Below are 56,621 nucleotides of genomic sequence, written 5' to 3' on the forward strand. Positions count from 1 at the left end.
GAAAAGCTTCGACCCGGGCTCCCGCTCCGGTTTGGCCTGCGGTTTCCGGATCCGGAAGACGAAGAGCGCCGACAAACCCATGGCCAGGGCATCCAGAGCCAGCGCGACGGGCGCGGTGAGCCAGGCAATGAGCTGTCCGGCCACCGCGGGGCCGCTCAGCTGGGCTACGGACCGCACGGTTTCCAGGCTGGCGTTGCCGTCCACCAGCCGGCTGCGGCCGATCAGATGCGGAAGGCAGCTCTGATATGCCACGTCGAAGAAGACGCTGAAGATGCCGGTGACCAGCGCCACCGCGTAAAGCTGCCAGATGGACAGCACTCCCAGCCACCAGGCCAGTGGAATCGTCAGCAGGATCACGGCCCGGATGACGTCGGAGAGAATCAGGACGTGCCGGTACCGGAGCCGGTCCACCCAGACGCCTGCCGGCAGTCCGACCAGCAGGAACGCCACGCTGCTCATCGCAGCCAGCAGGCCCACTTCCAGCTCGCCGGCGTTCAACGAGAGCACAGCCACCAGCGGAAGCGCCAGGCCGGAGACCTCCTGCCCGAATCTGCTCAGTGCCGTGGAGTAAAAGAGGCTGCGGAAGTCGTGCTCCCGCAGCACCCCGCGGCCTGCCCGTGCCGGGGTACCCGCGTCCGTGTTTGCCGCATTCTCATCCGATGTCATGCCATGTCCGTCGTCATGCGATTGACTTTGAACAATCGATTGAGATTTGTCAATGGGTGTCTGGTAGTCTGCCTCTCATGACGCAAGAGCCCCGCCCGGCCCCGCGGCGCGCGCCCACGGAGGAAGAAGCCAAAGCCCTCGCCTCCGCAATACGGCTCCGGATCCTCCGGCTCTGTTTCAAGGAACAGCTCACCAACAAGGAAATCGCCACCCGGCTGGGGGCCAACCCCGCCACGGTGCTCTACCACGTCCGTAAACTCGTCGCCACCGGCTTCGTCGAGGCACAGGAGGCCCGGTCCGGCCCCAGCGGAGCGTACGAGGTCCCCTATCTGGCCACCGAAAAGTCATGGCGGCTGGAGCAGGACGGGCATGACCTGGATGTCCGCCAGGCCGTGATCGGCGCCTTCGTCGATGAAATGGGGCAGGTCCCGGCCTCGGAGGAGGTCCTGATCTCCCGACTGGCGGTGCAGCTGACCAAGGAAGGACACGACCGGTTCCTGGAACGGGTCATGGGCATCCTGGAGGAGATCAAGGCAGAGGAAACGGACGAGGAAGCAGACAGCACCAGGTATTCGATCTTCCTGGCCGTGCACCCCGAGAAGGGGTCCGGCCCGGTCCGGGGATAGGCGCGGACGGCATCGATGCGCTCAGTTAGAGATGCGCTGCGTTAGAGATGCGCTGTGTTAGAGATGCGCCGTGTCATTCAGGGAAACCACCTGCCGGTCGTGGAAGACATCGTCCTCGCGCAGGTGCGTAATGCTGCCGGGTGAGATCTGGAACTTCACATAGCCGGCGGCTTCGAGGGGAAGACCGATCCACGCTGCAACAAGATAGGTTGCCGTACCTCCGTGGGTGACCGCCACGGTGTCCTGCGCCCCGGCTGCCAGCATCCGATGGAGGGCGGTGTAGGCCCGGCCCGCCAATTGGAACCTCATCTCGGAGCCGGCATTCCCGTCCCAGTGGTGCATCCGGTCCCCGTGCGGCGGCGGGGGCAGATACGGCGTGGACCCGGCAGGGGTGCCGTCCGCGATGCCGTAGGTCTGTTCGCGAAGATTCCGGTCCTGATGAACTGACAGGCCCAGCCGCTGGCCGATCGGGTCCGCCGTCTGGCGCGTGCGCCGAAGGTCCGAGGAAAAAAGCAGTGCCGTCTCCCGTCTGGGAATCCGTTCGCCCAGGTCCGCCGCGATCCGCTGCGCCGCGACGATCCCGCGGTCCGTCAGGGCCGAGTCGTACCACCCGCCCACCAGCTTCCGGACATGGTGGTCAGCCTCCGGATGGGTGACAACGTACAGGTTCCGCATACGCGCCAGTCTCGCATGTGCGGCTCCGGGTACAACGACGCCGGGCACCCCGACCGGCATCACCGGCATCAGGAGCATCAGTGTCACCTGCACCATTCACTGGCGCTGATAGGCATTTCCGTTGTTGGATACAAAAATGCCAACCGTCGAAATCCGCCGCAGCACCGAAAACGACATGCCGGCCGTCGGGCTGGTGCATGTCTCCGCCTGGCAATGGGCATATCGCGGCCTGATGCCGGATGCCGTTCTCGACGCAATGGATCCCGTCCGCCGGCCCGCAGGTCGGTGAGGTCACCTCCCTGTACCTCCGGGAAGGGTACGTCGGCTCGGGCATCGGGCGCCTCCTGTGGGAGGCAGCACTGGCTCAGCTGCGCGAAAGCGGGCACACCTCCGTCCGTGTCTGGGTGCTGGAGACCAATAGCCGCGGACGGACCTTCTATGAACGAAGGGGGCTCAGCCCGGACGGCGCCGTCAAAACAGAGATGCTTCGCGGATCCCCGCTGACCGAGGTCCGCTACGGCTGCCCGCTGGCTTGAGTTACTCCGCCGTGCGGTGCTCCGAGGGATGCCTGGTGCGGCTCAGCGCATCCGTGAGCCAGCCCAGCACTACGCGCTCCCACCGCTCGGGATCCACGTTGTATTCCTTGGTGTGACCCGCCCGGGTAAAGGGCTCGAAGGTGATGACGTCCGGGTTCTTTTCCGCCAGTTCCGCCGACGGCCCGTACGGCACAAAGTCGTCATCCTTGCTGTGCAGGATGAGCGTCGGAATACGGATTTCCTCCGCACGGGTGACCCAGTCCATGCTCTTGAGGTCCAGCGGAGCGGCAAGGCCCGTAAGCGCCCGGCCTGCCGCGTTGGAGATCAGCCATTGGCCCAGCCGGCCGGCCTGCGCCGGAATCCGGTTGACCCGGGCATGGTGGGACAGGACATTCAGCCAGTTGATCACCGGACCGTCCAGCACCATGGCACGGATGTGGCGGCGCAGCGGCGAGCGGTCCGCCGCCTGCAGGCTGATGGCTCCGCCCATCGACCAGCCGAACAGCACCACGTCGCTGGCCCCGTGGTCCAGTGCGTACTGGATGGCGGCTTCCACGTCCTGCCACTCGGTCAGGCCCAGTCCGTAGCGGCCGTCCGGCGCGTAGGGGGCCTCGCCGTCGTTGCGGTAGGAAATCACCAGGCTGGTCAGGCCGGCTTCACGGGCGGTGCGCAGTGCCCGCAGGCATTCCGTACGCCTGGCGCCGCGGCCGTGGACCATGACCGCCCATGTCTGCGCCCCGGGCGTCCGTACCAGCCAGGCCGGTGCTTCGCCGCCTTCCACGGGAATGGAGACTTCCTCTTCCGGCAGCCCGACGGCGGCAGGCGAGGGATAGATGGAACCGCTCCACCAGCCGCGCCGGGCCTTGCTGAGGTCACCGCTGTACACCTCTTCCACGTCCCGCTGCACGGTACCCTCGCGCGGCACATAGGAGCGGATGGCACCAATCCGGGCGTGCCCGTCGCCGCCGTCGAAATACAGGCTGTAGGTGCCCTCAACCGTGGTGTCCAGGTTCGCCGGGAGAATGACCTGCCGGCCGTGCTCGCTGTCGGTGACCGCCAGGATCTCCAGGTTCGCGTCACGCGTACGGGCCGGCGTGACTACCTGGCGGGCAAAATAAATGCCCAGACCGGAGGCGGCGGCCAGGACCGCGGTGGATGCCGCAGCACCGACGCCGGCACCGAACGCCGTCCACCGGACCCACGGAACCGACATAACCGGGGTGCCGGCGGCGGATGCATCAGAAGGAACGGAGATAGCCATAGGAACATTTTTACCGGATGGGCACCCGCTCCGTGTAACGGCGGGCCGGTGCGGCCCCGATGAGCCCTTGCGGGACGGGCGTACTAGGCTGGTGCGCATGACTTCGACAATTGTGGTGCTGACGGAAGAATCGCTGGTTGACCGCGATATTGAGAACCTGCGTTCCCTGGTGGGTGACACCCCGGTGCGCTTCGATGTGCTGGTGCCGGCCGATCCGGGGCGGAACCTGCTGGTGGACGTGCTGGACAACCTCAGCCTGCTGGATTTTGCGCAGGCGTTCCGGGACCTCACCGGCGGCCGCCCGTCCAAGGCCGATGAGGTGAAGGAAGCGGTGACATCGCTGGCGGAATCCCTCGAACAGCTGAAGGCCGCCGGACTGGAGGCCACGGGCACGGTCACCGGTGAAGACCCGGTGGCCGCCGTCGTCGAGACCGCAAAGCGCACCTCCGCGGACCAGGTGGTGGTGATTACCCGGCCGCATGCCGTCGAGGACACATTCCGCACCGACTGGGCCAATGAGGCGCAGCACCGGCTGGGCGTGCCCGTGCTGCACCTGTACACCGGCTCGGGATTTATTGGCGAGTCTTAAGCGTTGACCCGGATATGACTACCGAAGAGAACACCGGAACCATCCCGGTCCAGAAGACCGACGAACAGTGGCGCGAGGAACTCACCCCGCAGGAATTCGCCGTGCTCCGCCAGGCCGGCACGGAACGGCCGTACACGGGCGAGTACTGGGACACCAAGACCGCCGGCACCTACCAGTGCCGTGCCTGCGGAAGCGATCTGTTTACCAGCAGCGAAAAGTTCGATTCGCACTGCGGCTGGCCGTCCTTCTTCGCCCCGCTGGCCGAGGGCAAAGTGCGCTACCTGCATGACCGCAGCATGGGCATGGACCGCATCGAGGTCCGCTGCGCCAACTGTGATTCGCATATGGGCCACCTGTTCGAGGGCGAAGGGTTCGACACGCCCACCGACCAGCGGTTCTGCATCAACTCCATCTCGGTGAAGCTGGTCCCGGCCGACGCCGCCGCAGAGTAGGAACCGTGGAGCACGGAGTTTTCCCGGGCGATACCGTCACCGGACCGGACGTCCCGGAGGAAGTCACTGACCGGTACCGCGAGCTGAGCGCGGACATCGCCTCCGGCGTCGGCGTGGTGTCCACCCGGCTGCGCGGACGCGACTATGCGGCCACCGTCAGCGGGTTCCTCTCCGTCTCCTACGATCCGCCCACCCTCCTGGTGAGCCTGTACGCCGACGCGCGCATTGCCGAAGCCGTGGTTGACGCCGGCAGCTGGGTCCTGAGCCTGCTGCCGGCGCGGCTGCGCGGCACCGCCAACTGGCTTGCCAGCCCGGGATCGCCCCTCGAAGGGCTGCTGACCCAGGTTGACTACGGGCGCGCGCCCGAGACCGGTTCCGTCATCATCGAAGACTCGATCGCCTGGTTCGAGGTTCGCACCACGCAGGTCACGACGGCGGCCACACACCTTTTGATCGTGGGCGAAGTGGTGTCCATGGGCCGCCGGGCCGACGCCGACGACGAGGCGGACCCGCTGCTGCACTTCGCCTCCGCATACGCCCGTCTGGCGCGCTGACCCAGGCCTCTCCTTCCTCCCCGGCCGCCGCGTTGCGGCCGGGGACCATTGTTTCCCCACCACGTCCCACGTAACGTCGATGCACGGGCAATCGTTCTGCGGCGCACACGGACACGGCGTAACCTCCGGTCCTCAGGAGAGGCACATGGGCACTGATCAGTACCAACTCCCTGCTAAAACCCGTACCTCTCCATGCATGTGCGCCAGTCCCGCCGAGGAAGCCTCCGCCGACTAACCCATTCCTTCGTTCCTCCGCTCAGGGAGGTGCCGCATGGCACGCAACAGCCTGCTGGACCGTTTCCGTCCCGTCGGAGCGCCAGGGCCCGCCGGCCCCGCCGGTGTCCCGGCCGCTGACGATCAAGGGGTAGCCGCCGAGCTCATCCCGGTCTTCGAAGCCCTCGACGCCACCATCAACGACACCCGTGAGCGAACCGAAGCCGCCGCTGACCAGGCCCAGCACACCGTTGCGGCGGCGCGCCGGCAGGCGGCCGCCCTGGTGGAGCAGGCCAGAATCAACAGCGCGGCAGTACGCGCCGACGCCGCGGCGCGGGTCTCCGCCGACGCAGCGCAGGAGGACCAGCGGCTGCTGGACGAGGCAACCGAGGAGGCCGCCGCGCTGCGCAGCCGGGGTGAAGCCCGGGTACCGGAGCTGGCTTCCGCCATCGTGGCGGACCTGGTGCAGGATCTTCTGGGCCGCGGAACGGGTACCGGCTGATGCGGGCGGATTGGGTGGCCGCTTCGGTGCGGGCACGGTCCATGGCGCAGCGGCGGCTGGGTGCCGGCACCTGCCGCGACCTGTCTGTGCTGCCCAGCCTTCCGGCCGCCGTCGACGCATTGGACGGCTCGGTGTACGCGGACCAGCTGTCCGCAGCCCGGACCCTCGGCGCAGCCCAGCTGGCCACCCGGCGCACCGTGTTGTGGCAGCTGCGTGTCCTGGCCGGCTGGCTGCCGACCGGTGGGACACCGCTGGTCCGTGCCGCTGCGGCACGGTTCGAGGCGGACAACATCATTGCCCTCGCCGCGGCACTCCGGGCAGGCTCCCGTGCCGATGGCCCCGCCGCCGGAGACGCCGGCGACGCCGGCCAGGCCGGACCGGATTCCCCCGCAGGCGCAGGCACCCGCGGCGGCGGCACAGGCGCTGCCGGACCCGGCCCGGCCTTTCCCCCGCCGGCACCGGCGTTCGACCTCGGCGGGCTGGCTACGGCCTGGCCACGCCTGAGCACCGCCGACTCCCCCCAGACACTGCTGGCCATGCTCGCCGCTTCCCCGTGGGGGGACCCGGGCACCGCTGCGGCACTTCCGGACACGCTTACAGCCGTCTGGCTGCGCCGGCTGGCCTCCGCTGCCCCGGCTGCACGCCCCTGGGCCGTGGCCGGCGCCGTGCTGATTGCCGCCCGCCTCCTGCTGGTGGACAACGCCCGTCCACCGGAGCGGCTGTCCTCCCTGCTGCGTCCCCTGATAGGCACGGGCTGGACCGAGGCGGCCACTCTGACCGAGCTGACCGCCAGCCTGGGCCCGGCTGCGGCCCAGGTCCTGGCCGACGTGCAGGAACCCCACGAACTATGGCAGGCCGAGGCACGCCTCGCCGCCCGAGTGGAGGCAGACGGATTCAACCTGCTTCGGGCCGGGCTTCCCGGCCCCGACGTGGTGCTCGGGGCCATGGCGGTCCTGGCCGCGGATGCCTGGCGGGTCCGGGCTGCGCTGGCCGCTGCGGCCGCGGGGGCCGGGAGAAGCGAGGTGCTTGATGCCGTGGCGTGAAACCCTCAGCCCGGTCCGGATGGACCGCATTGCCCTGGTCTGGCCGGTCGCGGCCGCCCGTCCCGCGCTCACCGAGGTGGCGGCCAGCGGCGCCGTCGAACTCGATCTGCCGTATGAGCCCGGCGACGGGCCGGAGGAACTGGACCGCGCTGCGGACGCCGCCGTCGTGCACGGCCCCGTAGCCGCACTCGTCGGCTGGTCCCCCACCCAGCAGCTGCCGGAGCTGCGGAAGGCCCTGGAACCCCACGGTGCGTCCGCGGTTCCCCTGCGCCGTCCCCGCGGAGTGCAGCCGCCCACCCAGCTCACCGGTGAGGAACGACGCCGGCCGCGGCTGTCGCGGCTGCTTGTGGATACCTACACCACGGTGCCGTATGCGGACCTGGACCCCGCACGGATCGCCGCCGTGGCGTACGTGGTGATGTTCGGAATGATGTTCGGCGACGCCGGACAGGGAGCACTGCTGGTGATTGCCGGGCTGCTGGTGCGGTTCCTTCCGGTGCCGTGGCTGGAGCGGTACCGCAGGACCTGGCTCTTCATCACCGGAGCAGGTGCCGCCGCGGTGTTCTTCGGCTTCCTGTACGGGGAATTCTTCGGGCCAACGCATGTGCTGCCCGTGTTGTGGCTGGAACCGCTGGAAGAACCCATTCCGCTGATCGTCGCTGCCCTGGTGCTCGGGGCGGTGCTGCTCGCCGGGTCCTACGCACTGGGAAGCATTAACCGGGTCCGGGAGGGCGGGTGGGCGTATGCCCTGTACGCCCGCTCCGGGCTGGCCGGGGCACTGCTGTTCGCTGCCATCGGCCTGGTCGCCTGGGGGCTGCTGGCCGGCAGTCCCGTCATCCTGGTGGCGGCCGGCGCCGTCGCGCTGGCGGCACTGGTCCTCATCTTCATTGGCCTGTTCGTGGAATCCGGCGGCGGTGCCACCGGCGGGCTGCAGGCCACCGTGGAGCTGGTGGACACCGTGGTGCAGCTGGCCTCGAACCTGGTGTCCTTCACCCGCCTGGCAGCCTTCGGACTCACCCATGCGGCCCTGATGATGGTGGTCTGGCAGGCGACAACGGCCATCTGGGAACCGGGCTGGCGGATCATTCCGGCCATCCTGATGTTCGTCCTGGGCAATGTGCTCACTTTCGCACTGGAAGGCCTCGTCGCCGGCATCCAGGCCCTGCGGCTGGAGTACTACGAGCTCTTCTCCCGCGTCTTCACCGAGGAGGGACGCCGCTTCCGGCCCTGGACCCCAGAGCTTGGCCAAGCCGCTTCCTCCCTTCCTGCTGCTGAAAGGCACCTGCCGTGAATCCCTGGTTTGCCGTCCTCCCGCTGGTCCTGATCATCACTGTCCTGCTGGCCGGGGGCGCCCTGGCCCTGATCCGCCGCCGGCGCCGGGCGGGCGTGCGTGCGCTGCTCGGGCTGAACGGGGTGCTCATGGCCGGTGCCCTGGCACTGCTGGTATCGGCACTGAACGCCGCCCCGGCCACGGCCGGCACCGGGGGGGCCGCCGCCACCGCCGTCGCGGCCGCCACGGACGGCAGTGACAGCAGCGGCGCCGCCCTGATCGGTGCCGCCATTGCCGTCGCCGGGTCCTCCATCGGCGCCGCCATCGCCGTGGCGTACACGGGTTCGGCTGCCCTGGCAGCCATGAGTGAGCGGCCTGAAATCTTCGGACGGGCCATGGTTGTGGTGGGACTGGCAGAGGGCATTGCCATCTACGGCCTGATCATTTCCATCATCCTCATCGGCCAGGCATGACCCGCCGGGAAGGTACCGTGGCCGCACTGGGCAGTCCGTCCCAGCTGGAGGGGTACCGGCTCGCCGGGGCCGCACTGTACCCGGCCGCCGGAGCAGCGGATGTGCGGGCGGTCTGGGACGGGCTGCCCGATACCGTCTGCGTTGTCCTGCTCACGCCCGACGCCGCCGCACAGCTGGGCATCGAACTGACGGATCCGGCGTCGCCCCTGACGGTGGTGCTGCCTTCATGACCCGGTTGCCGCAGGGCGCCGAAGCCGCCCTGGAGCCGGTGCGCCTGGCACTGCGGCAGGATGCCGAAACGGCAGCGGCCAGGTCCGAGGCAGAAGCCCGGCAGCAGGCAGCGGATCTGCTCGGCAGGGCCCAGGCCGAGGCTGACACCATCCACCGCACCGCGCAGCGCGAAGGTGAGGAAGCGGCCCGCGCCGAAGCCGCGGCCTCCTCCGCCCGTGCCCGACGGCAGGCTCGGCGGACGGTGCTGGCCGAGCAGGAACACCTGCGCACCCTCCTGGCCGAGCAGGTGCAGGAGCAGGTCCGTGAAGTGCGGCGGGATCCCCGCTATCCGCAGATCCTGCAGCGGTTGACGGCGCAGGCGGACCGGGTCCTGGGTCCGATGGCATCAGTCACCGAAAGCCACAAGGGCGGCGTTATCGGCACGGCCGGCAAGCGGCGGCTGGACCTGTCGCTGTCCACCCTGGCGGAGCAGGCACTCGAGGACTCTGCCGGGGAGGTGCAGCGGTTATGGCACAACGCGTAGGCACGCCCCATCCGGCGGAATCAGGCGGCCGCATCACCCGGGTGAGCGGACCGCTCGTGGAAATCAGCGGGCTGCCGGGGTTGTCCATGCTCGAGGTGGTCAACATCGGGCCCGACGGCATTGCCGCGCAGGCCGTGTCCATCAACGGAGACGAAGCCACCCTGCAGGCCTACGAATACACGGGCGGGCTGAAGGCCGGCGACCGCGCCGAGCGGACCGGACACCAGCTGGCCGGGCTGCTGGGGCCTGGGCTGCTGGGCACCGTCTTCGACGGGCTGCTGCGTCCGCTCTCCTCCGCTCCCCTGTGGCTGACGCAGGAGCGGCAGAGTTCGGCCGAAGACCCGGCGGTGCTGGAGACCCGGTGGGAGTTCGAACCGTCCGTCGCGGTCGGAGACACCGTGCACGCCGGGCAGGTCCTCGGCACCGTGCCGGGGGCGGGAACCGTGGAGTTCCGGGTGATGGCCCCGCCGTCGGTCTCCGGCGAGGTGAGCTGGCTCGCCGAGGGCAAGGTGCGGCCGCTGGATCCCGTAGCCCGGATCGGCGGCGTCGACGTTCCGCTGGCGCAGCGCTGGCCGGTGCATCGTCCAAGGCCCTTCCGCGAGCGCATCACCGAACTGGCTCCCCTGCAGACCGGACAGCGCGTGCTGGACCTTCTCTTCCCCGTTCCCCGCGGTGCGGCGGCAGCGGTTCCCGGCGGCTTCGGCACCGGGAAGACCCTCACCCTGCAGCAGATTGCCAAGTGGTCCAACGCGGACGTGATTGTCTACGTGGGCTGCGGCGAGCGCGGCAATGAGATGGCGGACGTGCTGGACGGACTCTCCGGGCTGGATGATCCCCGCACCGGCGGCAAGCTGATTGACCGCACCGTCATCATCGCCAACACCTCCAACATGCCCATGATGGCGCGGGAAGCATCCATCGCCACCGGAGTCACCGTGGCGGAGTTCTTCCGCGACATGGGCTACGACGCCGTGGTGATTGCCGATTCCACCTCCCGCTGGGCCGAGGCACTGCGGGAGTTCGCCAACCGCAACGGGGACCTCCCCGCCGAGGAAGGCTATCCGGCCTCCCTCGCCAGCGAGCTCGCCGCGTTCTACGAGCGGGCCGCCCGGGTACGCACCTTGGGCGGGGCGACGGCGTCGGTCACTGTGATCGGGGCTGTCTCCCCTCCGGGCGGGGACATGAGCGAGCCGGTCACCACCGGCACCCAGCGCTTTGTCCGCTCCCTGTGGCTGCTCGACCGGGACCTGGCCTACTCGCGGCACTACCCTGCGGTCAGTTGGCGCGGTTCCTTCTCCCGCGACGCCGAGTCCCTGGGGCGCTGGTACGCCGCCCACGGTGATCCGCAGTGGGCGCAGCGCCGGGCACAGGCCTCCCTGCTCCTGGCCGAAGCGGACCGGCTGACCGCCCTGGCGGAGATCATCGGTGCCTCTTCCCTTCCCGGCCACGAGCAGATGGTCCTGCTGGGCGGGCGGCTGCTGCGGGACGGGGTGCTGCTGCAGAACGCCCTCAGCCCCAATGACGGCTACAGTTCCGCCGGCAAGGGCGCCGCCCTGCTGCAGGCGGTGCTGGACGTGGTGGACACCTGCCAGACCCTGGTGGCGCGCGGTGTGCCGCCGGCCGACGTCGACCAGTATGACTTCACTCCCGTGCTTCGGCTGCGGGAGGACACCGGGCCCACCGATGCCGACGGTGTGCAGGAACGGGGCCGGGCCTTTGTACGGCAGCTGACCGAGTCCCTGGACCGGCCGCAGACAGGAGATGCGAATGGCTAGCAGCAACCGGGCGCGGGTAGGCCACAGCGATGTGCGGGAACTGCGTGGACCGTTGCTGGTCCTCGGAGACACGGAGGGGGTAGGCTGGGACGAGTTCGCCACGGTTGACGTCTCCGGGGCAGCGCCGCGGCACGGGCTGGTGCTGGAGGTCGACGGGGACGAAACCACCCTGCAGGTCCTCGAAGGCACCGAAGGCATGTCCCTGGGCGGCGTGGAGGTCCGGTTCTCCGGCCGGCCGCTGGCCGTTCCGGTGGGCACCGGCTGGCTGGGACGGGTCTGCAACGGGCGGGGCGAGCCGCTCGACGGCGGCCCTCCGGTCACGGCGGAGCGCAGCTCCCCGGTCAGCGGCTGGCCGTTGAACCCGGTCTACCGGGAACCGCCGCAGGACCCGGTGATCACCGGCATCTCCGTGGTGGACGCCCTGACCACCCTGGTCCGCGGACAGAAGCTGCCGATCTTCTCCATCCCCGGACTGCCGCACCTGACCCTCGCCACCCAGATAGCGGCCCAGGCCACCACATCCTCCGGCAGGGCCTTCCGGGTGGTGTTCGCCGCCATGGGCATGACCCACGCCGATATCAGCTACATCCGGGACCGGCTGGAGGAACGCTCCGCCGCCGGGGAACTGGTGCTGCTGTTGAACGCCGCCGATGATCCGGTGATCGAACGCATCCTCACTCCGCGGATAGCGCTCACCATTGCCGAGTCCCTGGCCTTTGACGACGGCTCGGACGTGCTGGTGGTGATGTCGGATATGACCAGCTACGCCGAAGCAGTGCGCGAGGTCTCCGCCGCGCGCCGTGAGATTCCGGCACGGCGCGGCTACCCCGGGTACCTCTACAGCGACCTCGCGGAACTGTACGAGCGCTGCGGGCGCGTCCGGGGGCAGGAAGGTTCGGTGACCATTGTGCCGGTGCTGACCATGCCGGCCGGAGACATCACCCATCCGGTGCCGGACCTCACCGGGTACATCACCGAAGGGCAGGTGGTGCTCGACGGCGACATCGACGCCCGCAACATCTACCCGCCGGTGGACGTGCTCTCCTCCCTGTCCCGTCTCATGCGCAGCGGCGCCGGGAAGGGGCGCACCAGGGAGGACCACCTCGACGTCGCGGCCCAGGTGCTCTCCGCCATGGCCCGCGCCCGGTCCGCCTCGGAGCTGGCAGAGTTGGTGGGTGCCGCGGCGCTGAGTGAAACCGATAAGGCCTATATCGAATTCCGGACGGTGGTGGAACGGGAACTGCTCAACCAGGGACGGGATGAGCTGCGCACCCTCGAGCAGACACTGGATCTGGCCTGGCAGGCGTTGTCCCTGCTGCCCCGGCGGGAACTGACCATGCTCTCCGGGGAGTTCCTGGACCGGTACCTGCCCGACGTGGGGGCCGCAACGCCATGAGCAGAGCCCGGCGATGAGCGGGTTCCGGTCCGGCGGCAGCCGGGCCGAACGGTCCGAGGTGCAGCGGCGGCTCGCCACTGCCCGGCGCGGGGCCGAGCTGCTGGACCGCAAGCAGCGCATCCTGCAGGCTGCCATCGACGGACTGCAGGAGCGTGCTGAGGAGGGCACCCGTGCCTGGGAAACCGCGGCCCGGGCCGCAGCCCGGTGGCTGCAGCGAACTACCGGGCTGGACGGTGCGGACAGGCTGCTGGAGGCCGCCCCGGCGGACGCCGCCTCCGCCGTCGTGCAGTGGGGCGGCTCCATGGGCATTTCCTATCCGGAGTCCGCGTCCTGCACGGTGCCGGCCGCTCCGCCGCCGGGCGGCAGTTCCGCCCTGGCCTACGCCGCCACGGCTCACCGTACAGCTTTGGAGGCAGCCGTATCAGCGGCTGCAGCGCAGCGTGCCCTGTTGCTGGTGTCGGAGGAACTTGCCGCCACGCGCACCCGGCAGCGGGCCGTGGAAAACCGGTGGATTCCGCGGCTGGAGGAGCAGCTGGGTGCCATCGAACGCCGGATCGCCGAGCAGGAGCTGGAGGAAAGCCTGCGGCTGCGCTGGGCTGCGGGGCTGATGTGAGGTGCAGGGCTGATCTGTGGTGCCGGGTGAACAGAGCCGCGCGTGGACATGGCCTGCGCCTGCGGCTCTTTCGGGGTTCCTTCGCGTAGATTTCTGCCCGGCGGCACAGTGCGCCAAGGGAAGGAAAAATGGGGATCTTTTCGCGCAGAGTCGATCAGCCGGTACCGATGCATCCCGTCACGGCGTTTTGGCAGTGGTGGAGCCTGGAAGGAGCAGACCGCTTCACCGCCGCGGCCGATACCGGGCAATGGGACAGTCCTGCCCGGGAGATGGGGGAACACCTTGCTGCGGTCCATCCGGATCTGGCCTGGGACACCGCCGCCGGACGCAGTGCCCGTCACCTGCTTGCCGTCAGCTCCGGAGGTGATGCCGCCCTGCGGCGGATTGCGGAACAGTGGCTGCGGGCGGCTCCGGCGCCGGACGGAATCTGGGAGTATGCGGCCGCCCGGCAACCAGTCGCGGACATAGGCAGCAAGGCACTGACCATTGAGGACCGGACCGTCGATTTTCGGGATCTCCGGTTCGACATCACGGAAGATCCCGGCGGTGCGCGCCTCCATGTGGACGTCTGCCACCCGGAATTTCCGCGGCTGGGTGACCGCGGCGCCCAGCAGGTTGCCTTCCTGGCCCTCGACTGGACCCTAGGCGAGGACGGGGTGGAGCGTTGGGTTGGCGGCGTCCGGACGAGCGGCAGCGCAGCAACGGCCACAGCCTCCGTGTCCGATCTCAGCGCAGCAGCCGCGGGCCTTGCGGCCCGGGAACGGGAGGGCTCCTGGGTCCTGATGGAGGCAGCTGGACCGGCCGGGGAAAGGATCATTGCCAAAGCCCGCCGGCCCCTGCGCTGGATCGACTATCCGCTCCTGGACCTGCATACCGAAGTGCACCTGTCCTATGGCAGCAGGCAGGAAGACGGCCTGCCCGCGCAGGACGCCCTGGACGGACTCCGCCGGATCGAGGACGGTATCTCTGCCGCGCTGGGGCCGCGCGGAATCCTGGTGGCCCAGGAGACTGCCGGCGGCACCAGGGTGCTGCACTATTACTCCGACTCCGAAGACGCCAACGGCGGCGGGGCCCTCGAGGCGGCGGCCCGTGCGGCAGGCGGGGAGGCCCGCCACACCCCGGACCCCGGCTGGAAACGGGTGCGCCGGTTCTCCTGATGGTGCGGAAATCGGTGGCTGCCCAGCCGTGCCGGGAGCGGCGGCAGCGCACCCGGCGGGTCAGGGCCGCCAGGCCACGGCCCGCACCGGTGACCCGTCCAGCCCTTCCAGCTTCAGGGGCAGTGCCGAGAACCGCGGTTCCGGCCAAACCACCTTCTCCAGGTTGGTCAGGTTCTCGACGATCCCTCCCCCGGCGCCCAGGAACGCATCGTGGAACGGCAGGGCCGTTCCACCCGGGGTTTGTCCGGGTTGCGCCGGTCCGGGAGTCGGATCCGGGTTGAGGGTATCGACGCCGACCAGCCGCACCCCCGCTGCCACGAGCTGTTCGGCAATGCCCGCGTCAAGCGTCGGATGCTGCAGGTAGGCGGGGGTGCCGAAATGCCGGGACCATCCCGTGCAGAACAGCACAATGGTTCCGGGCTGCAGCCCTTCCAGCTGTCCGCCCACCTCCGTCCAGCGGACGACGGCGTTGGCAGCCGCCCCGGGCACGGCCACGATCCGCGCAGGGCCCATCAGGGTCTCCAACACCATGGTGTCCACGGATCCGCCGCCCTCAACGGTATGCAGCGGGGCATCCAGATGGGTTCCGGAATGGCTGCCGAGGTGAAGCTCCGCCACGGCAAACCCGTCCGCAGCAACGGTGGCGGCAGAACGGAGGGTGACGGACGGATCGCCCGGGAAAACCTGCATTCCGCAGCGGACCGGATGGCTGAGGTCAACAACCTGCATGGACTAGCCCGCCCCTCCCGCAGCCGGGGCCGGAACGGCCTCGCTCAGGTGAAGGGACTTCGGCCGGCCCGAAACCATGCGGCCGGTTACCGCGCACCAGCCGAGGTACAGCACAAAGGTGAGCGCAAAGGTGGGGATGGTGGCCCCGAGCGGACTGGGCACCACATAGGTCAGCAGCACGGAGGCACCGGCACCCACCAGCCAGGCCACCAGCGCCGCGGCGTTGATGCCGCCCCGGAACCAGTACCGTCCCCCGTCCCCGCGCAGGATGTCCGGAGTGTAGGACCGCTTCTGCACCACGTAGTAGTCCGCGATCATCACCGCGAACACCGGAATGAACAGGGCACCGATGACTGTCAGGAAGGACGTGAAACTGTCCAGCAGGCCCAGCCAGGTGGACCCGAGGATGGACACGGCACCCAGCACCAGGGCGGTGGGGAGGAAACGGATCCGGCGGGACGGGACCATGTTCACCACGGAGGACACCATGCCGTACACCACCATGGTGTTGGTGGCCATCACGGACAGGAAAATCACCACAGCCAGCGGAGCCCCGAAGATCCCCACAATCAGGGCGGGATCAAAGCCCACCGCTTCGCCGCCGTCGAGCACCACATAGCCGATGGCCGTGGCGCCCAGTGCCATGGCCAGAACGGTGGAGACCACGTAGCCGACGGCCGAGCCCGCCACGCCGGCGGTCTGCGACTTGGCCAGCCGGTTGAACTCGGCGGAAAGGACGGTCCAGGAAATGGCCGTGGCAATAACGACGTCGAGCACCGAGATTGCGGACATCCCGGCGCCGGCGTCCCGGGGAATGGCGGCGAAGTCCGCCACCGGGAATTCCCGGAACGCGACCGTGAAGATCCAGGCCATGATGGCCAGGATGACCAGTGCCAGCCAGGGCTCCACCCGGGCAATTCCCTTGTGCCCGAAGATGGCCAGCGCCACCACCAGCAGCTGGCAGAGTACCGAGAAGAGGACCGGGCTGGAGAAACCGGTGGCGCGTTCCACCAGGAAGTTCACGGTCACCCCGGCGAGCATTGCCTGCACCCAACTCCAGCCCATGAGGATGACCACGTTGGCGGCCACGGGCAGGAACGAGCCGCGCAGGCCGAAGGACCCCTTGGTCAGGGACATGGTGGGCAGACCGGTGCGGGTGCCCATGTTGCCCACGAGGACCAGCACGGCACCGCCGATGAGGGTGCCCAGAAGAATCATGCCCAGGGCCATGGGCCAGCTGACTCCGGGAACAAACAGGGTGCCGGTGAGCAGCGTGGTGACCACCAGGTTGGCGGCCAGCCAGATCATGCCGATGCGCCCGACGCCCAGGGTGCCGCGGAGCGGGCCGTACCCTTCGGCGTCCTCGTCGAGGCGGCGGGAGAGGCGGGTCCAGGCGGACGGCCGGGTATTCGCTGTCATCGTCTTGCCTTAGGCGACGACGACGACGGGTGAGTCGGCGGAACCGGCGGCTGCGGCACCGGCCTCACCCACGGCGACCATGCCGGGCGCAGGCGCTGCGGAAAGGTGCTCGTGGACCGCGAGGATGCGGCCGCCGGAGCGGGTGAAAACGATGGTTTCCCGTTCCCGGGTGGTCTCCTCCGCACCCGGCGTGCCGGCGGTGGTAAGGACGGTATGGCTGAAAACGGCGCTGGTGCCGCACAGCTGGACCCGCGCGTCGGTGCTTTCGCACGCCGTGACGGACCAGCCGACGGCAAGCCAGGACGCCCAGAGCTCTTCATACTCTGCCCGGCTTTCGAGCCGTGCCGGCTCGGTGTGGAAGACGAAGGTGGCCAGCGGATCGAAGGCGGCGAAGTACTCGGCCGTATCGGTGCGGGCGAACGCACCGACCAGGCGAGCTGCTGCTTCGAGGACTTCGTTTTCGGACAGGGACTGGGCCGGGGTGGGGGTCTCCATGGGCCAGCCTTTCGGTACGGGCTGCGCACAGCGTAAGCGGATGGGGTGCTTTCCAACAGGGGCTTAGTCAACAACTGATGCGTATTGGAAAACAGCTTTAGTCTGGAGTGAGCCCGGTCACGTGTCAAACGGGGCCTCGGGAAACCCGCCGCCCGCTCTCCCGCCCTGTGCCCGCCGGAGAGGCCGTGCCCTCACCGCAGGTCCGGATGGATGAGCGCGCCTGAGCCGGAAATCCCCGCAGGGGGCCGCCGTCCGCTATCTTCGAGGAACGGGCCCGCCGGAGGCTCCGGAATGTCTCCGGGATGCCAGCGGGCCGGTGCGGATTGCGCCCCGATGGAAAGCGGATAGATGCGACGCGGAACCAATCTCCCGAAGATGGGGGACTTCAACCAGACCGTCATCCTGGATGCTATCCGGCGCTCCGGGCAGGGTCTGAGCAGGGTCGAGCTGGTGGGCGCCGTCGGGCTGGCCCCGCAGACCGTCTCCAATATCGTCCGCCGCCTCCTGGACGCCGGCCTGGTGACGGAGGCCGGAAAGACCAGCGGCGGCGCGGGAAAGCCGAGAACAACCCTCCGGGTACATGCCGCGGGAAGCTACGCCGTCGGAGTCCAGCTGGATCCGGCCGTGACCACGTCGGTGCTGCTGGACCTGATGGGGAACGTGGTGGCCCGCCGGATAGCGGACACCCCGCACGGCAACAATCCTGCGCAGGTGCTGACGGCCATCACAAGCCAGGTAGCCTCCCTTCTCACCGAGACCGGGGTTGACCGGGGACGGGTTGCCGGCCTGGGCGTGGCCACACCGGGTCCCATCGACAGGGAGTCAGGTACGGTGCTGGATCCGCCCAACCTCCCCGGCTGGCACCGGGTGCCGCTTCGAAGCGGGCTGGCTTCCTCCACGGGACTGCCTGTCCTCATCGAAAAAGATGTCAGTGCCGCTGCCGCCGCCGAAATCTGGGTCAGCGGGCGGCGGAGCACGCCCAGCTTCCTCTTCGTCTACATCGGAACGGGCATCGGGTGTGCCGTGGCACTCGACGGTGAAGTGCTGCACGGTGTTTCCGGAAATGCCGGTGAGATCGGACATCTGGTCACGGATGCCTCGGGTCCGGAATGTTCCTGCGGACAGCGCGGGTGTGTGGCCGTGACCTGCACGCCGCGGAGCCTGGTCCGCGCAGCGCACGGGCCCGGATCCGCGCCGGCGGTGCCGCCGGGAGCACCCGACTCCGCAATCACTGCGGCGTTCCTCGACATATGCCGGTCCGCAGTCTCCGGGGATGAGGCGGCGGCCCGGCTGGTGGACCGTGCCGCTGTCCGCACCGCCAATGCCGTGGCTACGCTCGCAGCCGTCTACGACGTCGACCGCGTCATCTTCGGCGGGCCCTTCTGGTCTCCGCTGTCCGCCCGCTATCTGGCGGCCGTTCCCGCGGCCTTGGCGGACCGGCCCGTGCCCGGCAGCCGGCCGATCGAAGTCAGTGCCACGGTGCTGGGCGAAGACGTGACGGCTGTCGGTGCGGCCTGTCTGGTCCTGGACCGCGCCCTTGGTCCCCGGCGGGAGCGGCTCCTGCTGGAGGGGTAGCATCCATGACGCTTTGGCTCCTTTGCCGGAACCATTGAGTAAATCCATTCGATGTACTAGCCTCGTGCCACCGAAGGGGCGCCGGTGCCTGCTCGGGGAAGTCGTGGATCAAAGGAGAACCATGCGCGGCATGAAAAAGACGTTGATGGCATTTACGGTCGTGGGCCTGGCGCTCACCGGCTGCTCCGGCGATTCCGGCGGGGATGACTCCCAGACGCTGAAGATCGCCTACAAGAAAACCGATCCGGTGCTCGAATCCCTGATGGAAAACACCAAGGAGCAGTTCGAGGCGGCCAATGAAGGCGTCACGGTGGAGCTGAGCCCGATCGAGGGCAACGACGAGGACTATGCAACCAAGCTCGCGCTGTCGCAGCGTTCCCCGGACACCGCGCCGGATGTCTTCGTGGAGGATTCGTTCAAACTGCGGGCCGACGTCGACGCCGGCTACGTCCTGGCGCTGGACGAGTACCTCGCCGACTGGGAGGACTGGGACACCTTCAACGAGACCGCCAAGCAGGCCGGCGTAGGCGACGACGAAGGCGGCACGTACGCGGTTCCGCTGGAAACAGACACCCGCGTCATCTGGTACAACCAGAACGTCCTGGGCGCCGCCGGCATCGAATCGCCGTGGCAGCCCGAAACCTGGGACGACCTCCTGGAGATGGCACGCACGGTCAAGGACTCCAATCCTGACGTAGTGCCCTTCAGCATGTACGCCGGCACCATGCAGAGCTTCTATGAACTGCTGTACGGCACCGAAGACGGCGCGCTGTATGACGAGGACGAACAGAAGTGGGTCACGGGCTCCCAGGGCTTCGTCGATTCCCTGGAATTCCTCAAGACCATCTACGACGAGGGGCTGGCTGTCACCCCGGCGCAGGCGCTGGACCCGAACATCTGGCAGGAGATCGTGGGCGAGATGCTGCCCCAGGACAAGATGGGCGCCACGGTCGAGGGCTCCTATGCGCCGCAGTTCTGGCAGGAAGGGGCGGACTATGAGTGGCCGGAATACAGCGAAGTCATGGCCACCGCGCCGTTCCCCACCCAGGACGGGCAGGACCCCGGGGCCGTGAGCATGTCCGGCGGCTGGACCCTCGCCGTCGGAGCCGGAAGCGCGAACCCCGATCTGGCTGTGGAGTTCCTGAAAACGGCCATGAACAAGGACAACTCACTGGCCTACACGGTGGAGGCCTCCAAGATTGCCGTCCGCACGGATGTGGCTGAAACCAGCGAATACCAGGAGATGAATCCCTTCGCCGGCGAGGTCACCGAGGTCCTGGACGTAAGCAACTACCGCCCGGCAACAGCCGACTTCGCAGAGATCGATACGGCCGTGCTCACCGCCACCCAGGAAGTGGTGGCCGGCGGCAAAAGCCCTGAAGAGGCAGCAGCCACCTATGACGAGACACTGAAGCGGATCGTCGGCGAAGACAACGTCGTTGAAAAGTAGCCCCGCATTGTCCGGCGCCTCCGTTGCCGGAACCGCCGGCGCTGCGGGGGCCCGCGGCCCGCGGAAGCAGGACAGCCAGACACCGGGAAGGCCCGCACCGCGGGTCCGGCTGCGGCGCGCCGCCCGCCTCCTGCCGCTGCTGCCGGCAGTCCTGCTTCTGCTGCTGTTCCTCGGCGGTCCCATCCTGTGGGCCTTCTACGGGTCCTTCACCGACGCCGGCCTGACCGGGGCCAGTGCCCGGAACCCGGATTGGATCGGGCTGGACAACTACCGCACGCTGTTCACCGATCCGCAGTTTCCCCGCTCCCTGTGGCTGACGTTCGTGTTTGTCCTGGGTTCGGCCGTCGTCGGGCAGAACTGCCTGGGGCTGGCGCTGGCCCTGGTCATGCAGCGGGCCAGCCGCGTGGTGGCTGCGATCGTGGGCACCTGTGTCGTGGCCGCGTGGGTACTGCCGGAAATCGTTGCCGCGTTCATCGCCTACGCGTTCTTCTTCCGGGACGGGATGCTGAACCAGCTCACTGCGCTTGCCGGGCTGCCCGGGGTGGACTGGCTCTACGAGTACCCCATGCTGGCCCTGGTCCTGGCCAATATCTGGCGCGGCACGGCGTTCTCCATGATGAATTACCAGGCTGCACTGAACGACGTCCCGCCGGAGATCACCGAATCCGCAACCATTGACGGAGCCGGCGGACTGCAGCGCCTGCGGTTCATCACCCTGCCCATGATCAAGCGCAGCATCGCTACCAACCTCATGCTCATCACGCTTCTGACCCTGGGCACCTTCACGCTGATCTACGTGGTCACCGGCGGCGGGCCGCTCAATGCGAGCACCACGCTGCCGATTATGGCGTACGAGCAGGCCTTCCAGTACGGAGATATTGGCTACGGCACCGCCATTGCCGTGGTGATGCTGTTTATCGGAGCGGTGTTCTCCATCGCCTATATCCGCATGCTGCGGGAACGGAAGGACTAACCCATGGCCGCCGTCGTCACCGCAGCCTCTGCCCAAGCCACCGCCAAAGGAGCCGGCAGGGGGGCCGGAAGAACCCGCAGCGCCCGCGCAGCCAATATCGTGCTGGTGCTCCTGGCAGCCTGTTTCCTGCTGCCGCTCAGCTGGCTGCTGGCCGCCTCCGTCAACGCCGATGCCACCTATGAGCTGGCCGTGCCGGCCACGCTGACCCTGGAGAACTTCCGCGCCATCATGACCGCGGAACAGACCTTCATCCCCCTGCTGAACAGCTTCATCCTCGCCGTCGGTTCCGCGCTGGTCACCGTCATAGCCGCAGTGCTCGCCGCCTATCCGCTGTCGCGTTACCAGATGCGGTTCAAACGTCCGTTCATGTACACCGTCCTGTTCGGTACCTGCCTGCCGATCACCGCGATCATGGTGCCGGTCTACAGCCTCTTTGTGCAGCTGAACCTGCTGGATTCCCTGGCCGGCACCATCTTCTTCATGGGCGCCACCTTCCTGCCCATCGCGATCTGGATGACCAAGAACTTCATGGATTCCGTACCGGTGTCCCTGGAGGAAGCCGCCTGGATTGACGGGGCCTCCTCCATGAAGGCGCTGCTGTACGTGGTACTGCCCCTGATGCGGCCGGGCCTGGCCGTGGTGTTCATCTTCGTGTTCCTGGAGGCCTGGGGAAACTTCTTTGTTCCCTTCATCCTTCTGTTCTCACCCGACAACCAGCCGGCTGCGGTGAGCATTTTCCGTTTCTTTGACGAGTACGGCGGCGTGGCCTACGGCGAGCTGGCTGCGTTCTCCGTCCTCTATTCACTGCCCGTGATTGTCCTCTACATCGTTTCCCGCGCGCTGGGCGGTTCCTTTGCCCTCAGCGGCGCGATGAAAGGCTAGGTGCCCGGTGCATGAGAACCGCGAACTAGTTGAAGCCCGCATCAGCCGGTTCCTCCGGGAACGGCTCGAACCGGCGAGGTGGCGGGACAGGCGCCCGCTGGACCTAGCCGCCTGGTCCGAACCGGGTGAACCTGTGCCCTTCGAGGAGGCAGTACGCCGGGAATTCCTCCCCTTCGAAGCCGGCCGGTCCTGGGGTGCTCCGTGGGACACCACGTGGTTCCGGGTCGCCGGCACCGTACCCACGGACTGGACCGGGAACGACGGCGCCCGGCCCGAACTGGTTATCGATCTGGGCTTCAGCGGCGCAGGGCCGGGATTCCAGGCCGAGGCGCTGGTCTACACGGAGCACGGCTCCATCGTGAAGGCCGTGGAGCCGCGGAACCAACACGTCCCGCTCCCCCACCGGCCCGGGGAAACGTTCAGCTACTACATCGAGGCCGCCTCCAATCCGGACGTGATCGAGGGCTTCACCTACGCACCCACCCCGATGGGCGACCGGGCGACGGCGGGGCAGGCCCCGCTGTACGTCTTCCGTGCCGCGGACCTTGCCCTGCTGGATGTGCCGGCGTGGAACCTGGCGAGGGATTTCTGGACCCTGAACGGGCTCATGCACGAGCTGCCCACGGACCTGCCCCGCCGGCACGAGATCCTTCGGGCCATGGAACGGGCCGTCGACGCCGTTGACCCCGCGGATATCACCGGGACCGCCGGCGCCGGCCGCGCCGCACTGGCTGCCGTACTCGCCAGTCCGGCGTACGCGAGCACACACCGGATCTCCGCCGTCGGGCACGCCCACATTGACAGCGCCTGGCTGTGGCCGGTGCGCGAAACCGTACGCAAGGTTGCCCGGACCTTCTCGAACGTGCTGGAGCTGATGGACTCCGACCCCGGCCTGATTTTCACCGCGTCGTCAGCCCAGCAGTACGCCTGGCTGAAGGAGTACTACCCGGAGCTTTTCGCGCGGGTGGCCGAGCGGGTGCGCGAAGGGCGGTTTGTCCCGACCGGCGGAATGTGGGTGGAGTCGGACACGAATATGCCCGGCGGTGAAGCGCTGGCCCGCCAGTTCCTCGCCGGGAAGCGCTTCTTCCAGGAGGAGTTCGGTGTGGACCCCGCGGTGGTCTGGCTGCCCGATTCCTTCGGCTATTCCGCTGCACTGCCGCAGATTGCCCGGGCGGCCGGCGCCCGCTGGTTCCTCACGCAGAAGATCTCGTGGAACGAAACCAATACCATGCCGCATTCCACGTTCTTCTGGGAGGGCATCGACGGTACCCGCCTGTTTACCCACTTCCCTCCCGTGGACACGTACAACTCGGAGCTTTCCGGCCAGGAACTGGCCCGTGCACAGCGCCAGTACGCCGAGAAAGGCTTCGCCAACAGTTCGCTGGTGCCGTTCGGATGGGGCGACGGCGGCGGCGGACCCACCCGGGAGATGCTCGCCGCGGCTGCCCGGACTGCGGATCTGGAAGGCTCACCGAAGGTGCAGCTGGCCGGCCCCGAGCAGTTCTTCACCACGGCGGAGCAGGAGCTCGCGGAGCCGCCGGTATGGTCCGGGGAGCTCTACCTGGAGTTCCACCGCGGCACCTACACCAGCCAGGCCAACACCAAAAAGGGCAACCGGCGCAGCGAGCACCTGCTGCGGGAAGCAGAGTTGTGGGCCACCACTGCCACCATCCGCACGGGCGCCCCCTATCCTTACGACGCACTGGACCGGGCCTGGCATACCGTCCTGCTCCAGCAGTTCCACGACATCCTTCCCGGCACCTCCATCGCGTGGGTGCACCAGGAAGCCGAGCGCAACTACGCCAGGGTGGCCGCGGACCTCGAGGCCCTGATTAACGGTGCCGCCCGGACCCTCCTGGGCGACGGCGGAACCTCCGCAGTACTCAACGCGGGACCCTATTCCCAGCAGGACGTGCCCGCGGGCGGTTCCGCCCCGGCGCCGGACCCCCGGGGCACCGAAGACGAAGTCCTCTGGGAACACACCGGCTCCGGCTGGCAGCTGTCCGGTCCGCACCTGCGGCTCACGGTCGACGACGCCGGTCTGTTCACCTCCCTGGTCGCCGGGGGACGGGAAATCTTCCTGCCGGGACGTCCGGGGAACTCGTTCCAGCTCTTCCGCGACACCCCCAACCAGTGGGACGCCTGGGACCTGGACGCGCACTACCGGTTCAGCAGCACGAACCTGATGGAACCGGACGCCATGGTGCTGGAGGAGGACGGACGGATCCTGCGCATCGAGCGGTCCTTCAGCGCGTCCACCCTGGTCCAGCGGATCGGATTCAGCCCGGACGGCAGGGCAGTGGACCTCACCGTTGATGTGGACTGGCACGAGCGGCAGAAGCTGCTCAAGCTGGCCTTTCCACTGGATGTGCATGCCGACCGTGCGGCGTCGGAAATCCAGTTCGGGCATCTTTACCGCCCCACCCATGCCAACACCTCGTGGGACGCTGCCCGCTTTGAAACGGTGGCGCACCGCTGGATCCATGTCGCGGAGCCGGGCTTCGGCGTCGCCGTGGCCAACGACAGGACCTACGGGCACGATACTGTCCGGGACGAAGTGGACGGACGGCCCTGCACCACGGTCCGGTTGTCCCTGCTGCGCTCTCCCGTGTTTCCGGATCCGCACACTGACCAGGGGCCCCACCGGTTCCGGTTTTCGCTGCGCCCTGGCGCGGGAATCCCGGAGGCGGTGGCGGAGGGATACCGGCTCAACCTGCCGTTGCGGGAGGTGGCCCAAGTTGGCGGAGGCGAGCTGGTTCCGCTGCTCGAGGTGGATTCCCCCGCGGTGGTGGTCGAGGCGGTCAAGCTGGCCCAGGACCGCAGCGGCGACGTCGTCGTGCGGCTGTATGAAGCGTTCGGCGGGCGGGCGGCGGCGCGGATCAGCACCGGATTCGGCTACTCGTCGGTAGTGGTGACGGACCTGCTGGAACGCCCGGTGGAGTCCGGGACCGTGGAGAAAACCGACGGCGGCGTTCAGGTGTCGCTGCGGCCCTTTGAGCTGATGACGCTGCGCTTCCGCGTCCAATGACGCTTACCGGTCCCCGGCACGTGCCGGGGACCGGTAAGCGTGAAGCTCTGCGGGCGTGCGCCCCGGCCTCACGGCCCCTAGAGCCGGAAGCCCTCGTCCAGCCGCTCGATAATGGTGACGTTGGCCTGCCCGCCGCCCTCACACATGGTCTGCAGCCCGTAGCGGCCGCCCGTGCGCTCGAGTTCGTGCAGCAGCGTGGTCATGATCCGGGCACCGGTGGCCCCGATCGGGTGGCCCAGGGCAATGCCGCCGCCGTTGACGTTGACCTTGGCCATGTCCACGCCGAGCTCACGCTGCCAGGCCAGCACCACCGAGGCGAAGGCCTCGTTGATTTCCAGCAGGTCCATGTCCTCGATGCTCATGCCGGTGCGCTTCAGCGCATGCCGGGTGGCTTCAATGGGTGCGCTGAGCATCATGACCGGATCATCCCCGCGGGCGGAGATGGAGTGGATCCGGGCACGCGGCTTCAGGCCGTACCGGCGCACGGCGTCCTCGGAGGCGATCAGCAGGACCGCAGCGGCGTCGGAAATCTGCGAGGACGTGGCTGCGGTGAGGGACCCGCCTTCGGCCAGCGGTGCGAGGGTGGCGATCTTTGCCCGGTTGGGGTCCCGCGGTCCCTCGTCCGCGGTGACGCCGTTCATCGGCAGGATCTCCCGGTCAAAGCGGCCTTCGGCCTGTGCGGCAATGGCACGGACATGGGATTCGACCGCGAAGTCCTCCATCTCCTCCCGGCTCAGCCCCCACTGCTTCACCATCATCTCGGCCCCGATGAACTGGGAAATCTGCTGGTCGCCGTAGCGCTTCTCCCAGCCGACGGACCCGGAGAACGGGTTCGGGAAGCCCAGGTCCCTGGCCGCGGTGTTGGCGAAGGACAACGGAACGGAGGACATGCTCTGCACGCCGCCGGCAACCACCAGATCGCTGGTGCCGCTCATCACGGCCTGCGCTGCGTAGGAGATTGCCTGCTGGCCGGAGCCGCACTGGCGCTCCACCGTGGTGCCGGGAACACGCTCCGACAGACCCGCAGCCAGCCAGGACGTGCGGGCAATGTCCATGGCCTGCGGTCCCACCTGGTCGATGGCGCCCAGGATGACCTCGTCATATTCCTCGGAATCGATCCCCGCGCGCCGCACCGTTTCGGCAATGACGTGAGCGGCGAGGTCCGCCGGGTGAATGCTGCTCAGTCCCCCGTTGCGCTTGCCGACAGGGGTGCGGACGGCGTCGATAATGAACGCTTCAGCCATTTGGAGGGCCTTTCGTCGTTGTAAGGCGGTTGGTCGCCGAGTCTTCGGGACCCGGGGCGGCACTCGATGCGCAAGGCATGTGCCGTGCACCACAATAAGCGATTCCGACGCGCGGGTAACCAGACCGGCGGTATGTGTCCGGCCGCGCACGCCCGGCCCCAGACGCGGATGACGGCGACGACGGCGACGCCGACGCCGGCACCGGCACCGACACACCCGTCCGGGTGCCCGGCAGAGGACGGGTAGAATGAAAAAGCTGTGTTCTGAGCAGCCGACTGCCCGGCAGCAAGCAGTTCCCCCGCCGGCAGTCCCACCCACCAGAGTCTGAAAGCAGCGGAGTGTCCCAACAGGTTTCCACCACCGTCAGCGCCACCGCCACCAAAGAGATCCTCAAGGAGTCCGCGCGACGGCGCACCTTTGCCGTGATCTCCCACCCCGACGCCGGCAAGTCCACGCTCACCGAAGCGCTGGCCCTGCACGCCCGGGTGATCGGCACCGCCGGCGCCACCAACGGCAAGGAAAACCGCCGCGAGACGGTTTCCGACTGGATGCAGATGGAGAAGGACCGCGGCATTTCCATCAGCTCCACGGCCCTGCAGTTCGCCTACCGGGACACCGTGATCAACCTGCTGGACACCCCCGGCCACGCCGACTTCTCCGAGGACACCTACCGCGTCCTTGCCGCGGTGGACTGCGCCGTGATGCTCGTGGATGCCGCGAAGGGCCTGGAAACCCAGACCATGAAGCTCTTCGAGGTCTGCCGCGCCCGGAACCTGCCGATCATCACCGTGATCAACAAATGGGACCGGCCCGGCCTGGATCCGCTGGCCCTGATGGACGAAATCACCGAACGCACCGGCCTGGAACCCATGCCGCTGACCTGGGCCGTGGGCATCGCCGGCGACTTCCGCGGCGTGTGGGATCTGCAGAAGGACGAATACGTCCACTTCGAACGGCAGAACTCCGGCGCCTCGCTGGCCAAGGAAGACCATTTCACCCCGGAGCAGGCCCTGGAACGCGAAGGCGATGTCTGGACCGATTCCCTGGATGAGGCCGAGCTGGTGATTGACGGCCGCGAGTTTGACCGCAACAAGTTCCTGGACGCCAAGGCCACCCCCATCCTCTTCTCCTCCGCCGCGCTGAACTTCGGCGTGAAGCAGATCCTCGACGCCCTGGTGGACCTGGCGCCGTCGGCCTCCGCCCGCGAGGACAAGGACGGCGGCCTGCGCCCGGTCGAGGCACCGTTCTCCGGCTTCGTGTTCAAGGTCCAGGCCGGCATGAACCGCGCCCACCGCGACCACGTGGCCTTCATCCGCGTCTGCTCCGGCATCTTCGAACGCGGCATGGTGGTCACCCACTCCAACACGGGCAAGACCTTCGCCACCAAGTACGCCCAGCACCTGTTCGGCCGCGAACGCGAAGTGATTGACCAGGCCTACCCGGGCGACGTCGTCGGGCTGGTGAACGCCTCCGCCCTGCGCGTGGGCGACAGCCTCTATGTGGAGGAGCCGGTGGAGTACCCGCCCATCCCGTTCTTCTCCCCCGAGCACTTCCGCGTGGCCCGCTCCCAGGACCCCAGCCGGTACAAGCAGTTCCGCCGCGGCATCGACCAGCTCGAGCACGAAGGCATCATCCAGGTGCTGCGCTCGGACCGGCGCGGTGACCAGGCTCCGGTGCTTGCCGCCGTCGGCCCCATGCAGTTCGAGGTGGTGGAGGACCGCATGACGCAGGACTTCAACGCGCCCATGCGCTACGAGCAGCTTTCCTACTCGCTGGCCCGGCTGACCACCGCCGACGCGGCGGAAATCCTGTCCAACGTCCACGGCGCCGAGGTCCTGGTGCGTACCGACGGCGCGTACGTGGCCGTCTTCAACGATGTCTGGGCGCTGCGCCGGGTGGAAAAGAACCACCCGGAGGTATCCCTGACCGTCATCGGTACCGAATCCCCGAACAGCAGCCGCGGCTACTAGCGCGCCGCTAGTCCTCCGTGGGCATCTCGGGGACGGCGCTGTCCATGCGCTCCGGTGTCGGCGAATAATCCTGCCGAACGGAAGCGGAACCGCAGGAGTGATCCCGGCCACAGGGGGTCGAGCATAAGCGTTGCTAATCCATGGCTGTCAAACAGGTAAGCGTTAGGAATTTGTGAGTATGCTGGCCGGAATTACTCCGCCAGCCGATCCGGTTCATCCGGAAAAGCCCGTTCCGGAAGGCAAGCACCATGTCCTCCCCCGCTTTTTCCTCGCTGTCCCGCCCCGTCTTCGCCGCCGTTGCGGCCGATGCCCGTCCCGCTGACAGCGAGGCCTGGGCAGCGCTGAAGCAGGCCGCCACGCACCTCCAGGGCCTGCAGAACAAAAACGGATCCGTGGATCCGGAGCACCACGGGCAGGCAGCCGAACTGATTGGAACGATTGCCGCAGCCGTCACGGCCCTGGCTCCGGCGTTCCCGCACGACGCCGAGTACCTGCGCCTGGTTGTGGAGGATTTCGAGCGCTGGGCAGCTGCCGGACTGGAAAAGGAACCCGATTTCCTCGATTCGCTCATGGCCTTCGCCCCTCAGCGGGACCGGGTCAACGGTCTGGCCCACCTCGTGGTCTTCCCCATGTACACGCAGAACGGCTCCACCTCCCGGCTGGTGGAAGCAGTGCTGATTGAAGTCATCTGGCCGGAATTCGTGGCCGAGCTGGAGGCCGGCGAGTACTCCAACGGCCTCTTCGTACCGATCCGCTTCCTGGACTTCACCCCCGGCTATGACACCAACTCCGCCGTCCTCTTCCCGGAAACCGTTGCCGTCCGCGAAACCCCCGCCTTCACTTGGGGCGCTATCTTCGCCGACCGCGAAGCGGCCCGCTTCCGCAAGGTGCTCGGCGCCGCAGCGGACATCACCTCGCTGCAGCTGCCGGCCGAGGCCGCCGAGCTGCTGCATGACCAGAAGCTCGCAGAGGAAACCTTCATCATGTGGGACCTCATCCATGACCGCACCCACATGCGCGGGGATCTGCCCTTTGATCCGTTCATGATCAAGCAGCGCATGCCGTACTTCCTCTACTCGCTGGAAGAACTGCGCTGCGACCTCACCGCCTTCCGCGAGGCCGTGAAGATCCAGCGGAACGAGGAGGCTCCGGAGGAAACCCGCCGGCACGCCCGCCTGGTCCAGTACGCGGTGATCTTCGACCGCATCTTCCGCTTCGCCATCACCGGCAGCCGGGTGCGCAACTATGACGGACTGGGCGGCCAGCTGCTCTTCGCCTGGATGCACCAGAACCACGTGCTGCACTGGACCGACGGCAAGCTGAGCATCGACTGGGAGGAGACCGCCGACGTCGTGGTCCGGCTCGGCGCGGAAATCGAGGAGCTTTACTGGCGTTCCATCGACCGACCCAAGACGGCGCACTGGCTGGCGGCGTACGATCTGGTGGCAGGAACCCTGACGCCGAACCCGGCATCGGTCTGGGCCGAAGGCCCCAAGGCCCTGCCGCTGGACGGACCGCCGCGCGGACTCACCGACCAGGTGCTCGACGACGAATTCCCGCTGTCCATGTTCTACGAAGCCCTGTCCAAGAAGATGGCCCCGGTGATCGAATCCACCGCCGGGATCACCGGACACCGCACTGGAGGCACCCCCGAATGAGCACTGCACCCGGCACCGCGCCCGCAGAAGACACCGGCGTCCTGAGCGGCCGAACCGTCCTCGTGGCCGGTGCCGGGAGCCCCTCGGGCACCGCCGTCTGCGAAGCCCTGAACACCGCGGGGGCCAAGGTGGTGGCCATCGGCCGCGACGCGGCACGGCTGGAGAACACCCTGTTCCGCCTGAACAACGCGGATCTGCGCACCTGCAACCTCGACGACCCTGAGGAAGTGGCGGCCCTGGCGGCCGACATGCAGGAAATCTACGGTGGGATAGACGGCCTGATCCATCTGGTGGGCGGCTGGCGTGCCGGCACCGGGATCGGTTCGCAGACCGAGCAGGACTGGGATTTCCTGGAAACCAACATCCTGCGCACCCTCCGCAATGTCAGCCGCAGCTTCTATGACCAGCTTGCGGCGTCCCCGGTCGGACGCCTGGCCATCGTGTCCTCCACCTCCGTGGACACCCCCACCGCGGCCGGTGCCGGCTATGCCGCCGCCAAAGCCGCAGCCGAGGCCTGGGTGCGGGCCATCGCGCAGGGGTTCACCGGGGGCCAGTCCGGGCGGAAGGAAAACCCCGAACCCCAGCATTCAGCCGCCGTCGTTTTTGTGGTCAAGGCGTTGGTGGACGAACAGCAGCGCAAGGCCTCGCCGGAACGGAAGTTCCCCGGTTACACCGACGTCCGCGATTTGGCCGCCGCCGCCGTCCGGCTCTTCCAGCAGGATGCCGCTGAGATCAACGGGCAGCGGATTTCCCTCGTTCCGCCGAGGTGACCTGAACTACATCGAGGTAAGAGATACTAGGAACCGTGACTGACATTCTTCCCCTGCACGACAGTGCCATCCGGGCTTTTGCCTCCGACAACTACTCCGGCGTCCATCCGGAAATCCTCGCCGCGCTCACCGCAGCCAACCAGGGCCACCAGGTGGCCTACGGCGAAGACGTGTACACCGCCAAGCTGCGCGAAGTGATGACCGACCAGTTCGGCAAGCACATCCGCGCATTCCCCGTGTTCAACGGCACCGGGGCCAACGTCATCGCCCTGCAGTCACTCCTGCCGCGCTGGGGTGCCGTTATCTGCCCGACGACGGCGCACATCAACGTGGACGAGAACGGTGCTCCGGAACGCATCGGCGGCATGAAGCTGCTGGGCATCCCCACCGACGACGGCAAGCTCACCCCGGAATTGATCGACCGCGAGGCCTGGGGCTGGGGCGACGAGCACCGTGCCCAGCCGCTGGCCGTGTCCATCACGCAGTCCACCGAGCTCGGCACGTTGTACACGGTGGAGGAAATCGCCGCCATCGCGGACCACATCCATGCCCGCGGCATGAAGCTGCATATGGACGGTGCACGCCTGGGCAACGCTGCGGCGGCCCTGGGCGTGTCCCTGAAGGAAATGACGGCCGACGCCGGCGTGGACATCCTGTCCCTGGGCGGCACCAAGAACGGGATGATGTACGGCGAATGCATCATCACCTTCGACGCCGAAGCCTCCCCGGGCCTGGACTACCTGCGCAAGATGAACATGCAGCTGGCCTCGAAGATGCGCTTCATTTCGGCGCAGTTCGTCACCCTGTACGGTACGGACCTGTGGCACCGTTCGGCGTCGCACGCCAACGCCATGGCGCAGCGCCTGCGCGCCGCCGTGGAGAAGATCGACGGCGTCGAAATCACCCAGCCCACCCAGGTCAATGCGGTCTTCGCCAAGCTGCCTGCCGGCGTCGCCGACCGGCTGCGCGCGGACTTCCGCTTCTATGACTGGGACCAGTCCACCGGCGAGGTGCGCTGGATGTGCACCTTCGACACCTCCCAAGATGACGTAGACGCCTTCGCCGCGGCCATTGCCCGGGAAATTGCCGCAGATCCGGCGCCCCTGGGAAACTAAAATCCTTTAGTTCGCCAACACACAAAGAGCGCGGTTCCGGAAACAATCCGGAACCGCGCTCTTCGTTTGTGTATACGGATCCCGCAGGCCCCGGCCTGCACCCTCATTCCGGGTAGGTGACGATTAGGCAACAATGAGGAACTGCACTATAGACGTGCCCTTTATGACTGCACAACCCTATATGCTCGCTATCGCACGTTGCCGCGTAATTCTTTGGAAACCTGCCATTCATCGGGTGCCAACCCCGTGGATTGTCTTTCAATAGTCCCTGCAATTCCCCGAGGAGCATCTTTGGTGAACGATCTTTCCTCCGGCCAGGCAACCGGTTCCGCAGTTGAGGCAGAAAATCCGGAAGCCGAAATACCCGCGGACCAGGCGGTAATGACGGAAACAGAAGACAGTGCGGCGGAAACGGACGCCGCTCCAATTCCGGACGCGGCTGCAGGGCATGCCGGGAATGACGGAACCTCCCCGGCCGGGGAGATTCAGGATGAAGCCGCCGCAAATGCTGAGGCAGCCGGCGGCACAGGCCTCCCGGATGACGGGACGGTCCTGCTGAAACGCATTGATGCTGCCCTCGAGTCCTTCCACTCCAGGGCACAGCACTACGAAGAGACCAACCGGCTGCTGCATTCGCGCATTGAAAGCCTGCAGAGCGATCAGGTCCGGGTGCTCCTGAAGCCGGTCTTCGAACGGCTGGCCACCCTGCAGGCACAGGCGGCGGACGCGGCCGCCGACGCCCGGGACCGCGACCCCTCCAGCGCCGGGGATTTCGACTTCTTCGCCATCTCCATCGATGAGCTGCTGGCACTCTATGACGTCGAACCGGTCGGCGCTGCACCCGGAATCGCTTTTGACTCCAGGCTTCACCACGGCGCACGGATTGTTCCCACGGCCGACCCTGAACTGGATGGACGGATACAACGCGTCCAGCGCCAGGGCTACAAATATGCCGGTGCCGACCGGGTAATGCTCCCTGCCCGGGTCAGCGTATACCGCCACACCGCACCGGATCCGGCCCCGGAAGCTGTGCCGGATTCCGAACAAACCATTAGCTGACTCCCGCGGATTCCCGCAGTCAAAGCACATCTCGGAGCAAAGGACCTTTGATTTACATGAATGACAGCGTTTACGGCATCGACCTTGGCACCACCTACTCGGCCATCGCACGAATCAGCTCCCTGGGGGCTGCCGAGATCATTCCCAATTTCGAAGGCGAGCAGACAACTCCCTCAGTTGTTTACTTCGAAAGCCCGTCAAGCGCCATTGTGGGCTCTGAAGCCAAACGCGTCGCGATAACGGACCCGGACAACGCCTGCCTGCTGATCAAACGGCATATGGGAACGGAATACCCGCAGCATTTCCAGGGTGAGACATACTCGCCCGAAGCAGTTTCGGCACTAATCCTCAAGGAACTGGTCACCGCCGCCAATAAGGAATCGGGCGCCGAGGCAACCAAGGTGGTTATTACCGTTCCGGCGTATTTCGGCGTCCAGGAACGCGAAGCCACGCGGCAGGCCGGGGCCATTGCAGGCCTGGAGGTCATCGGCATCGTCACGGAACCGGTGGCTGCTGCGCTGTCCCTGGGAATCAGCGGCGGCAGGGCCGAAACGATTATGGTCTATGACCTCGGCGGCGGCACATTCGATACCACCGTGATGCGGGTCGACTCCGGACGCGTTGAAGTGGTGGCCGTTGACGGCAACCGGAAGCTGGGCGGTGCGGACTGGGATTCGGCGCTGGTGGACCTGATCGTCGAGAAGTTCGTGGCACAGGCCGAACTGGGCGATGACGATCCGCGTTACGACGAAGAGTTCATGCTGGACCTGCGCCTCGGAGCCGAAGAAACCAAGAAGTCCCTGACAAAACGGGAAACGGCGACCATACGCTGCGCCTACGACGGCAAGAAGGCCAACATCGAGGTGACCCGGGCCGAGTTTGAGGCCGCCACCGAGCACCTCGTGAACCAGACCATCGAAATCTCCGCACGCACCCTCGAAGCGGCGACGGAAAAGGAAGCGGGCCTGTCCATCGACCGGGTGCTGCTGGTGGGCGGATCTTCGCGCATGCCCATGATCTCCGCCGCGCTCACGAACCGCCTGGGCTGGGATCCTCAGCCGACCGATTTTGACCTGGCCGTCGCCAAGGGAGCGGCAATCTACGGCCAGTCGGCAGTCGACGAGGTCCTCCTGTCCGAAGGAGAGGAAGCCATGCCCGGCGACGCTGCGAATGCGGCACCCCGACCGTTCCTCGCCGGGGCGACTTCCCTCACCATCGAAAACGTACTGGCCCGCGGTGTGGGGGTGAAGTTTGCCCGCGATGTCACTGACGAGATCGGGTACATCTCGTTCTTCGCCAGCGCCAACGATTCCATCCCCAAGACCCCGGAGCCCATCGGTGCCGCCACGCTCTCCGAGGGACAGCGCTCGGTCCAGATTGCCATCTTCGAACAGGGCGGCGAGCGTGAATCAGAGCTCCCCGCGGACAACCGGGAACTGAAGACCGCCGTTCTGCCGCTTCCGGCGGGGCTGCCCAAGGGATCCCCCATTGACATCACGGTCAATATCACCGGCGAAGGCATCGTGAAAATGATCGTGACCGATGACGTCAGCAAGGAGCAGATTGAGCTCGAGGCCATGGTCTCGGTGCTCACCCAGGAACAGGTCGATGAGGAGACCGTGAAGGTCACCGCATTGGCTCTTCGCTCCTAGGGCTGCGCGCACACCGATGGCAGGTTTTGACGCAAAGAAATACCGTGACACGGTCCTGAAACCCATGTCCAAGGGGGAAGGGTACGAGCAACTCCGGGAAGTCCTGGCCGAGCTGCGCCAGGATGAGCGGAGCACGTCCTATGCCCGGCTGGACCTCAATGTCCTGTATGACATTCCCAGTCCGGTCAAGGCGGAAGAGCTCAAGGCGTGGAAGGCGCAGATTGTCCCCGCCCTCAACAAGAGCGCCCAGCTGCCTTCGGCCCCCCTCCTCAAGGCGCTGCTGGACCTGTTGGAAAAGCAGGGACATGACCTGACCGAGCCTTCCTTCTGGGGCCGCCTTCAGGACCAGCGGCAGAAGCAGATCCGGACCAAGCTCGAAGAAGGCCTGCGCCAGTTACGCGTCGAATACCCGCTTGGCTTCGTGGAGAGCACCGAGCTGCTGTCCCGGCTCTCCACCGTGGGAATCACGGGCGTGACGGACAAGAGCATTTTCCACGTTGCCCGCGAACAGGGCCTGCAGGTCTTCACCAAACTGCAGCTTGATGCCACGGGGGTCCCGGACAAACTCAAGAGCGTCTGGCGCGCCGCGGCCAGGCATCCCGAGTACCGATCCGTTCTGGACCTGCTGCTCCTGCACCGCAGCGAGGACATCAGGGACGTGCAGTTTCTTGACCAGCTGACCGCCGGCGGCGGGCCGTTCACCCTTGCCGACCTCGACGCCGCCAGGAGCCAGAGTGAACGCGGGCAGGACACCGATGCCCTGCAGGACGCCCAGAAGTTCCTCGGCGCGGCCAAGGACGTCCTCCACTCACAGGCGGACCTGCAGCAGCTGGTCCTGGGTACGGTCATCGAGTGGGCGGGCGGACAGCTGGGCCGGGGAAAACCGAAGCTGGAGGTCCGTGAGGACCTGGTGCGCCGGGGCTTCCACCTCGATGACGCTTCACGCCTGGTCAGCACCCTCAGCACCGGTGCCCACGCGGCCCGCACCGGTCTGGGGACGGTCCGGGACAAACTCAGTGAGGGGCTGCTGGCAGAGGCGAGCGCGGCCCTCACCGCCCTGGTCCCGGCCGAGGACGAGGAGAACGAATACGGTATCCTCTCCGCACGGGTCGCCGAACTCATCGAGAAGAAGAAGGCCCTGCTCCAGAGCTACCACCGGTCCATGGCAGCAGGTGATTTCCCCTCCGCATTGGCTGCCGTGACGGAGGCCATGCGGATTGACCGGGCGGATGACAACCTGGCCGCCCTGCAGGATTCCATCCCGCCGGCCGCGCCCGCGTCCCTGGCGGCGCGGGTTGAAGGGACCAGTGTGCTGCTGCGCTGGCCGCAGGTCGAGTCGCTGGAGTACACGGTGGTCCGGGAAGAGGGCAGCGTCCCCGCCACCCCGCAGGACGGCACCGTCCTGGCCACACGGATCCGTGCCGGAAGTTATTCCGACACGGCAGCCCCGGCGGGCAAAACCGTCAATTACAGCGTGTTCGCCAGCCGGGACGGGAAGGTGTTCTCCGGTCCCCGAACCGATTCGATCGCTGTCCTTCCTGCGCCCACCGGCCTCACCGCCTCATCGGATCCCACCAGTGCCCTCATCACCTGGTCACGGCCTGCGCAGGCTGCCGGTGTCGTGGTGACCCGCTTGGGTCCGGACGGCAGCCGGATCGAAACCGAGCTGGCGAGCGGTTCGTCCTTCCGCGCCGCAGGACTCCGGACGGGGGCCAGCTACCGTTTCTCGGTCAAGGCCTATTACCTGCTGCCGGACGGACGGAAGTTCTCCGAGGACGCCTCCCTCGTCGTCATTCCCCGGGGCGAGGCCACGGCCGTGGCTGATCTGCGCCTCACCGGCCCGGACTCCGACGGGATCATCCGGGCCACCTGGAATAGCGCTGACGGCTTCGACGTCGAGCTGTGGAGGTTCCCCCTCCTCAACGACCTGCCCCCGCACCGCATGACGCTGCAGGAGGCCAAGGCCCGGGGCGGGCAGCCCATCCCCCGCCTGCCCGGCGGCGGAAAATCCGGCAGCGAGACACGCATGCTGTTCAAGGCCTTCGCAGGAATCAACGCGGTAGTCCCCCTCACCGTGGACGATGCCGGTTTCCTCGTTGGCAACAGTGTCCTTTCGGGATCCGCGCCGCAGCCTACAGCCGTCCTCGCCGAAGCCTTCGGTGATGACCTTCGGGTGTCGTGGGAATGGCCGCAGGGCGACTACATCATGGAAGTCGCCTGGGAGGTTGCCGGAGTTCCGCGGACGCGCCGGGTGACCAGGGCCAGATACCGGGCGGACGGCGGCGTGAAGATCGTCAACGGTGCCGCGGCGGACAAGCTCACCATCGCCACCGTGATCACCGCCGACGGCGAACGGCTGGCGTCGAACCCCCTTCCGGTCCCGCTGCAGGCCCGCCCCCGGCTGACCGTCCGCTATGAAGTACGCATCAAGCGGGGTTTCACCGGGAACGTGGCGTGCGTGGTCTCGGCCGAATCCAGCGCCGCGGGTTCCGCAGTTGAGGCGGCCCTGGTGCTCAAACGCGGGTCCATCATGCCCACCAGCAGCGCTGAGGGTGAGCTGATTGAGAACCTCACCCTCGATTTCACCGCGGGCACCAGCTCGCGGCACGAGCTTTCCCTCGGCAAGGTCAAGTCGCCTTTCTGGCTGTCGTTGTTCACGCAGGACAACGGCGAAACCACTCTCATTGCCCCGCCGACTTCCCAATTGAAAGGCTGACATGCTCTCGCTGTTTTCTTCCGCCAAGGCAACCGCCTGCCCCTATTGCTACGCCGAACTCAACGTGGGCAAAGTGGCCTTCCGCTGCAGCGGGCGCGGAGCCCCGGGCAGGACTCCCTGCAAGCCGGTTCCCGATCGGAAACGCGAAGAGGTCTTCTCCGACGGCACCCCGGTGCTTCCGGCGATCTCCGAGCCCGGGCAGCCGGAGGGACAGCGAAAGGACCTGCTGGGGAAATCCACGGTCACCTGCGGCGACTGCGGAGGCGAGAGCGGGATCCGCATGTGCCCGTCCTGCCATAGCATTCTGCCGCGCGGAATCGACAACAATTCGCCGCTGTTCGGCCTTATCGGGGTCCGCAACTCCGGCAAGACCGTCCTGTTGTCCGTCCTTCACCGCGAACTGGTCCAGAGCGTTGCCCGCCGGTTCGACGCGGCGATCGATACGCCGGGCGGCTCCTCGGGTTTGGCCCGCGACCTGGCCATGTTTGAAAAAGACATGGCCCGCGAAGGCGGATCCCTTCCGCCGCAGACGGCCGCCAGCGGCACCGTGAAGAAAACGCCCGCTGTCTACGAGTGGAAATACAGCCGTAAGGGCAAAACCGCGTCCACCATTTTCTCCTTCTATGACACTGCCGGTGAGGATGTTTCCCGGCAGGAAACCGCCATGATGCAGCAATACCTGGGGCAGGCATCAGGAGTCATTCTCCTGCTGGATCCCTTCGCCTTCCCGGAAAACCGCGAGCGGGCCGAGCAGCTCGGTGCTGCCGCCGGTGACGCGGACACGCCGGAATCGGCCCTGGACGGGATTACCTACGTCCTGCAGACCGCACACAACGTCAAGAGCAATAAGAAGATCAAAGTTCCCCTCGCGGTGGTCGTTTCCAAGATTGACGCCTTCTTTGACCAGATTCCGGCGTCGCATCCGCTGCGCCAGCCGTCCTCCTCCAGCAGTGCCTTCGATGATGCCGAGTCCCGGACCATTCACGACCACGTCATGGCTCTGGTGGCGAACTGGGGCGGGGACGGCCTGCTCCGCAAACTCGAACATGAGTATGACAACTTCCGCCTGTTCGGCGTCTCCGCGCTCGGTGCGGAGCCGGATTACCGCTCCGGCTCCGTCAGCTCCCGCGGGCTGCTCCCGCACCGCGTTGCGGACCCCTTGCTGTGGCTCATGGCGGACCGCGGATTCATCCCCAAGAGCGAGGGGTAGGAGTCTACGGTGGCATTCGAGAGCAGTATCTACACCGATGTCCGCGCCGGCGAAGCAGTTGACGGGGTTGACGGGTTCAACTTCCAGGCCGTGTCCCCCGGAATGGACGCGGGCAGCCAGCAGGTGATCCGGGAACTGATGCTTCACCAGATCAGCACCCGGTGGCCGATGGACCGTGAGGAACGCGACCATCCGCCGTCGGCGGCTTTTCTGCAGCGGGACGGGCGCTTCTATTTCTCCCGGGGCATGTCGACCGGAGCCACGGAAAACGGCCGGCGCGGGAACCAGCTGACCCAGGCCGTGGTCACCAGATCAGTGGACGACATCCGTCCATACCGCCCGGCCCAGATCCTCGGAGCCGTGAACTGGACCCTGGAAAAGGCGGCCGGCACCACCTGCGAGCAGTGGTTCGCGCCGCTGGAACTGAGCAGCGGTTTCGAAGCCGACATGCTTCTTTCCTGGCTGCGCAGTGACTCCTGGATGCAGCAGGTGCTCCCGGCGTACCTGACCATGCTCGAAGAGGCCACCGGGGAGACCCCGCAAAAGGTCATACTCATCCATGATGACCTGCAGGTTGTTCTGCGCTGGATGGCGCTCGGCACGCTCCTGCTCGACGCCTCGGCCGCGGACCGCCTGGAACTGCGCGCCTTCGTCACGGACCCGTTCCAGACGAGCGCCAAGCTCGTCGGTATGCATCCGGAACTGATGCGGGGTCCGCTTACGGACACCCACACCATCAACATCCTGGAACGGACACACTCCAATATTGAGCCGTCCGAGTCGGCCCGGAAGGTGCTTGACTGGGCGCTGCGCCTGGACACCTTCGATGCCCTCGAGGTCATCGACATCGCCCAGCGCTGGATGCCGGCCATCGGCGTCCGTTACGGCGCCGCCGGTGCCGAAGTAGTCACAGGCACCCGTGTGGCCCGCGTCGGGCGGGAAGAATGGGACCTGGGAGTATCCATCATTGAGGGGCTGGCCAGCAACGGGCTGCGCAGCGATCTGGAGCTCTATCTCGATGAGCTGGCCGAAGCCGTCTCCTCCTACCGGCTGCAGAGCGCCGATGACTTCGCCCGCGCGGCCCGGGCCACCCGCTTCGCCGTCACCTCCGCAATCCCCGGACTCGCCGAAGCGCTCCTCGCGCCGACGTTCGAATCGCTTGCGGCTTCGCCCGAATTCGCTTTGACGTGGGTGCGTGAACTCAACCCCGACGGCGGATGGGTATGGCCCAGGCTGGAAGCACCGGAGTCCCTCATGGAAAACCTCACCCAGGTCATTCTCGAGGCTCCGGCGGCCGCTCTCAGCCCGCTGCTGGTACTGGTCAAACCGCTGTCCGCCCTGCTGGCGGCTGACAGGCTCGGACCTGCAGTGGACCGGGCCGCCGCGCACGTCAGGCGAAACCCGCACAGCGGCCCGGAGGTCAACGGCTGGTACGGGGCGTCCCGGGCCCGCGCCGCGCTGCGGGGGCAGCTGCTGAACGAAGTTTCGGCCGTCGATCCGGCATTGCCCAGCACCACCTTCGAAGAGCTGCGCGCCGGCACCTGGGATTTCCTGGCTCCCGGGGAGGAACAGCACACGGGCACCTCCGTGCGGTTCCTGGGCATGCTCGATGCCGCCCGGGTTGCCCGCGAAGACGTGGCCAACCGTGAAGCGCTCCTGCGCACGCGGACACGACGCCCCGACCCCGGGTCCTGGCGGCGGGTTCTCTACGCCGATACCTCCCTGCCGAGGGACGCCGATTTGTGGGTGGCCTGGATCGAGACCGTCGGCGCCAGCAGCAACATGCAGGAACACATCAAAACCGGGGTCGAGCGGATACTGCAGCTCTCACCCAGGGAAGTCAATGCCAGGGACACCAATCGCTGGCTGGCCCTCCTGGAGGCTCTGGAGGTACGCAACCATCCGGATCCGGAACTGGAAACGGCTATTCGAGACCTGACGGACTTCATTGACTCCATCCCCTCCCTTAAGGACCGCGCATCCGACGCCGGACGCAGAGTCAAGGGCATGATCCGCCGCCGCACCCCCAAGGAAGAATAAGCATGCCTTACGTCATCGCCTTCGTCGTCATCCTCGGTATCGCGATCTTCGTTGTCTGGATTGCGTTTATCTATCTGATGAGGCTTCTGGGTTTCCTGATCGCCTGCAGCGTTGTGGTTGCCGCCTTCACCTTCACGGCCGGACTTCTCTGGGGCGTGGTTCTTCCCATCCGGGTGCTCCGCGGCCGCGCCTCGGTGACCCCGCGGGTTGCGACGCCGCAGCTGATCAGGGACGGACAAATCTTCAAGGGCGCACCCAGGGGCGCGGCCAGGGAATTCGGCTGGGACGCGGCCTGGCCGCTTTATGTTCCCTATCAGCTCCGCTTTGACGCCGCAGCTGTCCGCGGCGAGGCCGCGCTGCTCGTTGAGGACGTCCGCGGGCTGGCAACCCGTTGGTGGCCCACCTCCGATAAAGTCCTGCTGCAGGCCCTTCTCAGTGTCGCCAGGTTCCTGCTTCTGGGAATTCCCGCATACGCGTACATTCTCGGGTTGTTCAGCGGGATCTTCCTCTGGATGACCATCGTGGGGGTTATCCAGGCCCTGGTCGTCAGTGCCCAGTGGATCACCACCCGGCTGCTGCGGATCCGCGAAAGCCGGCACATGAAAAAGCATGCTGCCACCGTCAAATGCACCCGGTGCTACCGGGAAACCAACATGCCCAGCTACCGGTGCCTCAACCCGCAGTGCCCGCGCATCCACCGGGACGTCAATCCCGGTCCGTTGGGTATCCGCACCAGGATCTGCGAATGCGAGGAGAAAATCCCGCTCACCGTAGCGGCGGCATCGCGGGCGCTCACTGCCCACTGCCCGTTCTGCGATGCGGAACTGCCCCGGGGTGCCGGATCACGGCGCGTAGTTGTTGCCCCCGTCTTCGGTTCAGTGGGGTCCGGAAAGACCCAGTTCCTTGCCACCACGGCAACGGCGCTGCACTCCATGAGCGAAGACGAAGGCACCCCTACCGGGCTCAGCGCGCTGACTCCCGCCGCAGAGCAGTTTCTTGCCAACTCGGTTGAGGAAACGTCCGCCGGCAGCGCCCCCCTGAAAACCCAGCATCATGACCGCCCGGAGGGCTACCCGTTCCTGATCACCGGGCACGGATCCGACGTCGAGCTGCACCTCATGGATGCCGCCGGGGAGAACTTTGTCCACTCGGACAGCTCCCGCTCGCTGGGGTACCTGGACCTGAGCACCTCGCTCCTGTTCCTTCTGGATCCGCTGACGATCCCCGAAGTCCGCGAGCAGCTGACGTTGTCCGGAGTCGGCGTCCAGGTTGCCCAGGGACAGGCGAGCGATGCCTATGCAAGCGTCGTGGACCGGCTGCGGGACAGCGGTGAGGACCTCAGGAAAAAGAAGCTGGCGGTGGTCGTCACCAAGGCCGATGTCGTGGGGCAGATTTTCGCCTCCGAACCGCTGCCGGAGGACAGTGCAGGTGTACGCGGCTGGCTCTACTCCCATGGAGGTGACAACCTCGTCCGGCGTATTGAGGCCGATTTCCAGGAAGTGGCCTACTTCGGCGTGGATTCAACCCCGGGCGTATCCGCCCGTTCCGCGTCCCACCCGCTGCGTGTCATCGACTGGGTCCTGGCCAACGGCGGTGCCGAACCGCTGTCTGCGGGTCCCGTGGATCCACCGTCGCCGGGCACCGACGCACCGGACGAACTCAACAAGGAGGCGGCACACTCGTGACCGAACGGAAAATCATGTCAAAGAGCCAGCCGGTGCGTTACTGGGTCTTCCGGAATGTGGTCTCAACACTTCAGCTCCTGGTGGTGGCGGCACTGCTTGGGGCCGTGGCTCTGTGGCTGCTGTCCGACAACAACGGCAAGGACCTGTGGAGCGGGTACCTGGAGTTCTCCCGCGGGGTGTCCAACTGGGCGAAGGGGCTGAGGCTGCCATGGGAGTGAAGCTTCGGGTTTTGATGAAGCTGCTGGGGCTCAGCGGGTCGTCCGCGCCGAAAACCGCAGGCCGGCCCGTTCCTCCCCGGAATACCGGCCGGACCGGGATGCCGCGTACCGGGACGCCGCGTACCGGAACGAACCCCGGAACGCATCAAGGGCAGTATGAGCGTCCGAAGCCGGCACCGGAGGTGGGGGCCACTCGGGCAAGACCCCTGGCGAAGGGCCGGATGACCGGTTTTGAGCCCGCAAAGCTGCGCAGTTACCAGGCACCGGTCTCCCTCCGGGCGCACGGACTGGCCGGCCTGGGGCTCTTCGACTCGGACTTTGACCGCGCCAGCATCTATAACGGGCAACGGGGCGAGGTGGGCTTCTACAAGGCACTGTGCCTGGAGGACCTCATCGACGACTGTTCCTCCTACTGGTCTGTCGCAATGCCCGGCGACGACGGTACGGCGCGGCCCGATTCCAAGTACCAGACCGACGTCGACTGCATTGTGGTGCAAGGCAAAACCATGTACCTCATTGACCTGAAGTACTACGCTTCCGGCGATGTCACCTGGCACACCCGAGACGGTCAGTGGCTTCTTTGCCGCGACAACACAACGAGGGAACAAGTCGGCAAACCCCGGCACATGTCCCGGAACATGGCCATGGCCCAGGACCGTTTCCGTCGGATCTTCCCCGGACTGCAGATCCAAAGCTACGTAGTGCTGATTCCCACCCAGGACGGGCTCGGGGATATTGCGCCCGGGACGGCCTGGCCCGGAAACGTGGAGCTGATCGATCTGCCCGCCATGCTGGCCGTTATCCGTGCCGGCGGCGCGGGCTATGCCGACGATGCCACCCAGCAAAAACTCCTGGCTCTCCTCAAGGACTGAGCAGGCGTCCGACGGCGGCGTTCGACGTCGGACGCCTGCCGGGCTTCTCCCCTACCCACCAGCTTCATCAAGAGGAAGGCGAAACCGCCGCCATGAATGATCTACTGAACGCCCTCGGCAGCGTGGTCGCGCTTATCGGCGGCTTCGCGGCTATGTGGTGGGTGACCACACCCAAACGGTTCCCCGGCCGGCGGCACACCCGGGGCCTGATCGCCGTGGTATTTTTCGGCGTCTCCATCATGCTCTATGCCTACGCAGGCAATTTCGAATAAGCACCGGGGTACATCGGCGCACAATCCTGATATACCGAAACAACGGTTCGGCATCCTCCACCCGTAGCCCCGGCCCTCCGGATCCGGGCCGGGCGGGCGCAGATAACGAAACGGCTACAGCGGCGAGCCTGCTCCGCCCCGGTGTTGCGCAGGCAATAGTCTGCGGAGGTGAGTGCAATAGGTGACCTGTCCCAGGTGCCCCCGGATTTCCTGACGGCCCTCGGTGCCCTGCGCCGGGCTGCCTGCCGGGCAGAGCTGAAGCTGGAAGAGATTCCGGCGCCGACCCGGCTGGCTCCCTACGCCGTATCCCTCGGCGCCGAGGTACTGACCCCCGGTCCCGTCGGTCCGGGAAGCCTGCACGGCCCGGGCGCCCCGCTGGTCCCCGACCAGCTTGAGCTGGCCACCGGCCGCTTCATTCTCCTGCATGATCCGGCGGGTTCACCCGTTTGGAACGGCACCTTCCGCATTGTCACCTATATCCGCGCGGAGCTCGAACCGGACATGGGCAACGACCAGCTCCTCGGCTCGGTCGCCTGGACCTGGCTAGTGGAGGCACTGGAGCAGCATGGTGCCCGCTATTCCATGGCCGGCGGAACCGCCACGCGCGTACTGTCGGAAAGCTACGGCACGCTCGAGCCCAGGGATGACTCAATCGACATTGAGCTCCGGGCTTCCTGGACCCCGGCCGACGCCGACGTCCAGTCCCATCTGGAAGCATGGGCGGACATGGTGTGTACCTTCGCCGGACTGCCGCCGCTGCCGGACGGCGTCACTCCCCTTCCCGGACGGCGCCGCAGCTAGTCCCCTGCCCGACGGACCGCCTCGACCGGCAGCTGCACCGTGTCCGCACTGTCGGAGGCAACTGTCTTCCCCGGTAGAATGGAACCCTTATGACCGCGCACATACCCGGCAAGACCGAAGACCAGTCCAGCACCTCACCTGCCGAAGCCGGGGAACCGCCGCAGCCGAAGCCCATTCCTGTACTGGAGGAACCGCGGGACGGCGTGCCGCTGGTCATTGACTCCCAGCGCGGACTGGAACGCGCCGCCGCCGCGCTGGCCGCGGGGACCGGACCAGCCGGCGTCGACGCCGAGCGTGCCTCCGGATTCCGCTACGGACAACGTGCGTTCCTGGTCCAGATCCGCCGCGAAGGCGCGGGGACCTGGCTGATTGACCCGGAGGCTTTCGGGGACCTGCGCATCATCAACGAGGCCCTGTCCGGCGTCGAATGGATCCTGCATGCCGCCACCCAGGACCTGCCCTGCCTCTCGGCCCTGGGCATGTGGCCCGACAAGCTCTTTGACACCGAGCTCGCCGCCCGCCTGGCCGGGCTGCCCCGCGTGGGCCTCGCCGCCGTCATCGAAAACCTCTTGGGCTTCTCTCTGGCCAAGGAGCATTCGGCCGCCGACTGGTCCACCCGTCCGCTGCCGGAGCCCTGGCTGCGTTACGCGGCACTCGACGTCGAGGTCCTCGCCGAGCTGCGGATCGAACTCATCCGGGTGCTGGAAGAAGCCGGGAAGCTGGAACTGGCCGAAGAGGAATTCGAAGCCATCCGCACCGCGCCGCCGGCACCGCCCCGCGTGGACCCGTGGCGCCGCACCTCCGGCATGCACCAGCTGCGGGACCGCCGCCAGCTGGCCGCCGTCCGCGAACTCTGGACCGAACGCGAGCACCTGGCTGAACTCCGGGACACCGCGCCGGGCCGGTTGATCCCCGACTCCGCCATTGTCGCCGCTGCCAGGGCCATGCCCACCACGGTCCCGCAGCTGCTCAAGACGCCCGGTTTCCACGGGCGCGCCGCCCAGAAGGAAGCCCCGCGCTGGCTGCGGTGCATTTCCGCTGCCCGTTCCACCGAGGACCTGCCTCCGCTGCACATTCCCACCCACGCCCCGCCGCCTCCCCGCGTCTGGGCCAAGAATGATCCGGCTGCCGCCGCCCGCCTGCAGACCGCCAAGCCGCGGCTCACCGCCCTCGCGGAGCAGCTGAACCTGCCCCTGGAGAACCTCCTGACGCCGGATCACCTGCGCCGGGTTGCCTGGCGTCCGCCGAGCGAAATCAACCTGGAGACCATCGGCGCCGCCCTGCGCGACCTCGGTGCCCGTGAGTGGCAGATCCGGGAGACCGCCGCCGTACTCACCGTGGCCTTCCTCGACCCGGACCCGCTGGAGGAAAAGGCGGAGGAGGACAAACCCGCCGGAGAGCGGCCGGCCCGCGCCCGGCGGCGCTGACCGGGCAGGGCCGCAGCCACTCATTGACAGCACGCAGCGGGCCTGCTGGGATCGGCCCGTGCCCAGTCGGAACGCTTTCCTTACCTTCGTAGTCCACGGGCTGATTCTTGCCGTGCTGTTCGGAGCTTTCGTGGAACCAGGCCTCCCGTTCCTGACGGAAAGGCACTGGTTCATTCCGTTGCAGTTCCTGGTTCTCGTGCTGGCGACCCGTGCCGGCGCCCGGCGGTCGAAGGCACGTTTCCGGGAACGCGGCGAGTTCGCCTGCCTGCTTCGGGAAGTACCGGGCGGAGGCGCCGGGATCTCCGGCCGGTGGAAACGCGCCAAGGTCATCCCCTACCACCATCGATTGAGCATCACCGGCCATGCGGCGGACCGTCCACCGGCATCCCACCTGACGTGGGATGAACCGGTCGAGGAGGGCCTGGTGCAGTTGGAGAATCCGGTCGAGGTTTCCCGGCGTGATCCTTCCCTGCCGGAGGTGCTCCGGTTCGGGTTCGCATACCCGGTTGCACGGTACTCCGCCGACGGCGCGGTCGTGGAAATAGCGGCCCCGTCAAGGTACTTGGATGCTGCCCGTGCCGTCGTGCACGGGACGGTGCCGGCGACCTAGCCGGTAGCTGCCGGCTGGCTCAGGTCCAGTTCAAGCATCAGCGCGTCGGCGGTCTCCCCGCGCGGATCGATGACGAAGCCGAGCCGCCGGTAGGCGCGCAGGGCGATCGCGTTTCCCTTGACCACCCGCAGCCCTGCGCTGCCGGCGCCTTCAGCGCGTGCCCGGTCCAGGACCAGCCGGATCAGCTGCTGCGACAGGCCGCGTCCGCGGAACCGCGGGTCGATAATGACCCGGGCAATATGCGCGTGTCCTTCATGGACGTAAAGTTCCGCCTGTCCCAGCACCTTCCCGGGCGGGGGCTGGGATTCCAGCACCCATGCCGTAAGTCCGGGTATGTCAGCCAGCTCCGCGAACTGCCTTTCCGTCGGCGGCCACGCCATCCTCCGGCCGGTGAACATGAGCAGGGCGGCTTCGTCGGGAATCCAGCTGATCAGGGTGTCAATATCGGATGTCCCCCGCCGGCGGAGGGATGGGGGCACGGGCATGTATGCATTATCGTCCTGCCCGGCGTCCCGGCGTTCCTCCACCCTCCCAGGGTGAGGGCCAGGACCTGCTGGAACCATTTCCGGCGGCCCGGAGCATGGAGGCCCTGAGGGGGTTGGGGTGGCTGTCCGGCGAATGCAACAATGACGCATGCCCTTGCTGACGTGCACTCCGGACACGCTTCATCTGGGAAGGTTCACCCTCCGAATCCTGACCGCAGCGGACTGGCGCCTCGAACAGGCTCTGTCCAGGGACGACGACGTCATCCGCTGGACCCTGTTCCCTCCGGACCTCAGCGATGACCGTGCCCTGCACCGGGTGGAGCGCGCGGCGGAAGCACGTACCGAGAGCCTCCTGGCCCGGTACTCGCTGCGGCAGGGCGAGGACGTGCTCGGCACAGCGGGGATCTCGTCAACCGCTTACGGCACGCCGGAACTCATGTACGCGCTATTACCTTTCGGGCGGGGCCGGGGTGCCGCCACGGCGGCGGCACGGGGGCTCAGCGACTGGGCCCTCGGCAGCGGTTTCCCGGAGGTTGGGCTGCGCACCATTTACGGAAACAGCCTCAGCGAGGCGGTGGCGCGGCGGGCCGGCTTCCATCCCCGGAGGACGGAGCGCCAGCGCCAGCGCGGTGCCCTCGTCAAAATGCTCTATTGGACCCGAACCGCTTCATCCGGGGCCGTTCGGCCGGGCTAGTCTCCGGTGGAGCCGTCCAGCAGCTCGCGCAGAATGTCCAGATGGCCGCAGTGCCGGCTGGTCTCCTCGATCATATGAACAAGGATCCAGCGGACGCTCTGGCCGGCATTACCGCCCCGGCATCGGTCCGCCAAGTCATAACGCTGCAGGACTTCGCGGGATTTCCTGCAGGCGTCCTCATACTCGGCCAGGAGCCGGACCAGGCTGTCTGACTCAGCGACGCGGAACTCACCGTCGGGATCCTCATCGTTCCAGCGGGTCCTGATGCCCTGCTGTCCATCAATCCGGCCCCGGAACCAGAAGGACTCGACGTCCGTGAGGTGCTGCACGAGCCCGGAGACCGTAGTCAGGGAAGGCAGCAGTTGTTTGGCGCCGTCGGCGTCGCTCAGACCGGACGCTTTGAGATGCACTGTGGCGCGGAAGTAGTCCAGGAAACCGACGAGCGTTTCCCGCTCTCCCGCCGTCTCCGGAGGATTGACGCGGGTGTCTGGTGCCATGGCGCCAATCTAGCCGGTCGCCTGCACGGTTTCCCGGTACGCCACGGATTCGGTATGGCAAGGCACCCGACATCCCGCCCGTCCGGGCGTCCCGGTACGGTCTTGGTTTATCCCTCGGGAGGGGTTATCGTAGATATCTTGGTTCAGACGCGGGCCTTGGTTTACTCCGTTAGGACAGTCATGACCCCGCGCCCCATTCTCTCTGTGGATATCTTCCCGGATTTCTCCGCGATGACGGACAGCACCCTTGAATCCCTGTGTGACCAGGCCTTCGACCAGCTGGAAGACGGACCCCTGGTAGAGGGACTCCTCGGGTTCTACCTCTCCCTCCAGTCGGAACTCGAAGACCGCCAGTCCGCTGCAGCTTCTCCGGAGCCGGTTTGGGCGGATCCGGCCCAAGCCGCAGCACAGGTACCCTCCGAGGCGGTCACCGCCTGACCGGCCCCGCCGGGTAGCCAGTCCCCGGGAAACAAAACGTCCCGGCACCCTGCGTACTGCGCAGGAGTGCCGGGACGTTTTCGTTAATGGTGAGGGTTAGCGGCGCACCTGGTTGCCCTTGCCGCGGCCGGCAACACCCTCGGCAACGCCGATGAGCAGGACCGACGCGATGACGGCAACAATGAAGCCGAGCGTATTCAGCTCCCAGATGTCCCCAGTACCCAGCAGATTCGCAATGACGCCGCCGATAACCGAACCGACGAGGCCCAGCAGCAAAGTGGCAATAATCCCCAGGTTCTGGCGGCCGGGCTTGATCAGGCGTGCCAAGGCTCCAATGATGAGCCCCGCAATGATAAATCCGATCATGGTTCTGGTCCCTTCATAGCAGTGCATGCAGGCGGAGCACCGGGCTCCTGCCCATCTCTTCTGCGTTTAATCCTAGACAACACCTGCCGAATATCCTAAGCGTACTGTCTATTTGCCGTCGGCTATTCGAAGACAGGCACCCCGTCGCGCACCAGGCGCCAGTTGTTGTCCGCGAAGTCCGCCGGATCCACGGTCCCCTGGGCCACCACGTAGTCGATGAGCAGCTGGCGAATTTCCGTCTGCTGGTTGACCAGCACCGGTGCCGTGGAGATGTGCGGGAAGTTGCCGCCGCCGGACTGCCGGTAGTTGTTCGTGGCCACGGCAAACCGCTGGGCCGGATCCACCGGAGCACCGTTGAAGCTGAGATTGACGATGCGCTCCCCCACCGGGCGGCTGATGTCGATGTCATAGTCGACGCCGGACATCATGTCGTAGTTGTAGTCCGGAGTGCCGTTCGCATTGGTCAGCGTCGCAGGGTCCACCGGCGCCCCGGGCGCCGACTGGGTGAAGTACTTCGCCGAATACTCGAGGTACTCCTTGACCTGCGCACCCGTCATCTCCACGCCGAAGAGGGTGTTCGGGAAGACATACAGCCCGGCGAGATCACGGATGGTCACCGGACCGGCGGGGATTTCCGCGGTGCGGCTGAAGGGTGCCACCAGGGAGAGCACCGGCAGGTCAGCGTTGGGGCCGCCGTCGAGCGCCCGGTCCACGGCCCCGGCCTGGACCGAATTCACGAAGTCCATGACGGCGGTGTCGCGGTACCGGGATTCCTCCGCAGGCATGGACTCGGTGGCGTTGCCAACCGGAGTATTGACGTAATCGATGACGCGCTGGTGCTGCTCGGCTACCAAGGCGGAGACCACCGGGTCCGGCTCAACGGTGTTGGCGTTGAGCAGCGACGACGACGCCGATGTCACGTCCCACTGCCCGCGCACCTTGGTCAGCTCAAAGTCCATGACGGACAGGCGCATGCCCCAGTTCAGCGGCTCGGTCAGGAGCACACGCTCGCCGGTTGCCTTGTTGGTCACGAAGCGTTCCGGGATTTCCTGGTGGGCATGCCCGACCAGGATGGCGTCGATGCCGGGCACCGATTCCGCCAGCTGGGTGGAGGCATTCTCCAGCGGCAGGTCATCCCCGTAGGAGGAGGTCCCGGAGGTTCCCGAGTGGGCGCTGACCAGAACGACGTCGGCGCCGCGGGCCTTCATCTCCGGTACATACTTCTGTGCCTGCTCCACGATGCCGGGGAACTTCAGCTTTCCTTCGACGTTGTTCTTGTCCCAGATGGCCACACCGGGATTGGTGAGCCCCAGGACGCCGACCTTGACGGGCTTGTTGCCCTTGGTCTTGACGGTCTTGATGATGTACGGGGTGAACGCAGGTTTGTCCGTTGCGGCGTCCACCGCATTTGCCCCCAGCAGCGGGAAGTCCAACTGGGATTCGAATTTGCGCAGCGTATCCAGGCCGTAGTTGAATTCGTGGTTGCCCAGCGCTGCGGCGTCGTAATCCATGGAATTCATTGCCGCGGCCATGGGATGGATTTCCCCGGTCTCGGTGATTGGCTCCGTATTGGCGAAATAATCGGTCAGCGACGTGCCCTGGATGGTGTCGCCGGCGTCAATCAGCATGGTTGATTCCGCACCCCGGTCCGCACGCACCGAATCCACCAGGGTGGAAATCTTCGCCAATCCCACGTCATTGTGCGCGGCGTCGTCATATTCCGCGTTGTTGAAATAGTCCCAGTTCTCGACATAGCCGTGCATATCCGAGGTTCCCATGACCGTAACGCTGGTTTTCTGGTCCTTGCCGGCATGCTCCGGCGGCGCAGCCGCCGCGGGTGCCATGGACACGAGTGTAACTGCCACGGCTGCGGTGGCTGCGGTGGCAGCACCCCGGCGTCGGGCGGATGGATGTATCAAGTAAAACAACTCCTTATAGTGCGTGTAAATGTCCCCCAGGCACCTTTACCGGCAACAGGTCCGGAACGGAAGACCGGCACTGGATTTTCACGTCACTTATCAACGCATTTGAAACAAAACGTATGTCGATTGGCACCCGAGGACCCGTAAAACGTAGCGTAATTGCACCTCACTTCCACATCGCACTAAGGGGAAACCTTGAATATGAACAGCAGGCACCGGAGTTTCCGGTGCGCATTGGCGCTGGCAGTCGGCAGTGCCGTTGTCCTGTCGCCCGTGGCGGCAGTAGCCGCCCCCTCCGGCACGGTGCCCCTCACCGGCCAGGTCTCGGGTGCCCCGGGGGCGGACGGGAATGCGGCCAAAGCCGATGACCGTTCCGATCCGGCCGCCGACGCACGGCGTCAGCTGAACCAGCAGGGCATCGAGAAGGTCATCCGGGGCGAGGCACCCGTGCAGACCCGCGGCGGTTCCAAGGCCGTGCAGGTGGCCCCCGGCCAGTGGGCCGAGTACGGGTTGGAGGACAGCGACCAGATCCTGTCCTTCCTCATCGACTTCGGCGACCAGGTGGACCCCCGCTTCCCGGCCGCGCCCGCCGGACCGGAGCACAACTCCATTCCGCAGCCGGACCGCGCGGTGGACAACTCGACCTACTGGGAGCCGGAGTTTGACCGGCAGCACTATCTGGATATGTTCTTCAATCCGCAGGGTGAGTCACTGAAGACCCTGTATGAGGAAATGTCCAGCGGCCGCTACACCGTCGACGGCGACGTCAGCGACTGGGTCACGGTTCCCTACAGCTCGGCCAGCTACGGAGAGACCGAGAGCCAGGAGGACATGACCCGCTTCGTGCAGGACGCCGCCGATGCCTGGTATGACGCGCAGATCGCTGCGGGCAAGAGCGCTGCCGACATCGACGAGTATCTGGCCGGGTTCGACCAGTGGGACCGTTACGACTACAACAACAACGGGAACTTCGATGAGCCGGACGGCTACATCGACCACTTCCAGGCCATCCACGCCGGCGAGGGCGAGGAGGCCGGCGCGGCGTCGTCGGCAATCTGGTCCCACCGCTGGTCCGTTGGCCAGGCCGGACGGGGCACCGAAGGTCCGGCAACCAACCCCTTCGGCGGCATCCGGATCGGCGACTCAAAGGTCTGGATCCGCGATTACACCACGGAGCCGGAAAACGGCGGCCTGGGAGTCTTCGCCCACGAGTACGCCCATGACCTCGGCCTTCCGGATCTCTACGACACCAGCGGCGGCGAAAACGGCACCGGCTTCTGGCCGCTGATGAGCTCCGGTTCGTGGATGAGCCACGGCAAGGACTCGATCGGCACCACCCCCAACCACATGGGGGCCTGGGAGAAACTGCAGTTGGGCTGGCTGGACTATGACACCGCAACAGCCGGCACAAAATCCACGCACAAGCTCGGCCCGTCCTTCCACGCGACCAAGAAGCAGCAGGCCCTCGTAGTCACGCTGCCGCGCGATGCCGCCGGCAACGGCCGCTACTACATTGCCGAAAACCGGCAGTACCTGGGCTATGACGCCACCCTGCAGACCGGCCCCTACAACTTCGGCTGGGCGGTCAGCACCCCGGACCGGGTGGAGCACTACCCCTACCAGGACGGGCTGCTGGTCACCTACTGGAACGCCGGTCAGGCGAACAACAACACCCGGCAGCATCCAGGCGCCGGACTGGTCCTTCCGGTGGACGCACGGCCGCAGGCCCTGACGTGGTCCGACGGCACCATTGCCCGCAACCGCATCCAGAGCTTCGATGCGACCTTCGGCAAGGAGGCCACGGATCCGATTCTCCTGCACCGGGAAACCGCCGCGGGGATGACGACGCTGACGGCACCGTCCCGTGCCGCTGTGCCGGTATTCGATGACACGAATCCGAATGCCTACTACGATCCCGCCAATCCCGAGGCGAGCGTGCGGGTGGCAGGAACCGGAACGAAGATCACCGTGATCAACAGCAATCCGAAGGGCATGATGACGGTTCGCGTGAACTAGGGCCGCCCGTCCCCGACAGCACACCGCGCCACATCAACGGCAGGGTCTCGTATTTTGCGAGGCCCTGCCGTTCGTGTCAGTCGGCGGTGTGGATGAAGGAGGTGCCGGACCAGAGTTCTTCGCCGTCGTCGTCGAAAGAGCCCGTGGGGAGGAGACCGAGACGGCGGGCGACGGCGGCCGAGGCAAGGTTGTCCGGATGGATGGAGGCCGTGATGCGGCCGATGCCCCGGCTGCGCAGCCAGGAGAGCATCGCACGGGCGGCGTCGGTGGCGGCACCCCTGCCTTGGAAGGCCTCGCCGATCACCCAGGCAACGTCCGACGTCGACCCGTCCGCCGCCGCGGTTGCCTGGACGAAACCGATGGCCTGGCCCTGTTCGCGGATGATCCAGTTCAGCCAGGCCTCGCTGCCGTCCGGTGATCCTCCGACGGTTTGGGCCGCGTATCGTGCCTGAAGCATCTCCTTTGTGGGTGCCTGCCCGCCGATGTACCGGTAGATTTCCGTGCCGGCCAGCACCGGCACCATTTCCGCCGCGTGGTGAACGCCCAGGGGATCGAGCGTCAGCCGGTCCGTGGTGATCAGGGCGGCCCGGAGGGCCCGATTTGTCTCCGGCGTCCGGAGAAGCCGTTGGAAGAGCAGATGGTCCTGCCAGGCGCCGGCGATGCGCAGGTACTGCGGCGCCATGCCGATCCGCTCAAAGCCGGACCGGGCCAGCACCTTCTGCGATCCGGGGTTCACCAGCAGGGTCGCGGCCTGGATCCGGTGCAGTCCCATCCCACTCCCGGCGAGTTCGACAACAGCGGCCACTGCCGCGCTGCCGATCCCCCGTCCGGCACGCTCGGTGTCGACCCAGTAACCCAGGTTTGCCGACTGGAACGGGCCCCGCACAATCCCCGTCAGGGTAATGCAGCCGATGATCCGATCTTTTTCCACCAGGACCCATGGAACCTCCGTGCCCGCCGCGTACTGCTCCAGCTTTGTCCGGAGGACTGCGCGCTGGCCTGCCGGAGTGAAGAATGCGTCCTCCCGCTGCGGCTCCCAAGGCGCCAGATAGCTGCGGTTCCGCCGGTATGCGGCGGCGAGTGCATCGGCATCGGACAGCTCCGCCACGCGGAGCCGGACGCCGTGCACCAGGTCAACGGCCGAAACTGTTTTGCTAAGCACGCCCTGAGCCTAGCCGAGGGATCCCGGCTGCGGGTAAAGGGTGATGATGCCACCGAAAGTAAACGTCCTTCGGCCGGCACCAGATCTGCCCGCGGAGGATTTGATCTGCGGGCAGAGGTACGGCAGCTACAGTTCAGGCCGCAGCTTGCAGCAGGAGTACTAAGCTCCGGAGCCAACTCGCAGGTTGGTGTGGAAAACTTGGCGGATGAACAAGACGGAACGGATTCCGGCATGGCTGCGCCGCACCGGCATCGAGGTGGCCGGGTGGTCCCTGGTCGTGCTCGGAGTGGCGGCTCTGGTGCTCCCGGGTCCCGGACTGCTCATGGTGGTGGCCGGGCTGGCGGTCCTGTCGCTGCGCTACCACTTTGCCGACCGCTGGCTGCATCCGATCAAAGAGCGTGCCTTCCGGGCGGCGGCGCAGGGAGTTCAGACCGTACCGCGCATTATCGGTTCCGTGAGCGGCTCCCTGGCCGTGATAGCGGCCGGCGTGATCTGGGGCCTGTGGCGGCGGGTGCCGCAATGGTGGTCCCTGCAGGATTCCTGGTGGCTGCCCGGCGGCTGGGTCACGGGCGGAACGCTCATCGGCTCGGGCATCATCGGCCTGGCATTGATTGTCTACAGCTTCGTGCGCTTCCGCCGGACGAGCCCGTCCCGAAGCCAGGCATCCGAGACCTAGGCATCCGCTGCCCGCGGGTACCCGGGGGTCCGCCGGCGGACTGCAGCCTCAGCGAAACGGTGCCAGCGATCCGGTGCAGGCCACGGGGAGGGCCGCCGCGCCGGCCAGCAGCGCCCAGAGCCACAGCACCGGAACCGTGCCCACGGCGGCAGCCGCCAGTCCTGCCAGCACGGCAGCCGCCGGCATTACGCCAAGCGTCAGGGTGCGTTGGGCAGCTCCCACCGTCGCCAGCTCGTGGTGCGGGACCACCCGGGGAAGCACTTCGGCCCCCGCGACGCCGGCAACAGCCACCAAAAAGCCCCAGACCAGGGTCTGCGCCGCGAGCCATGCCGTTTCCGGTCCGGGAAGCACGGAGCAGAAGACTGCCAGCAGGACGGCCGGCACTCCCAGCAGTGCCGAGCCCGTTCGCAGAGCCCGAAGGCCCATCCGCCCGCTGAGGTACGGCGCTGCGGCAGCGCCGCCCACGGCTCCGAGGGCAGACAGGACCCCCAGCGCGGCGAAGGCCCCGGGAGCAACCGCCAGATCCCGCAGCACGTAAACCGGCAGGACGGTGTTGCCCACCATGGCGCCGGCATTTGTCAGACAGGCGGAAAGGGTCAGGGCCCGCAGTGCCGGTGAATGCCGCAGCGAGGCGAACCCGCCGCGGGCACGCCGCCGGGCGGCTGCCGGGCGCCGTTGGCCGCCGGGCCCCGGTTTACCGGCAGGTCCCGGTTTACTGCCTGCCACCGGTTCCGCCTCGGGACGCGGTTCGACGTCGTCCAGCCGGATCCCCCGCTGGAAGAGGCAGGACGCCGCGTACGCACCCGCACCGGCCAGAAGCAGCAGCGGCATGCCGATCACCGCCAGAATGGCCCCGGCTGCACCCGCCCCGCCGGCCGCCGTCGTTTGGTTGATGACTGCCAGCCGCGAGTAGGCGCGCCTCAGGCCTCCCTGCCCGACGACCCGGGGTACAACAGTGCTGTGTGCGGTGGTGAACACCACGTCCGCTACGCCGATCAGCACTGCTGCGGCAAAAAGCACCCCTCCGGTCAGCCCGCCCCGCCAGAGCGCGGCAGCAAGAGCGAGCAGGACTCCGCACCGCAGCAGCGATGCCGCTCCCATGGCCGCGCGCGGTTTGCCGGCGCGGTCCACCGCGATGCCGACGCCGACGCCCAGCAGCAGGAACGCCGCAATGCCGGTGGCATTGAGGATCCCGACGAAGGCCGGACCCAGGCCAAGCACGGCCACGGCAAGGATGGGCAGAACGGCGCGGGTCAGGGCATCCCCAAAACCTTCGGCAGCCGCCGCGGAGGCAAGGAAGCGAAAGGACCGCCCGGGCGGATTTCCCTCGGCAGTGTGGTGGAGTTGTCCCGTTGCCATGCGCCGCCCCTTCGGAAACTGTCAGGTAATTCCTGACATAGTGTCAGGTGTTGCCTGACACCACAAGGGGTCGCCCGGGGCGGGCGCTGGTTAGACTGGGGCCATGTCTCCTGAACGAAGCGGCGAGGACCGTGAGGATCCCCGGTCCCAGCCCTTCATGTGCTCATTCTGCCTGCGCCCGCGGGAGGAGACCGGCGTGCTGGCCGCAGCGCCCACCGCCGCCATCTGCCGGGACTGCGCAGCCGGCGCCCTGAAGCTGTTGGAGGCGCCCCGCCCTGCCGCTCCGGGTCCCCTGCCTGCCACCCCTTGGGATGCGCTGAGCAATGATGAACTGCTGGAGCGCCTTCCCCGGGTCGCCGAGGCACGCGATCAGGTTGAGGAGCATCTGCGCCGCTGGGTGGACGTAGCCAGGGGCCGGAACATCAGCTGGGCTGTCATCGGCTCGTCGCTGGGCATGTCCCGCCAATCCGCGTGGGAACGCTTCCGGTCCGGGGTCCAGCCGCATTCACAGACTTAGCCGCGCGGTGAAGTTCGCCGGTTCCTTCCCGGACCCGCTAGGGTGCTTCCACAGCACTAAAGTG

At 67.0% G+C, this 56,621-nt stretch carries 54 protein-coding genes (1 of these 54 running past the window's edge); 41 read left to right on the forward strand and 13 right to left on the reverse strand.

What is annotated here, in order from left to right:
- Positions 1–666: the beginning of an MFS transporter gene (locus GD627_RS09850; protein ID WP_152272339.1), read on the reverse strand. The gene continues 696 nt to the left of window position 1, outside the view; the window shows 666 of its 1,362 coding nt (coding positions 1–666); its start codon is at positions 664–666; its stop codon lies off the left edge, out of view.
- A gap of 77 nt (positions 667–743) precedes the next feature.
- On the opposite strand from GD627_RS09850, the gene GD627_RS09855 reads away from it, so the two are divergent.
- Positions 744–1,292: an ArsR/SmtB family transcription factor gene (locus GD627_RS09855; RefSeq protein WP_152272340.1), complete on the forward strand. Its 549-nt coding sequence runs from the start codon at positions 744–746 to the stop codon at positions 1,290–1,292.
- A gap of 57 nt (positions 1,293–1,349) precedes the next feature.
- Here the strand turns inward: GD627_RS09855 and GD627_RS09860 are convergent, their stop codons facing one another.
- Positions 1,350–2,063 carry a histidine phosphatase family protein gene (locus GD627_RS09860; RefSeq protein WP_246165420.1) on the reverse strand — a complete coding sequence of 238 codons (714 nt, stop codon included), beginning with the start codon at positions 2,061–2,063 and terminating at the stop codon, positions 1,350–1,352.
- Positions 2,064–2,206: 143 nt separating this feature from the next.
- On the opposite strand from GD627_RS09860, the gene GD627_RS09865 reads away from it, so the two are divergent.
- Positions 2,207–2,503 carry a GNAT family N-acetyltransferase gene (locus tag GD627_RS09865; RefSeq protein WP_152272341.1) on the forward strand — a complete coding sequence of 99 codons (297 nt, stop codon included), beginning with the start codon at positions 2,207–2,209 and terminating at the stop codon, positions 2,501–2,503.
- Position 2,504: 1 nt separating this feature from the next.
- Here the strand turns inward: GD627_RS09865 and GD627_RS09870 are convergent, their stop codons facing one another.
- Positions 2,505–3,764 carry an alpha/beta hydrolase family protein gene (locus GD627_RS09870; RefSeq protein WP_146362277.1) on the reverse strand — a complete coding sequence of 420 codons (1,260 nt, stop codon included), beginning with the start codon at positions 3,762–3,764 and terminating at the stop codon, positions 2,505–2,507.
- Between the two features lie 97 nt (positions 3,765–3,861).
- On the opposite strand from GD627_RS09870, the gene GD627_RS09875 reads away from it, so the two are divergent.
- The 13 genes from GD627_RS09875 (at position 3,862) to GD627_RS09935 (ending at position 14,555) form a co-directional block, all read left to right on the forward strand.
- A complete protein-coding gene (locus GD627_RS09875; protein ID WP_146362278.1) occupies positions 3,862–4,353 on the forward strand; it encodes a hypothetical protein in 492 nt (163 codons plus the stop codon).
- A 14-nt stretch (positions 4,354–4,367) separates the two neighbouring features.
- Entirely contained in the window at positions 4,368–4,805 is a 438-nt protein-coding gene (gene msrB / locus GD627_RS09880; RefSeq protein WP_152272342.1) for a peptide-methionine (R)-S-oxide reductase MsrB, read from the forward strand.
- A 5-nt stretch (positions 4,806–4,810) separates the two neighbouring features.
- The gene (locus GD627_RS09885) at positions 4,811–5,359 is read left to right on the forward strand and encodes a flavin reductase family protein (protein WP_152272343.1); all 549 of its coding nucleotides are present in this window, start codon (positions 4,811–4,813) and stop codon (positions 5,357–5,359) included.
- 271 nt (positions 5,360–5,630) lie between these two features.
- Entirely contained in the window at positions 5,631–6,074 is a 444-nt protein-coding gene (locus GD627_RS09890) for a hypothetical protein (RefSeq protein ID WP_152272344.1), read from the forward strand.
- On the forward strand, positions 6,074–7,117 hold the full coding sequence (locus GD627_RS09895; protein ID WP_152272345.1) for a hypothetical protein: 1,044 nt from the start codon (positions 6,074–6,076) through the stop codon (positions 7,115–7,117). The genes GD627_RS09890 and GD627_RS09895 overlap by 1 nt, the downstream gene beginning before the upstream one ends.
- Positions 7,104–8,408, forward strand: coding sequence for a V-type ATPase 116kDa subunit family protein (locus tag GD627_RS09900; protein WP_210250484.1), 1,305 nt, complete (start codon positions 7,104–7,106; stop codon positions 8,406–8,408). Before GD627_RS09895 ends, GD627_RS09900 begins: the two co-directional genes overlap by 14 nt.
- A complete protein-coding gene (locus GD627_RS16940) occupies positions 8,405–8,860 on the forward strand; it encodes an ATP synthase subunit C (protein ID WP_152272346.1) in 456 nt (151 codons plus the stop codon). Before GD627_RS09900 ends, GD627_RS16940 begins: the two co-directional genes overlap by 4 nt.
- Complete coding sequence (locus GD627_RS09910; RefSeq protein WP_152272347.1) at positions 8,857–9,090, forward strand: hypothetical protein; 234 nt, start codon at positions 8,857–8,859, stop codon at positions 9,088–9,090. Before GD627_RS16940 ends, GD627_RS09910 begins: the two co-directional genes overlap by 4 nt.
- Entirely contained in the window at positions 9,087–9,614 is a 528-nt protein-coding gene (locus GD627_RS09915) for a V-type ATP synthase subunit E family protein (RefSeq protein ID WP_146362285.1), read from the forward strand. Before GD627_RS09910 ends, GD627_RS09915 begins: the two co-directional genes overlap by 4 nt.
- The gene (locus GD627_RS09920) at positions 9,599–11,389 is read left to right on the forward strand and encodes a V-type ATP synthase subunit A (protein WP_152272348.1); all 1,791 of its coding nucleotides are present in this window, start codon (positions 9,599–9,601) and stop codon (positions 11,387–11,389) included. Before GD627_RS09915 ends, GD627_RS09920 begins: the two co-directional genes overlap by 16 nt.
- On the forward strand, positions 11,382–12,785 hold the full coding sequence (locus tag GD627_RS09925) for a V-type ATP synthase subunit B (RefSeq protein WP_146362287.1): 1,404 nt from the start codon (positions 11,382–11,384) through the stop codon (positions 12,783–12,785). The genes GD627_RS09920 and GD627_RS09925 overlap by 8 nt, the downstream gene beginning before the upstream one ends.
- 13 nt (positions 12,786–12,798) lie before the next feature.
- Positions 12,799–13,398 (forward strand): V-type ATP synthase subunit D, encoded by a 600-nt coding sequence (locus tag GD627_RS09930; protein WP_152272349.1) that lies wholly within the window; start codon positions 12,799–12,801, stop codon positions 13,396–13,398.
- Between the two features lie 128 nt (positions 13,399–13,526).
- Positions 13,527–14,555, forward strand: a complete 1,029-nt coding sequence (locus tag GD627_RS09935; protein WP_152272350.1) for a DUF695 domain-containing protein — start codon at positions 13,527–13,529, stop codon at positions 14,553–14,555.
- A gap of 60 nt (positions 14,556–14,615) precedes the next feature.
- Here GD627_RS09935 and GD627_RS09940 read toward each other — a convergent pair whose 3' ends face one another.
- The 3 genes from GD627_RS09940 to GD627_RS09950 are packed head-to-tail and all read right to left on the reverse strand — an operon-like array spanning position 14,616 to position 17,198.
- Positions 14,616–15,284, reverse strand: a complete 669-nt coding sequence (locus GD627_RS09940; protein ID WP_152272351.1) for a cyclase family protein — start codon at positions 15,282–15,284, stop codon at positions 14,616–14,618.
- Between the two features lie 3 nt (positions 15,285–15,287).
- The gene (locus GD627_RS09945) at positions 15,288–16,703 is read right to left on the reverse strand and encodes a purine-cytosine permease family protein (RefSeq protein WP_152272352.1); all 1,416 of its coding nucleotides are present in this window, start codon (positions 16,701–16,703) and stop codon (positions 15,288–15,290) included.
- 9 nt (positions 16,704–16,712) lie between these two features.
- A complete protein-coding gene (locus GD627_RS09950) occupies positions 16,713–17,198 on the reverse strand; it encodes a nuclear transport factor 2 family protein (protein WP_152272353.1) in 486 nt (161 codons plus the stop codon).
- A gap of 348 nt (positions 17,199–17,546) precedes the next feature.
- Between GD627_RS09950 and GD627_RS09955 the strand changes: the two genes are divergently transcribed.
- The 5 genes from GD627_RS09955 to GD627_RS09975 all read left to right on the forward strand — a co-directional run bounded on the left by GD627_RS09955 (position 17,547) and on the right by GD627_RS09975 (position 25,106).
- Positions 17,547–18,773 (forward strand): ROK family transcriptional regulator, encoded by a 1,227-nt coding sequence (locus GD627_RS09955; protein WP_246165421.1) that lies wholly within the window; start codon positions 17,547–17,549, stop codon positions 18,771–18,773.
- Positions 18,774–18,903: 130 nt separating this feature from the next.
- Entirely contained in the window at positions 18,904–20,223 is a 1,320-nt protein-coding gene (locus GD627_RS09960; RefSeq protein ID WP_152272354.1) for an extracellular solute-binding protein, read from the forward strand.
- Positions 20,213–21,196: a carbohydrate ABC transporter permease gene (locus tag GD627_RS09965; protein WP_425481908.1), complete on the forward strand. Its 984-nt coding sequence runs from the start codon at positions 20,213–20,215 to the stop codon at positions 21,194–21,196. The genes GD627_RS09960 and GD627_RS09965 overlap by 11 nt, the downstream gene beginning before the upstream one ends.
- Before the next feature lie 3 nt (positions 21,197–21,199).
- Positions 21,200–22,078, forward strand: coding sequence for a carbohydrate ABC transporter permease (locus tag GD627_RS09970; protein WP_152272355.1), 879 nt, complete (start codon positions 21,200–21,202; stop codon positions 22,076–22,078).
- Between the two features lie 7 nt (positions 22,079–22,085).
- Positions 22,086–25,106, forward strand: coding sequence for an alpha-mannosidase (locus GD627_RS09975; protein ID WP_152272356.1), 3,021 nt, complete (start codon positions 22,086–22,088; stop codon positions 25,104–25,106).
- A 77-nt stretch (positions 25,107–25,183) separates the two neighbouring features.
- Here GD627_RS09975 and GD627_RS09980 read toward each other — a convergent pair whose 3' ends face one another.
- Positions 25,184–26,350 (reverse strand): acetyl-CoA C-acetyltransferase, encoded by a 1,167-nt coding sequence (locus GD627_RS09980; RefSeq protein WP_152272357.1) that lies wholly within the window; start codon positions 26,348–26,350, stop codon positions 25,184–25,186.
- Positions 26,351–26,688: 338 nt separating this feature from the next.
- Between GD627_RS09980 and GD627_RS09985 the strand changes: the two genes are divergently transcribed.
- From GD627_RS09985 to GD627_RS10060, 16 genes are all read left to right on the forward strand, one after another.
- Positions 26,689–28,320 carry a peptide chain release factor 3 gene (locus tag GD627_RS09985; RefSeq protein ID WP_152272358.1) on the forward strand — a complete coding sequence of 544 codons (1,632 nt, stop codon included), beginning with the start codon at positions 26,689–26,691 and terminating at the stop codon, positions 28,318–28,320.
- A gap of 248 nt (positions 28,321–28,568) precedes the next feature.
- Positions 28,569–29,978 (forward strand): DUF6421 family protein, encoded by a 1,410-nt coding sequence (locus GD627_RS09990; protein ID WP_246165422.1) that lies wholly within the window; start codon positions 28,569–28,571, stop codon positions 29,976–29,978.
- On the forward strand, positions 29,975–30,748 hold the full coding sequence (locus GD627_RS09995; RefSeq protein WP_152272359.1) for an SDR family oxidoreductase: 774 nt from the start codon (positions 29,975–29,977) through the stop codon (positions 30,746–30,748). The genes GD627_RS09990 and GD627_RS09995 overlap by 4 nt, the downstream gene beginning before the upstream one ends.
- A gap of 35 nt (positions 30,749–30,783) precedes the next feature.
- Positions 30,784–31,863: a threonine aldolase family protein gene (locus GD627_RS10000; protein ID WP_246165423.1), complete on the forward strand. Its 1,080-nt coding sequence runs from the start codon at positions 30,784–30,786 to the stop codon at positions 31,861–31,863.
- 294 nt (positions 31,864–32,157) lie between these two features.
- Positions 32,158–32,922, forward strand: a complete 765-nt coding sequence (gene grpE, locus GD627_RS10005) for a nucleotide exchange factor GrpE (protein WP_210250485.1) — start codon at positions 32,158–32,160, stop codon at positions 32,920–32,922.
- Between the two features lie 56 nt (positions 32,923–32,978).
- Positions 32,979–34,574, forward strand: a complete 1,596-nt coding sequence (locus GD627_RS10010; RefSeq protein WP_152272361.1) for an Hsp70 family protein — start codon at positions 32,979–32,981, stop codon at positions 34,572–34,574.
- Positions 34,575–34,590: 16 nt separating this feature from the next.
- Complete coding sequence (locus GD627_RS10015) at positions 34,591–37,290, forward strand: fibronectin type III domain-containing protein (RefSeq protein WP_152272362.1); 2,700 nt, start codon at positions 34,591–34,593, stop codon at positions 37,288–37,290.
- A 1-nt stretch (position 37,291) separates the two neighbouring features.
- On the forward strand, positions 37,292–38,500 hold the full coding sequence (locus GD627_RS10020; RefSeq protein ID WP_152272363.1) for a TRAFAC clade GTPase domain-containing protein: 1,209 nt from the start codon (positions 37,292–37,294) through the stop codon (positions 38,498–38,500).
- A gap of 9 nt (positions 38,501–38,509) precedes the next feature.
- The gene (locus GD627_RS10025; protein ID WP_152272364.1) at positions 38,510–40,540 is read left to right on the forward strand and encodes a GAP1-N2 domain-containing protein; all 2,031 of its coding nucleotides are present in this window, start codon (positions 38,510–38,512) and stop codon (positions 40,538–40,540) included.
- A 2-nt stretch (positions 40,541–40,542) separates the two neighbouring features.
- Positions 40,543–42,225 (forward strand): TRAFAC clade GTPase domain-containing protein, encoded by a 1,683-nt coding sequence (locus tag GD627_RS10030; RefSeq protein WP_152272365.1) that lies wholly within the window; start codon positions 40,543–40,545, stop codon positions 42,223–42,225.
- Entirely contained in the window at positions 42,222–42,443 is a 222-nt protein-coding gene (locus GD627_RS10035) for a hypothetical protein (RefSeq protein ID WP_146362307.1), read from the forward strand. The genes GD627_RS10030 and GD627_RS10035 overlap by 4 nt, the downstream gene beginning before the upstream one ends.
- A 221-nt stretch (positions 42,444–42,664) precedes the next feature.
- Positions 42,665–43,315, forward strand: a complete 651-nt coding sequence (locus GD627_RS10040; protein WP_146362308.1) for a nuclease-related domain-containing protein — start codon at positions 42,665–42,667, stop codon at positions 43,313–43,315.
- Between the two features lie 92 nt (positions 43,316–43,407).
- A complete protein-coding gene (locus GD627_RS10045; protein WP_146362309.1) occupies positions 43,408–43,587 on the forward strand; it encodes a hypothetical protein in 180 nt (59 codons plus the stop codon).
- A gap of 177 nt (positions 43,588–43,764) precedes the next feature.
- On the forward strand, positions 43,765–44,388 hold the full coding sequence (locus tag GD627_RS10050) for a DUF3000 domain-containing protein (protein WP_146362443.1): 624 nt from the start codon (positions 43,765–43,767) through the stop codon (positions 44,386–44,388).
- An 89-nt stretch (positions 44,389–44,477) separates the two neighbouring features.
- Positions 44,478–45,815, forward strand: coding sequence for an HRDC domain-containing protein (locus GD627_RS10055; RefSeq protein ID WP_152272366.1), 1,338 nt, complete (start codon positions 44,478–44,480; stop codon positions 45,813–45,815).
- Positions 45,816–45,873: 58 nt separating this feature from the next.
- Entirely contained in the window at positions 45,874–46,425 is a 552-nt protein-coding gene (locus GD627_RS10060; protein WP_152272367.1) for a hypothetical protein, read from the forward strand.
- On the opposite strand, the gene GD627_RS10065 is transcribed toward GD627_RS10060, so the two are convergent.
- Entirely contained in the window at positions 46,422–46,910 is a 489-nt protein-coding gene (locus GD627_RS10065; RefSeq protein ID WP_194266024.1) for a GNAT family N-acetyltransferase, read from the reverse strand. The genes GD627_RS10060 and GD627_RS10065 overlap by 4 nt on opposite strands.
- A gap of 148 nt (positions 46,911–47,058) precedes the next feature.
- On the opposite strand from GD627_RS10065, the gene GD627_RS10070 reads away from it, so the two are divergent.
- On the forward strand, positions 47,059–47,604 hold the full coding sequence (locus GD627_RS10070) for a GNAT family N-acetyltransferase (RefSeq protein ID WP_152272369.1): 546 nt from the start codon (positions 47,059–47,061) through the stop codon (positions 47,602–47,604).
- Here GD627_RS10070 and GD627_RS10075 read toward each other — a convergent pair.
- The gene (locus GD627_RS10075) at positions 47,601–48,101 is read right to left on the reverse strand and encodes a DinB family protein (RefSeq protein ID WP_152272370.1); all 501 of its coding nucleotides are present in this window, start codon (positions 48,099–48,101) and stop codon (positions 47,601–47,603) included. The genes GD627_RS10070 and GD627_RS10075 overlap by 4 nt on opposite strands.
- Positions 48,102–48,281: 180 nt before the next feature.
- Here GD627_RS10075 and GD627_RS10080 point away from each other — a divergent pair, with 180 nt between their 5' ends.
- Positions 48,282–48,539, forward strand: coding sequence for a hypothetical protein (locus tag GD627_RS10080; protein WP_152272371.1), 258 nt, complete (start codon positions 48,282–48,284; stop codon positions 48,537–48,539).
- 96 nt (positions 48,540–48,635) lie between these two features.
- On the opposite strand, the gene GD627_RS10085 is transcribed toward GD627_RS10080, so the two are convergent.
- Both GD627_RS10085 and GD627_RS10090 read right to left on the reverse strand, forming a co-directional pair.
- The gene (locus GD627_RS10085; RefSeq protein WP_146362315.1) at positions 48,636–48,905 is read right to left on the reverse strand and encodes a GlsB/YeaQ/YmgE family stress response membrane protein; all 270 of its coding nucleotides are present in this window, start codon (positions 48,903–48,905) and stop codon (positions 48,636–48,638) included.
- A gap of 122 nt (positions 48,906–49,027) precedes the next feature.
- Complete coding sequence (locus GD627_RS10090) at positions 49,028–50,749, reverse strand: bifunctional metallophosphatase/5'-nucleotidase (protein WP_152272372.1); 1,722 nt, start codon at positions 50,747–50,749, stop codon at positions 49,028–49,030.
- Between the two features lie 279 nt (positions 50,750–51,028).
- Between GD627_RS10090 and GD627_RS10095 the strand changes: the two genes are divergently transcribed.
- Positions 51,029–52,843, forward strand: coding sequence for an immune inhibitor A domain-containing protein (locus GD627_RS10095; RefSeq protein WP_152272373.1), 1,815 nt, complete (start codon positions 51,029–51,031; stop codon positions 52,841–52,843).
- A 76-nt stretch (positions 52,844–52,919) separates the two neighbouring features.
- Here the strand turns inward: GD627_RS10095 and GD627_RS16970 are convergent, their stop codons facing one another.
- Complete coding sequence (locus GD627_RS16970; protein WP_152272374.1) at positions 52,920–54,005, reverse strand: GNAT family N-acetyltransferase; 1,086 nt, start codon at positions 54,003–54,005, stop codon at positions 52,920–52,922.
- 205 nt (positions 54,006–54,210) lie between these two features.
- On the opposite strand from GD627_RS16970, the gene GD627_RS10105 reads away from it, so the two are divergent.
- Positions 54,211–54,681, forward strand: coding sequence for a PGPGW domain-containing protein (locus GD627_RS10105; protein ID WP_152272375.1), 471 nt, complete (start codon positions 54,211–54,213; stop codon positions 54,679–54,681).
- Positions 54,682–54,729: 48 nt separating this feature from the next.
- Here GD627_RS10105 and GD627_RS10110 read toward each other — a convergent pair whose 3' ends face one another.
- Complete coding sequence (locus tag GD627_RS10110; protein ID WP_152272376.1) at positions 54,730–56,040, reverse strand: MFS transporter; 1,311 nt, start codon at positions 56,038–56,040, stop codon at positions 54,730–54,732.
- A 103-nt stretch (positions 56,041–56,143) separates the two neighbouring features.
- Between GD627_RS10110 and GD627_RS10115 the strand changes: the two genes are divergently transcribed.
- Positions 56,144–56,557, forward strand: a complete 414-nt coding sequence (locus GD627_RS10115; RefSeq protein ID WP_152272377.1) for a ClpX C4-type zinc finger protein — start codon at positions 56,144–56,146, stop codon at positions 56,555–56,557.
- Positions 56,558–56,621: the final 64 nt, after the last annotated feature.

This window comes from Arthrobacter yangruifuii (genome assembly GCF_009192775.1).
GTDB lineage: Bacteria > Actinomycetota > Actinomycetes > Actinomycetales > Micrococcaceae > Arthrobacter_B > Arthrobacter_B yangruifuii.

Bases quoted from the DNA above. Each gene is read 5' to 3' on its own strand.
- GD627_RS10090 (WP_152272372.1), bottom strand. From the start codon at position 50,749: ATGGCACCCGCGGCGGCTGCGCCGCCGGAGCATGCCGGCAAGGACCAG.
- GD627_RS10015 (WP_152272362.1), top strand. From the start codon at position 34,591: ATGGCAGGTTTTGACGCAAAGAAATACCGTGACACGGTCCTGAAACCC.
- GD627_RS10045 (WP_146362309.1), top strand. From the start codon at position 43,408: ATGAATGATCTACTGAACGCCCTCGGCAGCGTGGTCGCGCTTATCGGC.
- GD627_RS10040 (WP_146362308.1), top strand. From the start codon at position 42,665: ATGACCGGTTTTGAGCCCGCAAAGCTGCGCAGTTACCAGGCACCGGTC.
- GD627_RS09855 (WP_152272340.1), top strand. From the start codon at position 744: ATGACGCAAGAGCCCCGCCCGGCCCCGCGGCGCGCGCCCACGGAGGAA.
- GD627_RS10065 (WP_194266024.1), bottom strand. From the start codon at position 46,910: ATGCCCGTGCCCCCATCCCTCCGCCGGCGGGGGACATCCGATATTGAC.
- GD627_RS09895 (WP_152272345.1), top strand. From the start codon at position 6,074: ATGCGGGCGGATTGGGTGGCCGCTTCGGTGCGGGCACGGTCCATGGCG.
- GD627_RS09940 (WP_152272351.1), bottom strand. From the start codon at position 15,284: ATGCAGGTTGTTGACCTCAGCCATCCGGTCCGCTGCGGAATGCAGGTT.
- GD627_RS10055 (WP_152272366.1), top strand. From the start codon at position 44,478: ATGACCGCGCACATACCCGGCAAGACCGAAGACCAGTCCAGCACCTCA.
- GD627_RS09930 (WP_152272349.1), top strand. From the start codon at position 12,799: ATGAGCGGGTTCCGGTCCGGCGGCAGCCGGGCCGAACGGTCCGAGGTG.
- GD627_RS09960 (WP_152272354.1), top strand. From the start codon at position 18,904: ATGAAAAAGACGTTGATGGCATTTACGGTCGTGGGCCTGGCGCTCACC.
- GD627_RS09870 (WP_146362277.1), bottom strand. From the start codon at position 3,764: ATGGCTATCTCCGTTCCTTCTGATGCATCCGCCGCCGGCACCCCGGTT.
- GD627_RS09990 (WP_246165422.1), top strand. From the start codon at position 28,569: ATGTCCTCCCCCGCTTTTTCCTCGCTGTCCCGCCCCGTCTTCGCCGCC.
- GD627_RS09925 (WP_146362287.1), top strand. From the start codon at position 11,382: ATGGCTAGCAGCAACCGGGCGCGGGTAGGCCACAGCGATGTGCGGGAA.
- GD627_RS09995 (WP_152272359.1), top strand. From the start codon at position 29,975: ATGAGCACTGCACCCGGCACCGCGCCCGCAGAAGACACCGGCGTCCTG.
- GD627_RS09915 (WP_146362285.1), top strand. From the start codon at position 9,087: ATGACCCGGTTGCCGCAGGGCGCCGAAGCCGCCCTGGAGCCGGTGCGC.
- GD627_RS10030 (WP_152272365.1), top strand. From the start codon at position 40,543: ATGCCTTACGTCATCGCCTTCGTCGTCATCCTCGGTATCGCGATCTTC.
- GD627_RS09950 (WP_152272353.1), bottom strand. From the start codon at position 17,198: ATGGAGACCCCCACCCCGGCCCAGTCCCTGTCCGAAAACGAAGTCCTC.
- GD627_RS09920 (WP_152272348.1), top strand. From the start codon at position 9,599: ATGGCACAACGCGTAGGCACGCCCCATCCGGCGGAATCAGGCGGCCGC.
- GD627_RS10020 (WP_152272363.1), top strand. From the start codon at position 37,292: ATGCTCTCGCTGTTTTCTTCCGCCAAGGCAACCGCCTGCCCCTATTGC.
- GD627_RS09860 (WP_246165420.1), bottom strand. From the start codon at position 2,063: ATGGTGCAGGTGACACTGATGCTCCTGATGCCGGTGATGCCGGTCGGG.
- GD627_RS09875 (WP_146362278.1), top strand. From the start codon at position 3,862: ATGACTTCGACAATTGTGGTGCTGACGGAAGAATCGCTGGTTGACCGC.
- GD627_RS10085 (WP_146362315.1), bottom strand. From the start codon at position 48,905: ATGATCGGATTTATCATTGCGGGGCTCATCATTGGAGCCTTGGCACGC.
- GD627_RS10105 (WP_152272375.1), top strand. From the start codon at position 54,211: ATGAACAAGACGGAACGGATTCCGGCATGGCTGCGCCGCACCGGCATC.
- GD627_RS10115 (WP_152272377.1), top strand. From the start codon at position 56,144: ATGTCTCCTGAACGAAGCGGCGAGGACCGTGAGGATCCCCGGTCCCAG.
- GD627_RS10110 (WP_152272376.1), bottom strand. From the start codon at position 56,040: ATGGCAACGGGACAACTCCACCACACTGCCGAGGGAAATCCGCCCGGG.
- GD627_RS09970 (WP_152272355.1), top strand. From the start codon at position 21,200: ATGGCCGCCGTCGTCACCGCAGCCTCTGCCCAAGCCACCGCCAAAGGA.
- GD627_RS09980 (WP_152272357.1), bottom strand. From the start codon at position 26,350: ATGGCTGAAGCGTTCATTATCGACGCCGTCCGCACCCCTGTCGGCAAG.
- GD627_RS09955 (WP_246165421.1), top strand. From the start codon at position 17,547: ATGCGACGCGGAACCAATCTCCCGAAGATGGGGGACTTCAACCAGACC.
- GD627_RS10075 (WP_152272370.1), bottom strand. From the start codon at position 48,101: ATGGCACCAGACACCCGCGTCAATCCTCCGGAGACGGCGGGAGAGCGG.
- GD627_RS09935 (WP_152272350.1), top strand. From the start codon at position 13,527: ATGGGGATCTTTTCGCGCAGAGTCGATCAGCCGGTACCGATGCATCCC.
- msrB (WP_152272342.1), top strand. From the start codon at position 4,368: ATGACTACCGAAGAGAACACCGGAACCATCCCGGTCCAGAAGACCGAC.
- GD627_RS09945 (WP_152272352.1), bottom strand. From the start codon at position 16,703: ATGACAGCGAATACCCGGCCGTCCGCCTGGACCCGCCTCTCCCGCCGC.
- GD627_RS09910 (WP_152272347.1), top strand. From the start codon at position 8,857: ATGACCCGCCGGGAAGGTACCGTGGCCGCACTGGGCAGTCCGTCCCAG.
- GD627_RS09900 (WP_210250484.1), top strand. From the start codon at position 7,104: ATGCCGTGGCGTGAAACCCTCAGCCCGGTCCGGATGGACCGCATTGCC.
- GD627_RS10070 (WP_152272369.1), top strand. From the start codon at position 47,059: ATGCCCTTGCTGACGTGCACTCCGGACACGCTTCATCTGGGAAGGTTC.
- GD627_RS09865 (WP_152272341.1), top strand. From the start codon at position 2,207: ATGCCGTTCTCGACGCAATGGATCCCGTCCGCCGGCCCGCAGGTCGGT.
- GD627_RS09890 (WP_152272344.1), top strand. From the start codon at position 5,631: ATGGCACGCAACAGCCTGCTGGACCGTTTCCGTCCCGTCGGAGCGCCA.
- GD627_RS10080 (WP_152272371.1), top strand. From the start codon at position 48,282: ATGACCCCGCGCCCCATTCTCTCTGTGGATATCTTCCCGGATTTCTCC.
- GD627_RS10010 (WP_152272361.1), top strand. From the start codon at position 32,979: ATGAATGACAGCGTTTACGGCATCGACCTTGGCACCACCTACTCGGCC.
- GD627_RS10095 (WP_152272373.1), top strand. From the start codon at position 51,029: ATGAACAGCAGGCACCGGAGTTTCCGGTGCGCATTGGCGCTGGCAGTC.